Origin of the sequence: Ramlibacter algicola (assembly GCF_016641735.1) — a bacterium.
In the GTDB taxonomy this organism is placed as follows: domain Bacteria; phylum Pseudomonadota; class Gammaproteobacteria; order Burkholderiales; family Burkholderiaceae_C; genus Ramlibacter; species Ramlibacter algicola.
This window is the reverse complement of the sequence record NZ_JAEDAO010000001.1, coordinates 1-56,548: the sequence shown is the minus strand read 5'-3', so window position 1 is coordinate 56,548 and position 56,548 is coordinate 1. Positions and strand designations below refer to the sequence as shown.

Genomic DNA, 56,548 nt, shown 5'->3' with positions numbered 1-56,548 from the left:
GCTCGATGCCCTCGTCCTCCAGCTGCGCGCCGGAGGTGCGGCGGTCGATCGCCACCAGCGTCCCCATGGCGGCGCCGCCGACCACCAGCGGGAAGCAGGCGGTCAGGCTGGTGGCGGTGACGAGGGCGGCGCAGGCGGCGAGGGCGAGGCGTTGCAGGCGAAGGGTCATGGGGTTTCCTGGTCTCCGAGCAGTTGGGCGTCGACGCCGTCGCACAGGCAGTGCAGCGTCAACAGGTGGACTTCCTGGATGCGCGCCGTGCGGTCGTGCGGCACGCAGATGTGCACGTCGGTCTCGCGCAGCAGCGCGCCGATCTTGCCGCCGCCACGGCCGGTGAGGGCGATGACGGTCATCTCGCGTTCGTGCGCGGCCTCGATGGCGGCGAGGACGTTGGCCGAATTGCCGCTGGTGGACATCGCGAGCAGCACGTCGCCGGCCTGGCCGAGCGCGCGCACCTGCTTGGAGAACACCCGGTTCCAGTCGTAGTCGTTGGCGATCGCGGTCAGGATCGAGGTGTCGACCGTCAGGGCGACGGCCGCGAGTTCCGGGCGCTCGCGTTCGAAGCGGCCGACGAATTCGGCCGAGAAGTGCTGCGCGTCGGCGGCCGACCCGCCATTGCCGCAGGCGAGCACCTTGCCGCCGCTGGTCACGCAGGCGAGCAGGGCCTGCACGCCGGCGGCGATCGGCTTGCTCAGCGCCTGCGCGGCCTGGTATTTCAGGTCGGCGGAGTCGATGAAGTGCTGCTGGATGCGCTGTTCGAGCATGGGTCGATTCTAGGGGGCCGGCGGCGATACTCGAGGGCAGGGAGAAGCTGCGGCATGAACCGGAACTGGAAGCGATGGGTGGCGCAGAGCGCGGTGGGCCCGTGGGCGCGGCGGCTGCACGGCACCATGGCGCGCTGGGCCGGACGCGCCGCTGGCGCGGACAAGAGCCGTGACTACGACCTGCAGACGCTGGCCGTCATGCGGCGCGTGCTCACCCAGGATGCGAATTGCGTCGACGTGGGCTGCCACGAAGGCAGCATGCTGCGCGAGATGCTCCGCCTGGCGCCCCGGGGGCGGCACTTCGCGTTCGAGCCCCTGCCGGGCCATTTCGCGGGCCTGCAGCGAACGTTCGCGCGCTACCCCAATGTCCAGCTGCACGGCTGTGCGCTCAGCGAGACGGCAGGGTCGGCCACGTTCCAGCACGTGGTGAGCAATCCTGCCTACAGCGGCCTGCGTCGCCGGCGCTACGACAGCCCCGACGAGCGGGTGGAGCAGATCGTGGTGCGGACGGAAAGGCTGGACGACGTGGTGCCGCGCGACATGCCCTTGCACTTCGTCAAGGTCGACGTCGAGGGCGCCGAGCTCCAGGTGTTCCGCGGCGCGGTCGCGACCTTGCGCGCGCACCGCCCGGTCGTCGTCTTCGAGCATGGGCTGGGAGGTGCGGACTACTACGGCACGCGCCCCGGCGACGTCCACGACCTGCTGGCGGGCGACTGTGGCCTGCGGCTGTTCGTGATGGCCGACTGGCTTGCGCACGGCGGGCCCGCGCTGGGGCGCGAAGCGTTCTGCGAGCAGTTCAGCAGCGGCCGTGACTACTACTTCATGGCTGCACCCTGAACGAGCGGCGCGGCGGCGCTGGGTGTCAATGGGGGCTGTTCGCTGGCGAACGGGCACCGCAGCCGGGACAATGACGCATGACGATCGCGACCGATCCGGCGGCCCTCGACGCCCTGCTGGCGAACCAGGATCCAGGGCGCTGGGACAGCTTCTTCGCCGACCGATCGCGGCCGGTGCCGTTCTTCGGCCCGGCGCCCGACGAGAACCTCGCGGCCTGGATCGACGAAGGCCTGCTGCGACCCGGCCAGGCGCTGGACCTGGGTTGCGGGTTCGGCCGCAACGCGGTGCACCTGGCGCGCCATGGCGTCGACGTCCAGGCGGTCGACTATTCGGAAACGGCGCTCGCCTGGGGCCGCGAAGCCGCGCAGCAAGCGGGCGTGCAGGTCGACTTCGTGCGCAGCGACGTGTTCGAGCTGCAGGTCCCTGAAGGCGCGTACGACATCGTCTACGACGGCGGCTGTTTCCACCACATCGCGCCGCACCGGCGTGCGCAATACGTCGACCTCGTCGTGCGCGCGCTGCGCCCGGGCGGCATCTTCGGGATGACCTGCTTCCGGCCCGAAGGCGGCAGCGGCTTCAGCGACGACGAGGTGTATGCGCGCGGCACGCTCGGCGGCGGGCTGGGCTACACCGAGGAGCAGTTGCGCGCCATCTGGTCGGCCGGGCTCGTCATCGACGAACTGCGCCCGATGCGCAAGCCCGCCGCCGGCAGCGGCACCTTCGGCGAGCCCTTCCTGTGGGTGCTGCGCGCGCACCGCGCGTGAGGCTCGGCCATATCGACAACGACGGCGCAAGGCGGTTCATTCCGCGGGTGACCCTGGCGCGCTAGCGGAACGCGATTCCGGGACTCGCGTTCCTACACTGCATCCATGCAGTCCCAGCTCGCCGAGTTCACCGCCGCGCTGGAGCAGGCCAGCGCCCGGCGGTTCCGTGATGCCCGGGACCTGCATGCATCCAGCGCCGCCGAGTACCGCACGTTCTGGCGCGAGTTCCTGGCCTGGAGCGGCCCGCCGCTGGCGATCGAGGGCGCTGCCGAGCCCGTGTGCGTCGGTGGCGACGTCGAGCATGCGCGCTTCTTCCCGTCACTGCGCCTCAGCTACGCCGACAGCCTGCTCAACCTGCGCATCGCCGGCGCCAATGCACCGGCACTCACGGAAGTGCATGCGGATGGGTCGTCGCGCACGTGGACACGCGGGGAGTTGCGCGATGCCGTGGCACGGCTGGCACAGCAGCTGTCGGCGCTCGGCGTCCGGCCCGGCGATCGCGTCGTCGCCGTCCTGCGCAACGACGCGCGCGCGGCGATCGCGGCGCTGGCCGTCACGGCCCTGGGCGCCACCTTCTCCAGCGCGGCGCACGACATGGGCATGCAGGCGCTGCAGGACCGCTTCGGCACGCAGGCGCCGGTGCTGCTGGCCGCGCACCTCGACGGCGGAGCGCAGGAGCCCGCGCTGGCCGACCGCGTCGCGCAGCTCGCACGCAGCCTGCCGAGCTTGCGCGCGGTGCTGCTGCTCGACGATGGCGCGTGGCCCGGCCCTGGTCCGCTGCCGCGCATCGCCATCGACGATGCGATGGCGCGGGGCGATCCGGCTGCGTTCGGGTGGCCACGCTTCCCGTTCGACCAGCCGCTGTTCGCGATGTTCTCCTCCGGGACCACCGGCCGGCCCAAATGCATCGTGCACGGCGCGGGCGGCAGCCTGCTGGAGCACGTGAAGGAACACCGGCTGCACACCGACCTGCGGCCGGGTGAACGGATGTACTTCCACACCAGCTGCGGCTGGATGATGTGGAACTGGCAACTGTCGGCCCTGGCGAGCGGCGTGGAGATCGTCACCTACGACGGGCCGGTCGACAGCGTGGAGCGGCTGTGGGAGCTCGTCGCGCGCCACCGCGTGCACGTGTTCGGCACCAGCCCCGGCTACCTGAAGATGGGCGAGGACGCGGGCTTCGAGGCGTCGCGGCTGGACCTGTCGGCCTTGCGCGCCGTGCTGTCCACGGGCGCCGTGCTGCACGAGCGGCAGTTCCACTGGGTCACGCGCTGCGTGAAGGACGTGCCGGTGCAATCGATCTCCGGCGGCACCGACATCCTCGGCTGCTTCGTGCTCGGCCATCCGGGGCTGCCGGTGCGTCCCGGCTTCGCGCAGGCACGCAGCCTGGGGCTCGACGTGCAGTCCTGGAACGCGGGCCGGCCGGCCGCGGGCATCGGGCAGCTGGTGTGCACGAATCCGTTCCCCTCGCGTCCTCTCGGCTTCCTGGGCGATGCCGACGGCAGCCGCTTCCACGCCGCCTACTTCGCGCAGAACGCCGGCGTGTGGACGCACGGCGACCTGGTCGAATTCGACGCCGCGGGCGGCGCGCGCCTGCACGGCCGCTGCGACGGCGTGCTGAACGTGCGCGGCACCAAGTTCCATCCGGGCGAGGTGGTGCGCGTGCTGACGGGCGTGCCGGGCATCGCCGATGCGATGGTGGTTGGCAGAGAAGCGCCGGAGCCGCAAGTGGTCGCACTGGTGGTGCTCGCGAAAGGCACCGAGCTGACGCCCGCGCTGGCGGCCCTCCTGCGGCAGGAGGTGCGGCAAGCGCTCACGACGGCGCACGTGCCCGACGTGCTGCTCGAGGTGCGCGACCTGCCCGTCACGCACAACGGCAAATACTCCGAGGCCGCCGCGCGTGCCGCGCTCGAGGGCCGCGACGTCGTCAATCTCACGGCGCTGCGCAACCCGCAGTGCCTCGACGCGATCCGGCGGCGCGCCGCGCCACAGCCGCCGGCCATGGACACGGCGAGCGACGCATCGCTGGCCGGCCGCCTCTGCCGCCTCTGGGCGCAGGTGCTGGGACTGCCCGCGGTGCGTGCGGAGGACGACTTCTTCGCGCTCGGCGGCAACTCGCTGCGCGCGGCGCGCCTGCTGCGCGAAGTGCAGCACGCCACCGGCTGTGCGTTGCCGCTGTCGTCATTGCTCGTCGCTCCCACCGTGCGCGCGCAGGCCGCGCTGGTGGAGGGGCGGCAGGCCGCGCCGTCGCCGACCCTGGTGCAGCTGCGCGACGGCCGCGGACGCCCGCTGTTCCTCGTGCACGGCCTCAGCGGCACGCTGATGGAATGCCGCGACCTGGTGCAGCGGCTGCGCGCCGGCGTGCCGGTGTGGGGCTTGCAGGCCGTGGGCCTGGACGGGCGCGAGGCGCCGCTGGACGACGTGCGCCGCATCGCGGACGGCTACGTGGCGCAGGTGCGCACCGTGCAGCCGCGGGGGCCGTATGCGCTGGCGGGCTTTTCCTTCGGCGGCCAGGTGGCGTACGAGATGGCTTGCCAACTGGCCGCCGTCGGCGAGCGTGTCGAGCCGCTGGTGCTGCTCGATCCCTACGTGCGCCGCGACCTGCCCGCGTGGTGCGACCACGCGGGGCGCGCCTGGCTCGCGTTCACGCGCCTGCTCGCGATGACGCAGGCGCAGCGCGGGACCTACGTCCGCACGCGGTGGCACTCATTGCGGGCCAGCGGGGCCAGGCGGGCAAGCGACGGGCTTGGCCTCCTCGCGCCGCAGGCGCGCGTGCTCGACGCGATGGCCGGGGCGCTCGAGCGCTACCGGCCGCCGCGGTACGACGGCCGCCTGCTACTGGTGCGGGCCAGCGGGCGCCTGCCCGGCTACCTCGATCCGCTGCCGGCCTGGCGCCGCGCCGCGCCGCAACTGGTCGTGCGCGAAGTGCGCGGTGAACACCTGGACCTCGTCGGGGCCAATGCACCCGTGGTGGCGCGGCTGCTGGACGAGGTGCTGGCCGGCACGCGTCCCAACGAGGCGGACGCGATCGCGCCGCTGGCGCGGGTCAACGCCGCCTAGCGCCCGGCGTCGAACGCCGCCCGCAGCCACTGCACGCCGTCGGCCTCGACCGAGACGACGTCGAAGCGGCACGGCGGCGGCGCGCCCGCGCGGCGCAGCAGGAAATGCCGGGCGGCGAACACGATGCGCCGCTGCTTCAGCGGCGACACGCTGGCGGCCGCGCCGCCGTGGTCGCCGCGGCTGCGCCGGCGCACCTCGACGAACACGAGCGTGTCGCGGTCGCGCATCACCAGGTCGATCTCACCGCCGCCGCGCCCGGGCGTCCGATAATTGCGCGCCACCAGCAGCAGGCCCGCGCGGCGCAGGTGGGCGAGGGCGCGGTCTTCCGCGGCATCGCCCACCGCCTTCGTCGTCGGCCTCGCCAACAGCCCTTGCAGCACGTCCTTCATCGCGCCCTCCCATGAGCTCGCCCGCCGCTTCCTTCGCCGCCGCGCTGCAGGCGGCACGCGCCGCGGTCGGTGCGCAGGAGTATCCGCGCGCGTCGCTCTACCTCGTGCCCACCCCTCTCGGCAACCTGGGGGACGTCACGCTGCGCGCGCTGCACGTGCTGCAGCTGGCCGACCGCATCGCCTGCGAGGACACGCGTCACACGCAGGCGCTGCTGCGCGCGTACGGCATCGACGCGCCGGCCGACCGGCTGCTGCCCGTGCACCAGCACAACGAGGCCGAGGCGGCGCAGCAGGTCGTCGCGCGCCTGCAGGCGGGCGAACGCGTCGCCTATGCGAGCGACGCCGGCACGCCCGCCGTCAGCGACCCCGGCGCGCGGCTCGTCGCGGCGGTGCAGGCCGCGGGGCTGCGCGTGATCCCGCTGCCGGGGCCCAGCAGCGTGACGACGGTGCTGAGCGCCGCCGGCTCGATCCGCGAGGGCGGCTTCGTCTTCCACGGCTTCCTGCCCGCGAAGGCGGGTGAGCGCGAGTCGGCCGTGCAGGCGCTCGCGCGCGAGGACCGTGCCGTCGTGCTGCTCGAAGCGCCGCACCGCATCGCGGCGATGGCGCAGTCACTCGCCATGCTGGGCGCGCGCCCGGTCACGGTCGGCCGCGAATTGACCAAGCAGTTCGAGCAGGTCGCGACGATGCCATGCGCCGACCTGCCAGCGTGGCTGGCCGCGGATGCGCAGCGCACGCGCGGCGAATTCGCGCTGGTGCTGCATGCGATCGAGCCGGTCGCGGACGAAGGCGCCGGCGAACGCGTGCTGCGGGTGCTGCTGCCCGAGGTGCCGCTGAAGACGGCGGTGAAGCTGGCTGCCGACATCACCGGTGGACCGAAGAACGCGCTGTACGACCTGGCGTTGCGACTGAAGCAAGCGGACTGAGAGCGGAAGCGGTGGGTTCCCGCCTTCGCGGGAACGACGGTGAGGCGCTCAGATCGCGAGCGGATCCACGTCCACCGCCCAGCGGATCAGGCCCTTGGGACGCCGGGCCTGCATCACCGGCTGCCACTCCCACAGGAACCGCTGCAACGCCTTGCGCGAGGGACTCTCGACGACCATCTGCGCGCGTTCGACGTTGGCGACGCGCTGCACGGCCATCGGCACGGGCGGGTAGACGGTGACCGCAGCGGCGTCCTGCAGCGATTGCGACGCGTCGCTGATCGCCTGCAGGAAGTCTTGCGCGACTTCCTGCGTGCGTGCCTCGGCGCGCACCAGCGCCTGGAACGAGAACGGCGGCATGCCGGCGGCTTCGCGCTCCTCGAGTTGCTGGGCGGCGAACTTCGGGTAGTCGTGCCGCTTGAGGGCCGCGAACAGCGGGTGCGCGGGATGCCAGGTCTGGATCCACATCTCGCTGGCCTGCGCATGCGCGGCGTCGCGCCCGGCCCGGCCCGTGGCCTGCAGCAGCAGCGCGAACAGCCGCTCGGGCGCCCGGAAGTCGCTGGAGAACAGCGCCGAGTCCGCGTTCAGCGCCGCCACGAGCGTGATGCGGCGGAAGTCGTGGCCCTTGGTGACCATCTGCGTGCCCACCAGCACGTCGACCTCGCCGCTGTGCACCTGCGCCAGCTGTTCGTCGAGCGCGCCCTTGCGGCGCGTGGTGTCGGCGTCGATGCGGGCAACGCGTGGCGGCCCGCCATCGGGCCGGCGCGCGCGGGCCAGCAGTTCGCCGATGTGCTCCTCCAGCCGTTCGGTGCCGCGGCCGAGCGGCGCGATGTCCAGGTTGCCGCAGCTGGGGCAGGCCCGCGGCACGCGTTCGGTGAAGCCGCAGTGGTGGCAGCGCAGCGTGCGGTCGATCTTGTGGAACACGCGGTACGCGCTGCAGTGCGGGCACTCGCTCTTCCAGTCGCAGTTGGTGCAGGCCAGCACCGGCGCATAGCCGCGGCGGTTCAGGAACAGCAGAGTCTGCTCGCCGCGCTGCACGCGCTGCTCGATCGCCGCCAGCAGCTGCGGCGCCAGCACCGTGCCCTTGGGCTGCTGGTTCAGGTCCACCAGCCGCACCGCGGGCATGCGTCCTTCGCCGATGCGCGACGGCATCGCGAGGCGCTGGTAGCGCCCCTTCTCGCTCGCGTGCCAGCTTTCCAGCGACGGCGTGGCCGACGCCAGCAACACGCGCGCGCCTTCCACGTGGCCGCGGTAGATCGCCAGGTCGCGCGCCGAATAGCGCGCGCCTTCCTGCTGCTTGTAGCTGGGGTCGTGCTCCTCGTCGACGACCACCAGCCGCAGGTGCGGCATCGACGCGAACACGGCCATCCGCGTGCCGAGCACGATGCGTGCGCCGCCGGTATGGGCCGCCAGCCAGGCCTTCAGCCGCTGCGGCGGCGTCAGCCCGCTGTGCATCGACACCACCGCGACGGCGCCGAACCGCTGCGTGAAGCGGGCCTGCAACTGCGGCGTGAGGTTGATCTCGGGGACCATGACGAGCACCTGGGCCTGCGGATCGGCTTCGAGCACTTCGGCGGTCGCCCGCAAGTAGACCTCGGTCTTGCCGCTGCCGGTCGCGCCGAACAGCAGGAACGGGCCCGGACCGCCGCGCAAGCCGTCGAGCGCAGCCTCTTGCTCGGCCGTGAGCGAGGGGGCGCTCTCGTGCGGCGCGGCTGTGGCGCTCGCCCGCTCGCGCCGCAGCCGGCGGGTCCATTGCTCGGGACTGAGTTCGCGCAACTGCGGCGGCAGCGCCGCGAGGGCCACTTCGCCGATGCTGCGCTGGTAATAGGAAGCAGCGAAGGCAACGAGCTGTCGCCAGGCGGGCGCCAGCGGGGGGATTCCGGCCAGCGCCGCCGTGACGGGTTTCTCCTCGAATTGCCCTTCGCCCGCAGGATCGGCCTCGCCCCAGACGACGCCGAGCACCTCACGTCGGCCGAGAGGCACGCGCACCAAGGTCCCCGGCGCGAGCGCAGGCTCACTCGCATAGGTCAGCGGCCCGCCCACCGCACTGTGCGCGGGCGTGGCGACGACGACCGCCAGCCGGTGCGGCGCCTGCGTCATCCTTGGACCGGTTTCCTCATGTCGAGCTTTGCTTTCCCTCGCAAGTCATTGTTTTTGAAGCCCTTTACAGATCTTCACTGCTTCTGTGGATAACTTTGTTGATAGACCGCTGCGACCGCTCCGTGAGCCCCGGAAAATCAAGGGCTTGGCTGCGCTGCCCGCAAAATCGGCATTTCCACAATTCAAGGAAAATCAACAACTTACGGTGGCTATGGAAACTGTAGCGTTGCGCTGCCTGCACGGAGCCCCACGTTGCGCCGCAACACCGGTTTTGTGCATAAGTCAAGCAGTGCGCTCACCGGCGAACCCTGTCCACTAGGGGATTTCCCGATGGCCGCTGCTATGCAGCGACGGCCCTGCGGGACAGCCGGTGGACGGCCTCGACGAGCGCGGACACATGCTCCGGCGGCGTGTGCTGGCTGATGCCGTGGCCCAGGTTGAAGACCATCGTCGGGCCCTGGCCACTGCCGGTGTGGGGCGGCCCGAACGAGTCGAGCAGTTGCTTCACCTGGGCCTCGATGCGGTCGGGTGGCGCAAACAGCACGGTCGGGTCCAGGTTGCCCTGCAACGCCCTGCTGTCGCCGACCAGCTGGCGTGCGCGGCCGAGGTTCACCGTCCAGTCGACGCCCAGCACGTCGCAGTCCAGCGACCGCATCTGCTCTAGCCACAGCCCGCCGCCCTTGGTGAACACGATGCGCGGGATGGCCACGCCGTCCTTCTCGCGCTGCAGCTGGGCCAGCACGCGCGCCGTGTACGCCAGGCTGAACTCCTGGAACGCACCGTCCGCCAGCACGCCGCCCCAGCTGTCGAAGACCATCACGGCCTGCGCGCCGGCGTCGATCTGCGCGTTGAGGTACGCCGCGACCGCGTCGGCGTTGATGGCCAGCATGTGGTGCATCAGGTCCGGGCGGCCATACAGCATGGTCTTGACCAGCCGGTAGTCGTCCGACCCCTGGCCTTCGACCATGTAGCAGGACAGCGTCCAGGGGCTGCCGGAAAAGCCGATCAGGGGCACCCGGCCGTTCAATGCCCGGCGGATCGAGGTCACGGCATCGAACACGTAGCGCAGCTTGTCCATGTCGGGCACGGCGAGCGCGCGCACGGCCTGCTCGTCGCGGACCGGATGCGCGAACCTGGGCCCTTCGCCCAGCGCGAAGCTCAGCCCCAGGCCCATCGCGTCGGGCACGGTGAGGATGTCCGAGAACAGGATCGCCGCGTCGAGTGCGTAGCGTTCCAGCGGCTGCAGCGTCACCTCGGTCGCGTAGTCGACGTTGGTCGCCAGGCCCATGAAGCTGCCCGCTTTCGCGCGCGTCGCCTTGTATTCCGGCAGGTAGCGGCCCGCCTGCCGCATCAGCCACAGCGGCGTGTACGGCGTCGCAAGGCGCCGGCAGGCGCGCAGGAACGTGTCGTTCTGGAGCGGGGCGAAAGTCATCCCACGATTGTCGCAGGGGGCCGCGTCAGGCCGCCCGTAAGATCGCCCGCGATGGATGCGGCCACGTTCGAGCAAGCCAAGGCGCAGTTCCTGCGCGGCGTGCAGGCGTTCGAGGCGGGCCGCTACGAGGACGCCGAACGCGCGTTCGCAGACTCCGTGCGATTGCTTCCTGGCCGCGCCTCCTCCCTGATGAACCTGGGCGCAACGCGCATCCGGCTGGGCCAGCACGCGCGCGCCGTCGAAGCGCTGCAGGCCGCCATCGCCGCCGAGCCGGCCAACGCCGAAGCGCATGGCCATCTGGCGACCGCGCTGGCCGAACTCGGCCGTCCTGACGAGGCGCTCGAGGCGGCAGGCACGTCGCTTCGGCTCGACCCGGAGGTTGGCTCCGTGTGGCTGCTGCAGGCGCACCTGCTGCGCGAGCGCGGTGACGTCGAGCAAGCGGCCGTGTCGTACCGCGAGGCGGCCGCACGCGGCGCCGACCCGCAGCTGGTGCATTACGCGCTGGCAGGACTGGGAGCGGAGCCCGCGCCGGCGACGTCGCCACGGCAGTACGTCGAGCAGCTGTTCGACAGCTACGCCGCGGGGTTCGACGAGCACCTGGTCGACACGCTGCAGTACCGCGCGCCGGCCGTGCTGGCCGAAGGCCTGGCGCGCCCGCGCTACCACCACGCGCTGGACCTCGGCTGTGGCACCGGCCTCGCGGCGCCAGTGCTGCGGCCGCGTTGCGAGCGGCTTGACGCGATCGACCTGTCGCCCGGCATGGTGGAATGCGTGCGAGCGCTCGGCACCTACGACGCCGTCGTGCAAGGCGACATCGCAGACCACTTGGCCGGCGTGGCTGGGCGGTACGACCTGCTGCTCGCTGCCGACGTGCTGATCTACATCGGCGACCTCGCGCCCGTGGTCGCCGGGGCCGCGCGTGCATTGCAGCCCGGCGGCGAGTTCTGCTTCACGGTCGAGGTGCACGACGGTCCGGGCGACTGGGTGCTGCGGCCGAGCCTGCGGTATGCGCACGGCGAGGGTTACATCCGGATGCTGGCCGGGCAACACGGTTTCTCCGTGCGGCGCACGGCCCGGCATCCTTTGCGCCTGGACCAGGGGCACCCCGTCGAGGGGCTGTTCACCTGGCTCGAACGGCCCAGCCACGCGGCCTAGCCGCCACGTCCGAAGCTTCGCCGGGCAGGGCGGCCGTTCCGAGGGGGAACACCGCGCGGACGCCCCGACAAGGAGAACCAGCTTTGGATTTCGGCTACCCGCGCCCGCAGCTTCAACGCGCGCAGTGGACGTGCCTCAACGGCCCGTGGCGCTTCCGTTACGACGACGAGCAGGCCTTCCGCCGGCCCGACGACATCGACCATTGGCCGCAGCAGATCACCGTGCCGTACCCGCCGGAGTCGCGGGCCAGCGGTATCGCCGACACCGGCTTCCACACGGTTGCCTGGTACCAGCGGGACTTCGACCTCAAGCCGGGCGGCGACCGCGTGGTGCTGCACTTCGGCGCCGTCGACTACGCGGCCAGGGTCTGGGTCAACGGCCGGCTTGCGGCGACCCACGAGGGCGGCCACACGCCGTTCTCCGCCGACATCACCGACCTGCTGGACCCGTCGGGCCGGCAGGTCGTGACGCTGCGCGCGGAGGACGACCCGCAGGACCTGACGAAGCCGCGCGGCAAGCAGGACTGGCAGCTCGAGCCGCACTCGATCTGGTACCCGCGCACGACGGGCATCTGGCAGACGGTCTGGTTCGAGCGCGTGCCGCGCACCTACATCGACAAGGTGCGGTGGACGCCGCGCGTCGAGGGCTTCCAGATCGGCTTCGAGGCCCGCGTGCGCGGCGACCAGCCGGACGACCTGATGGTGGAAGTGCAGCTGTCGCACGGCGAGCGCCTGCTCGCGCGCGACCGCTACCAGGTGATCGACGGCGAGGTCGATCGCTACATCGTGCTGTCCGACCCCGGCATCGACGACTTCCGCAACGAGCTGCTGTGGAGCCCCGAGCGGCCGACGCTGCTGGAGGCGCGCATCCGGCTGCTGCGCGGCGAGCAGGTGATCGACGAGATCTCCTCGTACACGGCACTGCGCTCGGTGAACATCCTGCGCGACCGCTTCATGCTCAATGGGCGGCCCTACGTGCTGCGGCTGGTGCTGGACCAGGGCTACTGGCCCGAGACGCTGCTGGCCGCGCCGGGCGACGAGGCGCTCAAGCGCGACGTCGAACTCGCCAAGGCGATGGGCTTCAACGGCGTGCGCAAGCACCAGAAGATCGAGGACCCGCGCTACCTGTACTGGGCCGACAGGCTGGGGCTGCTGGTCTGGGAGGAGATGCCGTCGGCGTACCGCTTCACGCGCACCGCGATCAAGCGGCTGGTGCGCGAGTGGACCGAGGCGATGGACCGCGACTACAGCCACCCCTGCATCATCGTGTGGGTGCCGTTCAACGAGTCGTGGGGCGTGCCGGAACTCACCGCGGTGCGCGAGCAGCGCCATGCCGTCGAAGCGCTGTACCACCTGACAAAGACGCTGGACGCGACGCGGCCGGTGATCGGCAACGACGGCTGGGAGTCCAGCGCCACCGACATCATCGGCATCCACGACTACGACGCGAACACCGCGCACATCCGACAGCGCTATGGCGCCGAGATCCCGCCGGAGCAACTGTTCGACCGCCGCCGCCCGGGCGGCCGCGTGCTCACGCTGGACGGCTACCCACACCGCGGCCAGCCGGTGATGCTCACCGAGTTCGGTGGCATCGCGTTCGAGGACAAGTCGGAGCCCGGCGTGAAGAAGGTGTGGGGCTACACGAAGGCCGATGCGGCGGAGGAGTTCGCCAAGCTGTACGAGGATCTGCTGCACACCATCATCCACACGGCGCTGTTCAGCGGCTTCTGCTACACGCAGTTCGCCGACACGTACCAGGAGGCCAACGGCCTGCTGAATGCGGACCGCACGCCGAAGGTGCCGCTGGAGCGCATCCGCAAGGTGACCACGCTGTCGCGCACCTGGATCCCGGGAACGCTGTGATGCACCGCCTGGAGCTCACCAAGCCGGACGGGCGCAAGCTCACGCTGTATTCGCGCGCGCCGATCGACTCCAACCTGCAGGCGCCCAGCCCGTTCAGCGACCCGTTGCAGGGCGCCCCGCACCTGCGCTGGCATCCGCTGCGCGGCGAGTGGGTCACGTACGCCGCGCACCGGCAGAACCGCACCTTCCTGCCGCCGCCCGAATACAACCCGCTGGCGGTGACGACGAGTGCGGACAACCCGACGGAAGTGCCGGCGGGCGCGTGGGACATCGCGGTGTTCGACAACCGCTTCCCGTCGCTCGGCGTGCCGCAAGGCGCCGAGCCGCCGCCGTCGCTGATCGTGCCGACCGCGCCTGCCAACGGGCATTGCGAAGTCGTCGTGTTCACGCAGGACCCGAAGGGCGCGCTGGGCCGGCTGCCGCTGGACCACATCGAGTTGCTGCTGCAGGTGTGGGGCGACCGCACCGAGCGGCTTGGCACGCGCCCGGACATCCGCTACGTGCTGCCGTTCGAGAACCGCGGCGCCGAAGTCGGCGTCACGCTGCACCACCCGCACGGGCAGATCTATGCCTACCCGGTGGTGCCGCCGGTGCCCGCGCGCATGGCGCAAGTGGCCAGCGAGCACTACGCGCAGCATGGCCACGGCCCGCTGGCCGAAATGATCCGGTCCGAGCGCGAGACCGGCGAGCGGGTGCTCTACGAAGGCCGGCACGCGATCGCGTTCGTGCCCGCTTGCGCGCGCTATCCGTACGAGGTGTGGATCGCGCCGATTCGCGAAGTGCCCGGGTTCGCGCAACTCGAGTCCGCCGAGCGTGCCGACCTCGCGCGCGCGCTGAAGACCGTGCTGCTCAAGTACGACGGGCTGTGGGAGCGGCCGTTCCCGTACCTGATGGCGTGGTACCAGGCGCCCACCGACGGCGACCCGCACCTGGGCATGCACCTGCACGCCGAGCTGTGGCCGCCGTACCGCACCAAGGATCGCCTCAAGTATCTTGCCGGCACCGAGCTGGCCGCGGGCTTCTTCGCGATGGACGCCTTGCCCGAGGACAAGGTGAAGGAATTGCAAGCCGTGGAGGTTTCCCTATGAGCCACGCCGCCGTGGAAGCCGAGATCCAGGCCAAGGCCGAACACCCGCGCGCGGGCGACGGCACGCTCGAATTCGAGAACGCGTTCGGCCGCCTGCCGACGGCGCAGGCGCATGCACCTGGCCGCGTGAACCTCCTGGGCGAGCACACCGACTACAACGACGGCTTCGTGCTGCCGGTCGCGATCCCGCAGCAGACCCGCGTGGCGATGGCGGCCAACGGCAGCTCGCATTGGCGCCTGCATGCCGCCGAACTCGATCGCGCCGTGGAGTTCACGCTGGAGGACCCGCCGGCCGAGCACTTCGCCAGCTACGTGTACGGCTGCCTGCGCCTGGCGCGCGACGAAGGAGCGGAGATCCCGCCGCTGGACATCCTGGTCAGCTCCGAGGTGCCGATGGGCGTGGGGCTGTCCTCGAGCGCGGCGCTGGAGGTGGCGGTGCTGCGCGCGCTGCGCAACCTGCTGGGCCTGGACCTCGACGACGTGCGCATCGCGCAGCTCGCGCAGCAGGCCGAGATCCAGTACGCCGGCGTGCGCTGCGGGATCATGGACCAGATGGCATCCAGCCTCGCGGGCACCGATCGCGCCTTGATGCTGGACACGCGCTCGCTGGAGCGGCGCACCGTGGCGCTGCCGCCTGGCACCCAGGTGCTGGTGCTCGACTCGGGCGTCGCGCGCACGCTCGCCAGCAGCGGCTACAACCAGCGCCGCTCGGAATGCGAAGAGGCCGCGCGGCTGCTCGGCGTCGCCTCCTTGCGCGATGTCGCCGACTTGCAGCGGATCGAGTCGCTGCCGGACGTGCCGCGCCGCCGCGCGCGCCACGTGTTCACCGAGAACCAGCGCGTGCTGGAAGCGGCGGCGTGCAGCGACCCGGCGCGCTTCGGCGAGCTGATGAACGCGTCGCACGCGAGCCTGCGCGACGACTACGAGGTGTCCACGCCCGAGCTGGACGAATTGGTCCGCCTGCTGCAGCACCACCCGGACGTGCACGGCGCGCGGCTGACCGGCGCGGGCTTCGGCGGGGCCTGCGTCGCGCTGTGCCGCGAAGGCACCGCGGTGGGTGTGGCCGCAGACGTGCTGCCGCGCTACCGGGCGTCCGGCCACGAAGGGCGGCTGCTCGTGCCCGCCCACGCATAGGAGTTCGCCATGCGCCCCGCCTACGGTTTTCTTCTTGGCGCCATCGCGGTCGCGGCGCAGGCGCAGGTCAAGCCGGTCGAGCCTTTCGGCGGCCGGCCCTTCGGCGCACCGCCCGATGCGACCGTGCCCGCGCCCGAACCGGTGGGGCCGCCCGGCACGAGCGTGACGCCGCCGGCACCTCCACCGCCCGAGGTGATGGCGCGGCCGCCGATGGTGGTGACGCAGCCGCAGCAGCAGCCGCAGGCGGGCAGCAGCACGGCGGTGATGGGCAATGCTGCGGCGCCGGTCGCTCCAACGTCCGTCCCGCCTTCGACCGCCACCGCACCTGCACCGGTGCAACCGCAATCGCAGCCCCAACCGCAGCAGCAACCGGCTGCGGCGGCGCCGCAGCCGACCCCGCAAACGCAGCAGCGGGGCGCGCCCCCCGCGCCGGCTGCACCGCCCGCGACCACGGCCCAGCCTTCGGCCCAACCCGGCGCACAACCTGGCGCGCAGTCGTCCGCCGCGATGCCGCCGTTCGCGCCGGCACGCGCAGCTGCCTCTGCGCCCGTGCCGGCCGCGGCCTCGGCCGGCACGCAGCCGCCGGTGCGCGGCCTGCCGGCGGACGCGCCCAAGATCATCGTGAGCGGCGGCACGTACTCCAGCAACCCGGCCAGCCGCCTGCTCATCGTCAACGGGCAGGTCGTGCGCGAGGGCGCCGACCTCGGCGGCGGCGTGGTGCTGGAGCAGGTCACGCGCGACGGTGCCGTACTCGGCTTCAAGGGTGGTCGCTACACGGTCGTGTTCTGAGGCCGGAAACGTTGCCACGCACTTGATGCACCGCTTCACGCCTGTGCGTGGCGCAGGTGAGCAGCATCCATGGCAACAGCACAGGGAGTGCCCATGGACCGCCGCCCGTTCGCTTGTCTCCTGGCCACCATCGCCTTGGCCCTGACGGGGTGCGGCGGCGGAGGTGGTGGTGATGACGTCGCCGCCACGCCGCCGAGCAGCCCGCTCGCCGCCGGACCGTCGCCGGGCGGAACACCAGCCCCTGGTAGCGGCCCAACCGCTCCGGCGGGCACCGGCAGTCCCACCAGCACCGGAAGTCCCATCGCCGGAACGGGCACCGGCAGCCCGAGCGCCTCGGGTGCACCGGCTGCGGCGCCGCCGGCCATCGTGTCGGGCTTCGCGCCGTTCGGGCCCGTCACCGTCGCGACCAGCAACGGCCCGCAGGCGCCCGCCGTCGCGCGCTTCGCGAGCGGCGGCTCGGTGGTCGTGTGGCAATCGTTCAACGGACCGCTGCAGATGCAGCGCGTGGACGCGGGCGGCCAGGCCGTGGGGACGCCGGCGACCATCGCTGCGATCGGCGCGCCCAGTGTGCAGCCGGCCGTCGTGCCGCTGGCGGGCGGCAGCTTCGTCGTGCTCTGGGCCGATGCCACCAGCGCCGGCGCGACCAGCCGCGTGCTGATGCGCGGCTTCGACGCGAGCGGCACGGCGACGACGCCCCTCGCACAGGTCAGCACGGCCGTCACGTCACTCACCGCGCTGGATGCGGCCGCGCTGCCCGACGGCGGGTTCGTCGTGGCCTGGGCCGGCACGCAGCTGGTCGGCGGGCCGTCGACGGTCGCCGTGCAGCGCTTCGACGCGGCCCTGGCCCCGGCGGCGCAGGCGCAGCTGAATTCGCCCGTGACGGCGCAAGCGCAGCGCCTGCCGCGCGTCGCGGTGCTGCCCGACGGGAGCTACGCCGTGGCGTGGTTGCAGGAAGGCGGGACGACCGCGCTGCCCAGCTTCACGGTGAACCTGCAGCGGTTCACGGGCACCGGCACGGCGCTGGGCGCCGAGCGCGTGCTGGCCGGCACGTCCTCGGGCGTGGCGTTCCCCTTCGACATCACGGCGCTGTCCGACGGCCGCCTGGCGCTCGTGTGGCAATCGTTCGGCGTGACGCAGGGCGTGGCCGACCTCGACCTGCAGATCCTCGGCGCCGACGGCAGCGTGCTCGCGCCGTCGACGCGCATCGCGGGCGCATCAGGCGTCGACGTGTTCGATCCGCACGTCGCGTCGGTGGGCACGAGCGGCTTCGTGGTGACCTGGGAGCAGCGCAGCCTGGCCGGCATCCGCCAGACCGACGCGACCGTCTTCGTCCAGCGTTTCGCCAACGACGGCACGCCGCTGGAAGCCGCGCAGTCGCTCGGCACGCACAGCCTGCAGACCACCACCGGCGAAGCGTCGGGCCAGTCCTCGCTCGCCGCCGGCACCGACGGCCACTTCCTGCTGGTCTACGACCGCTGGCTGGCCGGGAGCTTCATCGACCTGGTCGGGCGCTGAAGGCGGAGTTTTCTTCCGGTCGTCCTATTCCAGCAGCGCGGTGTCCACCTCGTCCAGGTACCGCACCAGCCCGTCCTCCAGCGTCGGCATCAGCACGCCCTTTTCGCTGTCCAGCGCGGAGAACCGCGGGCGGCAGGCGACCCAGCCGAGTTCGGCGCCGGGGCGGCCCTGCACCATGTTGTGGTCCAGGCCGGCCGCTTCGGCGGCCATGCGGGCGAGTTGCTCCCAGCTGACCGCGCCGCGGTTGGCCAGGTGCCAGATGCCGTGCTCGCCGTCGATCAGCAGGTCGAGCGACGTGCGCACCAGGTCCGGCACGTAGGTCGGCGACACCCACTGGTCGGCGGCGGCATGCCAGCGTTCGCCGCGGCGGATCGCCGCCAGCGCCTGCGTCACGAAGTTGTGCCGGTCCCAGGGCCCGAAGAACGCCGCGGTGCGGATCACCAGCGACGTGTCCGCGGCCACGGCGAGCAAGCGCTGCTCGGCTTCGGCCTTGGTGCGGCCGTACGCGCACAGCGGGCGTGGCTCGTCGGTCTCGACGTAAGGCGCGTTCTTGTCGCCGTCGAACACCAGGTCGGACGAGAAACTCATGATCCGGATGCCGCGCCTGGCGCATTCGGCCGCCAGTACCACCGGGCCGTCGACGTTCTCGCGCCAGTTGCGCGGATCGTTCTCGGCGTCGTCGACGCGCACGTAGCCCGCGGTGTTGATCACCGCCCAGGGCTGCCAGCGATCGAGCGCCGCCGCGACCGAGGCCGGGTCGGCGATGTCCATGTCCTGCCGGGTGAGCAGCTTGTAGGGCAGCCCACGCACGTCGCACATGCGCGCGTAAGCCCGGCCCAGCGTGCCAGTGGCACCGGTGATGAGCACCGGCTGGCCGATGACTTCCAGCGAATCGAGGTCACCATGGTGCGGGTACAGCAAGCGCAGTTCACGCTGCCACCACCCCGGACCCGCGAGCACCGGATGCTTCGGCTCGCGCCCATGGCCGAGATCCGCGGCGAGGTGCGCGAGCGCGGTCGGACGCGGTGTGCCGCCGCCCCGGATGTCCCACAGGCCCGGCTCGTAGTGGCCCTGCTCCCGGGTCACGAGGCTGTCCCAGTCGAACGTGCCGTACGCCGCCCACACGGTGACGGCACGCACGTCGAGGCCCTCGCCACGCAGCTTCTGCGCCGACTGCCAGGCCTGGTGCAGCCAGCGCAGCTGCTCCTCGCGCGTGCAGCCCAGGTGCACCTCGGTGATCGCCACCGGGCGCTCGTAGCGCTCGCACGCCTCGCGCAGGCGCGCCGCGAAGCCGCCGATGTGCGCGCCGTGCACGCGCGCCGTCTCGACGTCGGCATAGCGGTGCCTGCCGTTGCCACCATGCAGGTGCGGCGGGTACAGCTCCAGCCGGTCGTCGAGGAAGCGCTCGCTGGTGATGTACGAGTTGATGCCCAGGATGTCCGGCGGGCAGGGCTCGTCGACCAGCGCCTGCAGTTCGCCCTCACCGATGCCGCTGCGGACGAGGTAGTCCCACAACGGATGCTCGCGCGTCACGCGGCCGCACAGCAGGTCGTAGCCGAGCCAGCGCCGGTGGTTCTCGAAATCGGCCTGCTCTTGCAGCTGCGGACCCGACACCGTCGTGTAGCCGAGGTCGTCGGTCTGCACCAGCATCGCCTGCGGGTTCACGCGGCGCACGGCCCGCATCGCGAGCACGGTGGCCTGGATCTCCGTCAGCAGGCAACGCACGAAGGTGCGGTCGTCGCGGCCGTGCGGGTACCAGACGCCGTACAGGCCCGAGAAGCGCGCCGTCGTCAGCGGCTCGTTGATCGGCGTGTACGCATCGATGTCGGGGAAGCGTTGGGCCACCGCCGCTGCGTACTCGGCGAGCAGCTCAGGAAAGCGCGCGTCCGTGAGGCTGGTCTGCGGCGGCCCCGAGCCGTGGTGCACCAGGCCCGCGATCGGCCGCACGCCGAGCTCACGAAGGCGCTTCACCGCGCGATCGGGCCACGACCAGTTCGCCGTGGCCGGGCCGTCGGGTGCGACGCGCTCCCAGATCAACGGCAGGCGCAGGCGCTCGATGCCGAGCGCGGCGAGCCGGTCGAGGTCCTCGATGCGGTCCTCGAAGCCGTTGTAGCGGGCCTGGTCCAGCCAGGCGTCGCCGACCCGGTTGACCGTGCACTCGGCGCCCGCCCAGAGTCGAAGGTCCCGGCTCCGCGGGAATGACGGGTCCTGCATCGCCATCTCAAGCCGAGCTTGCTGCCGTGTGCTGCACGGCGTCGAGCGCCTCGTCGGCCTCGGCCTGCGCATGCCGTTCCTGCAGCCGCTTGAACGCGGTCAGCGCCTGGGCGACGACCTGGTCCATGTTGTAGTACTTGTACGTGGCGAGCCGGCCGACGAAGGTGACGTTCGCCATCGCGTCGGCCTCGGCCTCGTACTTGCGATAGAGCTCGGCGTTCTCCGCCTTGGGCACCGGGTAGTACGGGTCGCCCTCGGCGCGCGGGTACTCGTACACGACCGACGTGGTGGGGTGCTCCTGCCCCGTGATGTGCTTGAACTCGCTGATGCGGGTGTAGCCGTAGTCGTTCGGGTAGTTCACCGTGCCCACGGGCTGGAACCGTTCCTGCTTCAGGTTCTCGTGCCGGAACTCGAGGCTGCGGTACGGCAGCTTGCCGTACTTGTAGTTGAAGAAGGCGTCGACCGGGCCCGTGTAGACCATGTGCTTCCACGGCACGAATTCGACGATGTCGCGGTAGTCCGTGTTCAGCATGATCTTGATGTTCGGGTGGTCGAGCATCTTCTCGAACATGCGCGTGTAGCCGTGCAGCGGCATGGCCTGGTAGGTGTCGGTGAAGTAGCGGTCGTCGCGGTTGGTGCGCGTGGGCACGCGCGCGGTGACGCTCGCATCGAGTTCCGACGGGTCCATGCCCCACTGCTTGCGCGTGTAGCCGCGGAAGAACTTGTTGTACAGCTCGCGGCCGACCTTGCTGACGACGACGTCCTCGCTGGTCTTGACGCTGTCCTTCTTCTCGGCGACCGACTCGAAGAACTTCTCCAGCTCGAAGCTGGTGAGGTTCAGGCCGTACATCCTGTTGACGGTGTCCAGGTTGATCGGGATCGGCAGCAGCTGGCCGTCGACGCTCGCCAGCACGCGATGCTGGTACGGGCGCCACTGCGTGAACTGCGACAGGTACTCGAAGATGTCGGCCGAGTTGGTGTGGAAGATGTGCGGCCCGTACGGATGCACCAGCACGCCGTGGTCGTCGTGCCGGTCGTACGCGTTGCCCCCGATGTGGGGGCGCTTGTCGACGATGAGGACGCGCTGGTTCAACTCGTTCGCCAGGCGCTCGGCGAGCACGCTGCCCGCGAAGCCGGCACCGACGATGAGGTAGTCGAATCCCCGCTGACCAGGGATCGCGGCGGACACCGCCGACTGGAACACTTCACTGCCTTTGTCCAATTGCTACTCCTGAGTGGGTGGCGGGCGCGATTTCCCCGCTACGCAACGTCAGCAGTGGCAAGCGGTGGCCCGGAGGTCGGCGCCGAGCTTAGTCAGGAGTGCGCGCACACGGTGTGGCTGCAAGTGCCTGCGCCCGTGTCGGAGGGCGCCTTACGCCGTGCGGTGACTTGTTGTGTCTTTGGTGTCTCAGCAGCGGGAAAGAGCTATCCAACGCAGAGATCGCAGAGCTAGCAGATCGCAGAGACAGCCTCTGCGTTGAACTTTTTCCCCACTACACCGCGCGGCGCAGCGCCTGGTCGATGTCCCAGAGGATGTCGTCGACGTCTTCGATGCCCACGGACAGGCGGACCATGTCGGGGCCGACGCCCGCGCGGGCCAGCTCGGCTTCGTCCAGTTGCCGGTGCGTGGTCGAGGCAGGATGGATCACCAGCGTCTTGGCATCGCCGATGTTCGCCAGGTGGCTCAGGAATTCGCAGGCGTCGATGAAGCGCTCACCCGCGCGTGCCGCATCGTTCGCCTTGATGCCGAAGGTGAGGATGCCCGAGCAGCCGGGCACGCCGTCGATGGCGCGGAACTGCTTCTTCGCCAGCTCGTGGTCGGACGAACTGGCCAGCCCGGGATAGTTGACCCATGCGACGAGCGGGTGCTCGCTGAGGAACTGCGCCACGCGCAAGGTGTTGCGGCAATGCGCCTGCATGCGCAGGTGCAGCGTCTCGATGCCCTGCAGGATCAGCCACGCGTTCAACGGCGACAGCGAGCCGCCGAAGGTGCGATTGACCTCCATGCGCGCCTTCATCGTGTAGCCGAAGTCCCCGAAGGTCTCGTAGAACTTGACGCCGTGGTACGCGCGGCTGGGCTCCAGCATCTCGGGGAATTTGTCGCGCGACAGCTGCGACCCCCAGTCGAACTTGCCGGACTCGACGACGACGCCGGCCATCGTCGTGCCGTGGCCGCCGAGGTACTTGGTCGCGCTGTGCACGACGATGTCGGCGCCGAAAGCGAACGGGTTGCACAGGTACGGGCTCGCCACCGTGTTGTCGATCACCAGCGGCACGCCGTGCTCATGCGCGATGGCGGCGACCGGCTCGATGTCGAACACGTTCACGCGTGGATTGCCCAGCGTCTCGCCGTACACCGCGCGCGTGGTGGGGCGCATCGCGCGGCGGAAGTTGTCGGGGTCGGACGGGTCGACGAAGGTGGTCTCGATGCCCAGGCGCGAGAAGCCGATGCCCAGCTGGCCCACGGTGCCGCCGTACAGCGTCGACGACGCAACGATGTGGTCGCCGGCCTTCAGGATCGCGAGCAGCGCGGTCATCTGCGCCGCCATGCCGGTGGCGCACGCCAGCGCCGCGCGGCCGCCTTCCAGCGACGCGACGCGTTCCTCGAGCACGGCCACGGTGGGGTTGCTGATGCGGCTGTAGACGTTGCCGAAGGTCTGCAGGTTGAACAGGCTCGCGGCGTGCTCGGCGGAGTCGAACACGAACGAGGTTGTCTGGTGGATCGGCGTCGCCCGCGCGCCCGTCACCGGGTCGGGCGTCGCGCCCGCGTGGATGGCCCGCGTGCCGAAGCCGTAGTCGTGGTCTTGTGCCATGTCAGTAAGGCAGTTGCTGGGGGCGCCGGGACGAGATCACGCGCGTGTTGACGCCGGCCCAGTTCAGGCCGCCGAACAGGCGCGCGTGTTCGATCTTCACGCAGCGGTCCATCACGACGTCCAGTCCGGCATCGCGCGCTTTCGTCGCCGCGGCTTCGTTGATGACGCCCAGCTGCAGCCACAGGCAGCGCGCGCCGGTCGCGATGGCCTCGTCGGCGATGGGCGCGATGTCGTCGCTGCGGCGGAAGCAGTCGACCATGTCGATCTTCACGCCTTGCGAAGCCAACTGGCGGGCCGCTTCGGACACCGACGGGAAGCAGCGTTCGCCCAGGATTTCGGTCGCGGATGGGTTCACGGGGACGATGCGATAGCCGTGAGCCTGCATGTACTTGGCCGCGAAGAAGCTCGGCCGATGCCACTGCGGCGACAACCCGACCACGGCGATGGTCCGGCAGGTGCCCAGGATGCGGCGCAGGTCGCTGATGGAACTCATGCGCCCCAGTGTACGCAAGCCCCTCCATCGGGCCACCACGCAGCGGGGGAGTCCTACCGGGGCGCCTCACGGTCCAGCCTAAGGTGCCCGCATGGACGATCAACGCCTCCTGCGCGCCCTGCTGCGACGCCGCCATGTCCTCGAGGCGGCGGGCGCCGCCTGGGCGGTGTCGGCGCTGGGCGGCTGCCTGTGGAAGGAAGGCGAGGCGCAGGCCGCGGGCCCCGCGGTGCTGGGCACCAACCTGTCGGGGCTGGAGTGGACGCAGCCGATCCTGCGCCGCACGGCCGGCACGATGCCGCTGGTGAACTATGCGCCGCCACGCAAGGCGGAGATCGCGTGGTTCGCGTCGCAGGGCTTGCGCAAGAACCGGCTGCCGATCTCGTGGGAGATGCTGCAGCCGGTGCTGCACGACAGCCGCCCGAACGGCGACGCGCGCAAGCTGGTGGGCGAGCCGGGCGAGTTCCACGCCGGCTACGCGCAGCTGATCACCAACGTGCTGGACGCACATGCCGCCGCCGGTGCGACCTGCATCCTGGACCTGCACAACTACGGCCGCTACCGCGACTTCCGCTACGCGGCCGACGGCAGCGTGCCGGGGTTGAAGCCCGGGCCGACGCCGTTGCACCGCGCGTACAGCGAGGACCCGAACGCGATCCGTGAACGCATCTTCGCGCTCGCGCCGGGTGCGACGTTGGCCCCCGCGCACTTCGCAGACTTCTGGCGGCGCGCCGCGCAGCGGTGGAAGGACCATCCGGGCCTCGCTGGCTGGGGGCTGATGAACGAGCCGCACGACATGCCGGCGCCCGGCGGCACCGAGCCCACCGACGGCGGCGGCGAGGACCTCGCGATCTGGCCGGCGTTCGCGCGTGCGGCGGTCCAGGCGATCCGCGAGGTCGAGCGCAACGTCCCGATCTACGTCGGCGGCAACGGCTGGAGCGCGGCGGCCAGCCTCGCCGACAGGAACCCGGGGTTCCCGCTGCAGGGCGAGAACCTCGTGTACGAAGTGCACCTGTACCTCGATGCGACCAGCAGCGGCCATGCGTTCGACTTCGACGCCGAGTCGGGCAAGCGAGCGGGCGGCAGGTTCAGCCGCCGTGCGATCGACGAGGACGTGGGCCAGCGGCGGCTTGAGCCGGCGGTGCGCTGGGCACAGCAGCACAAGGTGCGGCTCGCGTTGACCGAGGTCGGCCTGCCGGTGGACGACGAGCGCTGGCGGCCGCTGTTCGACCGCACGATGGCCTACGCGGTGCGCAACGGCGTGGAGGTGATGACGTGGCTGTCGGGCAACCACTGGCCGGTGCGCGGGCATCCGTTGCAGGTCGCGCCGGGCTGGTCGGCGCAAGGCACGGTGATCCCCGCAGCGATCACTGCGATGCAGGCGGCTGCAAGCCGGTCTGCCAAGACTTCGAAGGTCGACGCGACACCTGGCCAGCGGCCCGCCGCCGTGCAGGCACTGCTGAACCGCCACCAGGGAAGCGCGTGGGCCATGGGGCACGCATTCACGGACTACGTCCAAGGCGTCCCCGCGCGCGACGGCCAGCCCGTGCGCGCGGTGGCGGACAGCGGCACCGGGCGGCTCGCGATGCTGCATGCCCTCGCGACCGACGAGATGCCCGACGTCGGCTGGAAGCCGCCGGTGCTGCGTGTCGCTGACGGCAAGCCCGCGATCGAGTGCGGCGGCGAGAAAGGCTTCGGCCTGTGGTGCCGCACCGGTGCCGTGCAGGCCGGCGTGCGGTCGCGGCCCGCACCGGCCGTGCCGTTCGGCCTGCAGGACGAGCATGTGTTGATGGCCGTGGTGCGCGCCGGCGCGCCGGGTTCGACCGGCATCGTGCTGCAGGCGTCGACGGCGGAAGAAGGACATGCCAGCGAATTGGTGCTGGAGGACGGCAAGCCGCGGGCGCGCTTCGTCGACGCGACGGGCCGCGAGACCGCGCTGACGGCGCCGCATGCGCTCGAGCCCGGCAAGCCCGTGGTGCTCACGCTGGTCAGCGGCCCGGCGGGCCAGCAGTTGCGCGTCGACGGGCAATCGGTGGCCACCGCGCAGCAGCACTTCGAGCCGGCCGCGTTCTCGCAACTGCTGCTTGGCGCCGGCTTCACGCGCTACTACCCGAAGGCGGGTTTTCGCGGCCTGCTGCATGGAGCGCTGGTGCTGCGCGGCCGGCCCACGGAGGCCGAACTCGCCGACTTCGAGCGCTGGTTGCGCAGCCTGGCTGCCTGAGCGGCAGATGCGGCCCAGGCCGACATGGTGCGGCGCATGCGCTTGGTAGAACCAGAGCCCATGCCCGAGCACTCCCAGCCACGTCCGTCCTGCCTCGACCGTCCCGCGCCTCGCGTGCCGCGCTGCTGATGCTGCAACCCGTTTCCGACATCTCGGCCGCGGAACTGGAGGCCGGGCAACAGGCGCTCGTGCGTGACCTCGCGTGGGCCAGCCTGTCCAGTGCGTTCTGCGGCGGCGTCATCCTCACCGCGTTCGCGCTGTCCATCGGCGCGACGCCGATCGTCATCGGCCTGCTGGCCGCGATCCCGTTCTTCACCCAGGCGCTGCAACTGCCGGCCACGGTGCTGATCGAGCGGCAGCGCCGGCGCAAGCTGCTCGCCTTCGGGGCGAACACGGCGGCCCGCGTGCTCGTGTTCGCGATGGCGGCGCTGCCCTTCCTGCCGGGCAACCTGGCGCTGTCGGCCCTCGTCGCGGCGGAGATCGCCATCTGCGCCTTCGTCGCGGTCGGTGGCTGCGCCATGAACTCGTGGATGCACGAGCTGATCCCGCAGGCCTCGCTCGGCAGCTTCTTCGCACGCCGGCTGTTCTGGGGCACCACCGTTGCGTGCGTGGGCACTCTTGCGGCTGGCGCGCTGCTGGACCACATCCCGCCGAATCGCACGGCGCTGGCCTACGCCACCTGTTTCGCCATCGCGGGGCTGGCGGGGTTCGCGAGTTCCAGCTTCGTGGCGCGCGCCCCGGAGCCGCAGATGCGCGATGCCGGCCCGCGGCGGCCGATGCGCGAGCGCATGCGGGCGCCGTTCCGCGACCACAACTTCCGTCGGCTGCTGGTCTTCCTGGGCTCGTGGATCGTGGCGTCCAACCTGGCGGCGCCGTTCTTCACCGTGTTCCTCATCGACCAGCTGGAGTACCCCGTCGGCACCGTGACGACGCTGTGGGTGTCGATGCAGTTCGCGAATGCGCTCACGCTGTACCTGTGGGGCCGCCTGTCGGACCGCCTGACCAACAAGGCGGTGCTGGCGGTGGCGCTGCCCGCGTACTTCGCCTGCCTGCTCGCGCTGTGCTTCGTCGACAACGCGCCCGGTCCCCGCTCGCAGCTGGCCATCCTGTACCTGCTGCACATCGTGATGGGCGTCGCCTCGGGTGGCATCGGGTTGGCGACCGGCAACCTCGGCCTCAAGCTCGCGCCGCGGGGAGAGGGCACGACCTACCTCGCGGCGATCGGGCTGGTGTCGGCCGTGGCCGGCGGCATTGCGCCGATCGCGGCCGGCACGCTCGCGCAGCTGTTCAAGCTGGCCAAGCTGTCGGCGGTGATCCGCTTCAGCACGCCGTGGACCGCGCACGAGCTCTCGATCCTCACCTTCAAGCACTGGGAGTTCGTGTTCGCCATCGCGGCGGCGCTGGGGTTGTACGTGCTGCACGCGCTTTCGCGCGTGAACGAAGGGCACGAGGTCAGCGAGCGGCAGATCATGCAGGAGTTCGCGATCGAGGCCTGGCGCTCGATCGGCAGCATCGGCTCGTCGACGCTGGGAGCGGTGTTCCCGTTCGAGCGGCTGTCGGAACGCCGCAAGTGGTGGCGCGCCCGCGAAGACCGCTGACGCGCCTCAGAGCTTGCGCACGGCGTCGCGCACTTCGTCGACGCCGAGCAGCTCGGACAGCACCACCGGCGGCTTGCCCTGCTGGTACAGCACGTACACCGGCACGCCGTTGCGGCCCAGTGCCGACAGTGCACTGGTGATCGCCGGATCGCGCCGCGTCCAGTCGGCGCGCAGCAGCGCGACGTTGCGTTGCTTCAGGTCGGCCAGCACCTGCGGGTGCGTCAGCGTGGTTTTCTTGTTCACCTGGCAGGTGACGCACCAGGCGGCGGTGAAGTCGACGAACACCGGCTGCCCGGCGCCCACCAGCTGCTGCACCTTGGACTGCGACCAGGGTTGCCAGTCGCCGTCGGCGCGGGCGGTCGTCGCGGCCTGCGCCGGCTGCACGACCAGCGGGCCGACACCCCACGCGGCGGCCACCAGGACGGCGAGCGAAGCAGCGCCCAGGAGGGTGCGAGCGCGGCCGCGCAACGTGAGGGTCCACACCAGCAGGGCCAGCGCCACCAGCAGCACCAGCAGCGCGCCGGCACCGTCGATGCCGCTCTGCTGCCCGATCACCCACACCAGCCAGGCGACGGTGGCGAACATCGGGAACGCCATCAGGCGGCGGAACACGTCCATCCACGCGCCCGGGCGTGGCAACAGGCGCGCGACCGCCGGCACCAGGCTCGCGGCCAGGTAGGGCAGCGCCATGCCGAGGCCGAGCACGCCGAACAGCAGCAGCGCCTGCGCGGCGGGCAGCGTCGCCGCCAGCCCCAGCGAGGCGCCCATGAAGGGCGCGGTGCAGGGCGATGCGATGGCGACGGCGAGCACGCCGGAGAGGAAAGCGTTGCCGGCCGGGTGCTTCACTTCCATCGACGCCAGCGACGAGGGCAGCATCGAGCCGACCTCGAACACGCCGGCGAAATTCAGCGCGATCAGCGTGAACAGCGCGGCGAGCGCCGCGACGACCGCGGGCGACTGCAACTGGAAGCCCCAGCCCAGCTGCTCGCCGCCGGCGCGCAGCGCCAGCAGCACGGTGGCCAGCAGCAGGAAGGACACGACGACGCCGGCCGTGTACGCGAAGCCTGCGATGCGGTGCGTGCGGCGGTCGTCCGCATGCTGCGCGAAGCCCACCACCTTGATCGCGAGGACCGGGAACACGCAGGGCATCAGGTTCAGGATCAGTCCGCCCAGCAGGGCGCCAAGCAGCGCGGCGGCGAGACCGATCGGTGCAGTGGCCGGCTGCTGCGCCGCGTTCGCCTTCAACGCGTCCTGCAACGCGGGCGAGACGGCGGTCGCCGTGACCGGCGCGGGCGGCCAGGTGCCCGCCACCTTCAGGTCCACGCGCCAGCCTTTGTCGCCTTGCACGAGGACCACCGGCAGTACGCCGGGGGTGGTGGAACGCTGGCCGGAATACGGCACGTGCGCGGTCCACACGGCGCCCTTCCAGGCCTGCGTCCACGCACCGGCGGGTTCGACGATCTCCGGCGTCTCCGGGAAGAACTCGAGATGCTGGCCGCGCAGCGCGACCGGGAGGCCCTGCACCTCGACGTCGATGCCCTTGGCCGTGACCTTCGCGACGCTGTCGGGGATGGCGCCCGCCGTGCCCTGCACGACCGGCTTCGGGTTGGCGTCGAAAGCCGCCTGGAAGTCCGCCGCGTGCATCGCGGTGGTGCTGCGCAAGGGCAGCTTGAGCGCGAACTCGCCTTCCTCCGGGATGCATTCCTTCTTGCACACCAGCCAGTTGGCCTGGAGCTTGACCTCGAGGTCGCCGCCGCCGAACGGCGAAGGCTTGAAGTCCGGCGCGATCGTCAACGGCACCGGCAGCAGCACGGTGCCTTCGTAGCCGTAGTTCGCCAGCGTGCCGACGGGAATCTTCTTCGGCACCGGCCAGGCGATGTCGCCGGCGGTGACCCCCGCCGGCAGCTTCCACTGCACCGTGGTCGGCAGGCCCGAGTCGCCCGAGTTCTTCCAGTACGTGTGCCAGCCCGGCTGGTGCGCCAGTTGCAGGCCCACCCACACCGGCTTGCCGGGCGCGACGCCTTCCGGCGCATGTGCCACCAGTTCCGCGCGCACGCGTTCACTGGCGACGACGCTGCCGGCGGACGAGACCTGCGCGAACGAGGAGAGGGGGCCGGCGACGAGGCAGGCCAGGAACAGGGAACGCAGGAACACGGACATCACGGAATGTTGAGCTGGGGGCGCGGGCCGGGGTTCCGCCGTTCAGGCAAAGCCCAGCACCACCCGTCGGGTGGTGGCCGATTTCTTCTCGATCTTGGTGACCACGACCGAGCCGATCTCGGAAGTGTTCGCCACGTGGGTGCCGCCGCAGGGCTGGTAGTCGACCAGCGTGCCGTCGCCGACGCGGATGGTGCGCACGCGGCCGGTGCCGCGCGGCGGCTGCACGGACATGCTCTTGACCAGCGACGGGTTGGCGTCGAGCTCTTCGTCGCTGATCGAAGCGATCACGACCGGATGCGCTTCACCGACCAGCCGGGCGATGCCGCTGGTGAGCTGGTCCTTGTCGAGGGGATCGGTCATGTTGAAGTCCAGCCGCGCGTACGCGGGCGTGATGGAGCAGCCGTTGACCAGCTGCGGCACCAGGTGGCACAGCAGGTGCGTCGCGGTGTGGAAGCGCATCAGCTTGTGGCGGCGCTCCCAATCGATGCGCGCGGTGACGTTCGTGCCGGGGTGCAACTGCGCCAGCAACCCGTCCTGGCCGGGCGCGGGCACGTGCAGGATGTCCGCGGTGGGGCGGCCTTCCGCATCCTTGGCCTTGCGCGTGTCGGCGACAAGCACTTCATGCCCATCGGCGAGCGCGAGCACGCCGCTGTCGCCGGCCTGCCCGCCGCCCAGCGGGTAGAACACCGTGCGATCGAGCACGACGCCTTCGGGCGTGACCGCGACCACGGTGGCGGCGCACTCCCGCAGGTAGCCGTCGTCACGGAAGAGGTCCTGCGTCATCCCGGGATTGTCGCGTTTTTCCCCTGTGCCCCCGCGGGGCAGGGACTTGCGCCAGACTGCCTCGATGCGCACGCTGATCGCTTCCCTCCTGGCCTCTGTGGCGCTCGCCGGTTGCGGCGAGATGTCGCGCCTCCCGGAATCGAAACAGGTCGGTCCCGCGCCGGAACTGCCCGCACCCACGCGCAGCTGGATCCCCACGGTGCACATCGCGCCCGCCGAGGGCTGGCCTGTCAATGCGCAGCCGGTCGCACCTGCCGGATGGCGCGTGACGGCGCTCGCTCGCGGCCTCGACCATCCGCGCTGGCTGCACGTGCTGCCCAACGGCGACGTGCTGGTGGCCGAGAGCAACAAGCCGCAGCCGCCGAAGGAGAAGGAACGAGGCGGCCTGCGCGCGTGGGCGATGAAGTTCGTGATGAAGCGCGCCGGCGCCGGCGTGCCCAGCGCCGATCGCATCACCTTGCTGCGCGATGCGGATGGCGACGGCGTCGCCGAAACGCGCAGCGTGCTGCTGGAGGGACTGCACTCCCCTTTTGGCATGGCGCTGGTCGGTGACTGGCTGTACGTCGCCAACGCGGATGCGATCGTGCGCGTGCCGTACAAGGCCGGCGACACGCGCATCACCGCCGCGCCGCGGAAGGTGACCGAGCTGCCCGCCGGCATCAACCACCACTGGACCAAGAACCTGCTCGCCTCGCGGGACGGCCGCAAGCTGTACGTCACCGTGGGGTCGAACAGCAACGTCGGCGAGAACGGGCTGGAAGCGGAAGAAGGCCGCGCGGCGATCTGGGAAGTGGACGCCGCGACCGGCGCCAAGCGCCTGTTCGCCGGCGGCCTGCGCAACCCGAACGGCCTGGCGTGGGAACCCGCGAGCGGCGCGCTGTGGACCGTCGCCAACGAGCGCGACGAACTGGGCAGCGACCTCGTGCCCGACTACCTGACGTCGGTGAAGGACGGTGCGTTCTACGGCTGGCCGTGGGCGTACTGGGGCCAGCACGTCGACGACCGCGTGCAGCCGCCGCGGCCGGAGATGGTGGCGAAGACCATCGCACCCGACTACGCGCTGGGCAACCACGTCGCGCCCCTGGGCCTCGCGTTCGCCGACGGCAAGCTGCCCGCGCCGTTCACCAGCGGCGCCTTCATCGGCGAGCACGGGTCCTGGAACCGCCGGCCGCTGTCTGGCTACAAGCTTGTGTTCGTGCCGTTCGCGAACGGCAAGCCGCAGGGCACGCCGATCGACGTGCTCACGGGGTTCGTGAGCCCCGACGGAAAAGCGTGGGGACGTCCGGTCGGCGTCGAGCTCGATCGCCAAGGTGGAGTGCTGGTGGCCGACGACGTCGGCAACGCGGTGTGGCGGCTGGCGCCCGCTCGCTGACGTCTTCCTGCGCCGCGAAAGGAGACAGTCCATGGCGGCAGATCCCCTGGTCGGCAACCGGCGCACCCTGGCCCTCGTGGGCCCCAGCGGCGCGGGCAAGACGAGCGTGGCCGAAGCCTTGCTGGCCGCCGCCGGTGCGATCGGCGCACCGGGATCGGTGGAGAAGGGCAGCACGGTGTCGGATGGCGACCCGCTGGAAAAGCGCTACCAGCGCTCGCTGCACAGCAGCGTGCTGCACGTCGAGCACCGCGGCATCACCACCCACTTCATCGACACGCCCGGCGCGCCGGACCTGCTCGGCCAGTCGCTGCCCGCGCTGGGCGCGGTGGAAACGGCGGCGATCGTCGTCAGCGCCGCGACCGGCCTCGAGCCGGCGGCGCTGCGCATGATGGAGTGGGCCGCCCAGCTGGGCCGCGACCGCATCGTGGTGGTCAACAAGATCGATGCCCAGGGCGCCGACCTGCAGGCGCTCGTCGAGGAGATCCGCGAGGCCCTGGGCAAGGAGTGCCTGCCGGTCAACCTGCCTGCCGCCGGCGGCGAGCGCGTGCTCGACTGCTTCTGGTCGCGCACCGGCGAAGGCGCGGATTTCTCGTCGGTGGAGCAGGCGCATCGCGCGCTGGTGGAGCAGGTGGTGGAGGTCGACGCGGGCTTTGTCGAGCGCTATCTCGAGGACGGCGACGTCGACCCGGCCGAATTGCATGCGCCGCTGGAGCAGGCGCTGCGCGAAGGCCACCTGGTGCCGGTCTGCTTCGTGTCCGCGCGCACGGGCGCCGGCGTGCCCGAGTTGCTGGACATCATCGAGCGGCTGCTGCCCGATCCCAGCGAAAGCAACCCGCCGGCGTTCGTCGATGGCGAGGGCGCGGCCGCGCGGCCGGTGCAGGTGGCCGCGGATCCTCGGCGCCACGTGCTCGCGCACGTGTTCAAGATCGCGCAGGACCCTTACGTCGGCAAGCTGGGCGTGCTGCGCGTGCACCAGGGCACGATCACGCGCGACAGCCAGCTGTACGTCGGCGATGGCCGCCGCCCGTTCAAGGTCGGGCACCTGTTCGCCCTGCAGGGCGGCAAGCTGGCCGAGGTGTCGCGCGCGGTGCCCGGTGACCTGTGCGCGGTCGCGAAGGTGGAGGAGCTGGACTTCGGCGCGGTGCTGCACGACGCGGCCGAGGACGCGAACATCCGCCTGCAGCAACCGCTGCCCTTTCCGGTCCCGGTGCACGGCCTGGCGATCGAGCCGGCGCGTCGCGGCGACGAGCGCCGGCTGCACGACCTCCTGCAAAAGCTGGTGAGCGAGGACCCCTGCCTGCGCATCGAGCACCCGCCCGGCAGCCACGAGACGGTGGTCTACGGCCTCGGCGAATTGCACCTGGCCGCGCTGCTGGACCGGTTGACCGACGTGCACGGCTGCCCGGTGCAGACGCGGCCGCCTCGCATCCCCTACCGCGAGACCGTCACCGCGCCGGCGGAGGGCCACCACCGGCACAAGAAGCAGACTGGCGGCGCCGGCCAGTTCGGCGAGGTGTTCCTGCGCATCGAGCCCTTGCCACGGGGAGCCGGCTACGAGTTCGTCGACGCGGTCCGCGGCGGCGCCATTCCCGGCAGCTTCATGCCCGCGGTGGAGAAGGGCGTGCGGCAGGCCATGGACGAAGGCGTGCTGGCCGGTTACCCGGTGGTGGACCTGAAGGTCACCGTCTACGACGGCAAGCACCATCCGGTCGACAGCAAGGAGGTCGCGTTCGTGACCGCCGGCCGCAAGGCGCTCATCGCGGCCGTGCAGGCGGCGCGGCCCTGCGTGCTGGAACCGATCGTCCACGTGGAAATCGGCGCGCCCATGGACGCCACCGGCGCCATCACCGGCGACCTGGCGTCGCGCCGCGCGCAGGTGAGCGGCACGAACTCCGGTGCCGATGGGGCGCTGACCGTGCTGGCGCTGGCGCCGCTGTCCGAGCTGGCGAGCTACCAGTCCCGGCTGAATGCGCTCACCGGCGGCCAGGGCCGCTACACGCTGGCGTTCAGCCACTACGAGGCGGTGCCGCCGGACGTGCAGGCGCAACTGGCGGCGCAGTACCGGGTGAAGGAGGAGTGAGGCCTGCGTGACAATGGCGTCGTGGCGCCCAGCGCCGACGGACCGAAAGCAGCATGACTTCCTTGCAGGACCTCGCGACGCCTTGCGCACTCGTGGACGTGGCGCGCATGCAGCGCAACATCGCGCGCATGCAGGCGCGGATGGACGCCCTGGGCGTGCGCTTCCGGCCGCACGTGAAAACGAGCAAGTGCGTCGACGTCGCGCGCCGGCAGCGCGACGCCGGCGCGCGCGGCATCACGGTGTCGACCCTCAAGGAAGCCGAGGAATTCTTCGCCGCCGGCTTCGACGACATCCTGTACGCGGTGGGCATCGCGCCCAACAAGTTCGCGCAGGCGCGCGCGCTGCGCGAGCGCGGCTGCGACTTGAAGCTCATCACGGACAACGCCGCGGCCGCGACCGCGCTGGGGCGGTTCGGTGCCGCGCACGGCCACCGTTTCGAGGCCTGGATCGAGATCGACTGCGACGGCCACCGCTCCGGCATCGCGCCCGAGGGGGCTGCGTTGTTGGAGGTCGCCCGTGCCATCGTCGAGGGCGGCAGTGCCCTGGGCGGCGTGCTCACGCATGCCGGATCCAGCTACGAACTGGACACCGAAGCCGCGCTGCAAGCGATGGCCGAGCAGGAGCGGGCCGGCTGCGTGCGCGCCGCGCAGCGCCTGCGCGACGAGGGCTTCCCGTGCCCGAACGTTTCCGTCGGCTCGACGCCGACGGCGCTGTCGGCGCAGTCGCTGCAAGGGGTGACCGAGGTGCGGGCGGGCGTGTACGTGTTCCAGGACCTGGTGATGGCCAACGTGGGCATCTGCTCGCCCGCGGACATCGCGCTGGGCGTGCTCACCACCGTGATCGGGCACCAGGCCGAGAAGGGGTGGACCATCGTGGATGCCGGCTGGATGGCCATGAGCCGCGACCGCGGCACCCAGCGCCAGCGCCATGACTACGGCTACGGGCAGGTCTGCACGGCCACCGGCGATGTCATCGACGGCTGCCTGATGACGGGCGCCAACCAGGAGCACGGCATCGTGTCCTGCACAGGCGGCGCCGGGAGCTCGGTCGCCGAGCGCTTTCCGGTGGGCACGCAACTCCTGGTGCGCCCCAACCATGCCTGCGCCACCGGAGCGCAGTTTCCCGAGTACGTCGCCGTGCAGCCGGACGGCACCTTGGCGCGCTGGCCGCGCTTCGCGGGGTGGTGAGATGGCCGAAGACCCGATCGTCCGGCTGGACCCCGACGCCATGGCGCGGCCGGGCGGGCACTACAGCCACGCGGTGGTCGCCGGCGGCCTGGTGTTCGTGTCCGGGCAATTGCCGATCACCCCCGACGGCGAGAAGCTGACCGGGGCGCCGTTCGCCCGCCAGGCCGAGCAGGTGCTGGCCAACGTGCGCATCGCGCTGGAGGCGGCCGGCAGCGGCGTGCCCCGGCTGGTCCAGGTGCGCGTGTATGTCGACGACATGGCCCACTGGCCGGAGTTCAACACCATCTACGCGCGCTGGGCCGGCGAATCCCGGCCTGCACGCGCGGTGGTCCCCGTCGGGCCGCTGCACTTCGGCCTGCAGGTCGAGGTCGAGGCGGTGGCCCTGGCCGGCTCCTGATCCGCGCCGGGCTGGTCCGCAAGCCCCCTGCCTGGCCCGGCGGCGCGCGTTGGGCCTACAGTTCCCCCATGACCGACCAGAGCATCACCCGCTTCCTCCTGACGCCCGGCACCGACACCGACCCGGCGGAAACGGCCGAGTGGCGCGAGGCGCTCAGCGCGCTGATCACCAGCGAAGGCCCGGAGCGCGCTCGCTTCATCCTCGACCAGCTGGCCGCGATGGCGCGCACGCCGCAGGTGGGGTGGTCGCCCGAGCTGGTCACGCCGTACGTCAACACGATCCCGGTCGAGCAGCAGCCGCCATTCCCGGGTGACCTGGCGATCGAGGAGCGCCTGGCGTCGCTGATGCGCTGGAACGCGCTGGCGATGGTGGCGAAGGCGAATGGCGCGTACGGCGAGCTGGGCGGGCACATCGCGAGCTACGCCAGCGCGGCCGACCTGTTCGAGGTCGGCTTCAACCACTTTTTCCACGCGAAGAGCGAGCAGCACGGCGGCGACCTGGTGTTCTTCCAGCCGCACAGCGCCCCGGGCGTCTACGCGCGTGCCTTCCTCGAGGGCCGGTTGAGCGAAGCGGACCTCGCGCACTACCGCCAGGAGATCACGGCGCCGCAGCGTGGCGCGCGCGGCCTGTCGTCGTACCCGCATCCCTGGCTGATGCCTGACTTCTGGCAGTTCCCGACCGGCTCGATGGGCATCGGGCCGATCAGCTCGATCTACCACGCGCGCTTCATGCGCTACCTCACGCACCGGCAATTGCTCGATTGCACCGGCCGCAAGGTGTGGGGCGTGTTCGGCGACGGCGAGATGGACGAGCCCGAGAGCATGAGCGCGCTGACGCTCGCCTCGCGCGAGAAGCTGGACAACCTGGTGTGGGTGGTCAACTGCAACCTGCAGCGGCTCGACGGCCCGGTGCGCGGCAACGGTCGCATCGTCGACGAGCTGGAAAAGCTGTTCCGCGGCGCCGGCTGGCACGTGGTCAAGCTGCTGTGGGGCAGCGACTGGGACGGCCTGTTCGCGCGTGACCTCACCGGCGCGCTGGTCAAGGCGTTCGCGCACACCGTCGACGGCCAGATGCAGACGTTCGCGGCCAAGGACGGCCGCTTCAACCGCGACAACTTCTTCGGCCAGAACGAGGAGCTCGCGCGGCTGGCGCAGGGCATGACCGACGAGCAGATCGATCGCCTGAAGCGCGGTGGCCACGACCTGGTGAAGATCCACGCGGCTTACCACGTCGCCGCGCGGCACCAGGGGCAGCCGGTAGTGATCCTGGCCCACACCAAGAAGGGCTACGGCATGGGCACGGCGGGCCAGGGCCGGATGACCACGCACAGCCAGAAGAAGCTGGACGAGGCGGCGCTGCTGGAATTCCGCAACCGCTTCAACCTGCCGATCTCCGACGCGCAGGCGACCAACCTCGATTTCTTCAAGCCGGCGGACGACAGCGCGGAGATGCGCTACCTGCACGAGCGCCGCCGCGCGCTCGGCGGCTCCATGCCGCGTCGCGAGACCAAGGCGCCGCAGTTGCCGGTGCCGGATCTCGCCAGTTACGCGCAGTTCGCGCTGCAGGCGGCCGGCAAGGAGATGTCCACCACGATGGCGTTCGTGCGCCTGCTGGGCAACCTGCTGAAGGACAAGCAGCTGGGCCCGCGCATCGTGCCGATCGTGGCCGACGAGGCGCGCACCTTCGGCATGGCCAACCTGTTCAAGCAGGTGGGCATCTATTCCAGCGCGGGGCAGCTGTACGACCCGGAGGACATCGGCTCGGTGCTGTCGTACCGCGAAGCGCTCGACGGCCAGATCCTCGAAGAAGGCATCAGCGAAGCCGGCGCCATCGCCAGCTGGACGGCCGCGGCCACCAGCTACAGCGTGCACGGTGTCCCGATGCTGCCGTTCTACATCTACTACTCGATGTTCGGCTTCCAGCGGGTGGGCGACGCGATCTGGGCGGCGGCCGACCAGCGCGCGCGCGGCTTCCTGCTGGGCGCGACGTCGGGCCGCACGACGCTGGGCGGCGAGGGCTTGCAGCACCAGGACGGCAGCAGCCACCTGGTCGCGGCGACGATCCCGAACTGCAAGGCCTACGACCCGGCGTTCGCGGGCGAACTCGCGGTCCTGCTGGACCACGGCATGCGCGAAATGCTGGTGGACCAGAACGACGTCTTCTACTACCTGACGTTGATGAACGAGAACTACGCGCAGCCGGACCTGCCCGAAGGCGCGGCGCGCGGCGTGGTGCGCGGCGGTTACCGCTTCGCCGTGTACGGCGAAGGCGCGCCGAAGGTGACGCTGCTCGGGTCCGGCGCCATCCTCACCGAGGCCGTGCAGGCGGCGCGGGCGCTGGCGGCCGACGGCATCACGGCGGAAGTCCTGAGCATCACCAGCTGGAGCGAGCTGGCGCGCGACGGCCTGCATGCGGAGCAGCGTGCGATGCGCGGCGAGGCGCACGGCACGCCGTACCTGCATGAACTGCTTGCGGGAACGAAGAGTCCGATCGTCGCCGCCAGCGACTACGTGCGGGCGGTGCCGGAAGCGATCCGAGCTTTCCTGCCGGAAGGGCGCCGCTACCTGACGCTGGGCACCGATGGCTTCGGCCGCAGCGACACGCGTGCGGCGCTGCGTGGCTTCTTCGGCGTCGACGCCGCGCACGTCGCGCAGGCGGCGCGGCACCTGCTGCGCGGCTGACGCTTCGCCCGGGCCGGGTCAGGCGCCGTGGTCGCAGTGGCCCAGCATGGGCTTGCTGGAGCCGGTCGTGGTGGGCACGTCGTCGTCCGGCAGCAGGGCGCCGCGCATCGGTGGCTCCGAGACCGGGACCAACGGGGTCGCCGTCGCTGCGGTCGCTCCGACCGAAGACGTCTCCGCCAGCGGCGCACTGCGTGGCGTGTCCCGGTCCAGCAGCGCGGCCGTCGCCAGCCCGGCGATGGCGACCGCGACGGCGCCGGCAACCCAGCGCGGCCGCAGGCCGCTCGACGACGGCGCACCGGCCGTTTCGGTGGCGTTGCTGGCGGGCGACGCGCGGTGACTGGCGAGGTGGCACATGGCAGCCTCCTTCGGCACATGGATGCACCCATGATCGGCGCCGGGACCCAGCTTGCAAGGCGGGCTTGTGACAATCTCCCGCCGCGTTGCCGCCTGGAACGGGCCCGGCCTGTCGATTCCGGGCTGGCTCGTTCGTCGTGGCCATGTCACCCTTGGAGACATCGCCATGCGTCCTGCCCCCGTTCCCGTCCTCGACCGCAACTGGCCGCTCGTCGCCGCCGGTGCCCTGATGACCTGCGTCGCCATCGGCGTCGTGTTCTCGCTGGCCGTGTTCCTGGACCCGATGGGCGCGGACACGGGCTGGTCGCGCGCCGGCATCTCGGTCGCGATGACGCTGGCCTTCCTGAGCATGGGCTTCGCCGGCTTTGGCTGGGGCACGCTCAGCGATCGCTACGGGCCGCGTCCGGTGGTCGCCGCCGGGGTCGTGCTGCTCGGGCTGGCGGCGGTCGTCTCGAGCCAGGCGCAGAGCCTGCTCGTGTTCCAGGTGAGCTTCGGGGTGCTGATGGGCGTGGCGGCGGGCGCGTTCTTCGCGCCTGTGATCGCGGCGACCACGGTGTCGTTCGAGAAGCGGCGCGGGCTGGCCATCGCGCTGGTGTCGGCCGGGATGGGGGTCGCCCCGATGACGATGTCGCCGCTGGCCGGCTGGCTGGTCACGCTCTACGGCTGGCGCCTGACGCTGCTGGGCATCGGCATCGCGACCTGGGTCGTGCTGTTGCCGTTCGTGCGGTTCATCCGCTCCGTGCCTGCCGCCGCCGCGCCCGTGGCCACGCTGGGCGAGCCTGCACCGGACACGGCGCGCGAAGCGCTTCGCTCGCGCGCCTTCTTCGTGCTGGCCGGCGCCTTCTTCGCCTGCTGCGCGGCGCACTCGGGGCCGATCTTCCACACCGTGAGCTATGCGATCGGCTGCGGCCTGCCGATGGTGGCCGCCGTCACCATCTACAGCATGGAAGGAGTCGGCGGGCTGGGCGGGCGCTTGCTGTTCGGCGTGCTCGCCGACCGCTACGGCGCCAAGCCGGTGCTGGTCGCGGGGCTCGTCGTGCAAGGGCTGGCGGCATTGGCCTATCTCGCGGTGGACCAGCTGGGCGGCTTCTATGCGGTGGCGCTCGTGTTCGGCGCGGCGTACGGCGGCACGATGCCGCTGTATGCAGCCCTCGCGCGCGACGCGTTCAGCCCGCGCATCCAGGGCACCGTGCTGGGCGCGGCATCGATGGTCTCCAGCCTGGGCATGGCACTCGGCCCGTTCGCCGGCGGCTGGCTGTACGACCGCTACGGCAGCTACGCATGGCTGTACATCGGCTCGATGATGGCCGGCCTCGCGGCGGCCGCCATCCTGCTGCTGTTCCCGCGCTCGCCGGCTGCCACGCCGCCGGCGCGGCTGGCCCCGGCCTGAGCGGGCCACCGCGGCCGCGCCGCGCCTGTGGCACGCTGCGGCCCCATGGACACCTTGCAGCCCCTGCGGACCATCGACGCCGGCGTCCTGTCGGTCGCGTTCCACGAAGCCGGTCCGGCCGACGGCCCGCCGGTGGTGCTGATGCATGGCTTTCCGTACGACATCCACTCGTACGTGGACGTGGTGCCGATCCTCGCCAGCGCCGGTTGCCGGGTGGTCGTGCCTTACCTGCGCGGGTACGGGCCGACGCGGTTCCTGCGCGAGGACACGATGCGCTCGGGCGAGCAGGCCGCGCTCGGCGCGGACCTGCTGGCGCTGCTCGATGCGCTGGCGATCCCGCGCGCCGTGCTCGCCGGCTACGACTGGGGCGGGCGCGCCTGCTGCGTCGTCGCCGCGCTTTGGCCCGAGCGTTGCACGGGCCTGGTCTCGTACAACAACTACAACATCTTCGACCACGCGCGTTCGCTCGAACCGGACAGGCCCGACAACGAACGGCGCCTCTGGTACCAGTACTACTTCCATTCCGAGCGCGGTCGCGAAGGGCTGCGTCGCAACCGGCGCGAGCTGTGCCGCTTGCTGTGGGACACCTGGTCGCCGACCTGGCGCTTCGACGGTGGGACGTTCGAGCGCAGCGCCGCCGCGTTCGACAACCCGGACTTCGTCGACGTGGTGATCCAGTCGTACCGGCACCGCTTCAACCTCGTCCCTGGCGACCCGGCGTACGCGGACATCGAGCGCCGCCTGGCCGCGCAGCCGGCGATCGCCGTGCCGACGATCACCTTCGATGGCGCCGATGACGGCGTGCGCTCGCCGTCACCGGCGTCGGCGCATGCGCACCGCTTCACCGGCTGGCGCGATCACCGCGTGGTGCGAGGCGCCGGGCACAACCTGCCGCAGGAAAAGCCCGACGTGTTCGCGCAAGCGGTGCTGGAGCTGGTTCGCCGCGCGGGCTGACCGCCCAGCGCTTACCATCCGCCCATGCCGCTCCGCTCCCGCTATTGGGCCGACCTCAGCACGCGCGACTTCGCCGCGCTCGACGCGTCGCGCGTCGTCGCGGTGCTGCCCGTCGCGGCCACCGAGCAGCACGGGCCGCACCTGCCGGTCAGCGTCGACACCACGATCGTCGATGCGGTGGTGGCGGCAAGCCTGCCGCTCCTGCCGCCGGAAGCGCCGGTGCTGTTCCTGCCCACGCAGGCGATCGGCAAGAGCAACGAGCACATCCGCTTTCCCGGCACGCTGACGTTGTCGGCCGAGACGACGATCCGGCTGTGGACCGAGATCGGCGAGTCGGTGGCACGTGCGGGCGTGCGCAAGCTGGTGCTGTTCAACTCGCACGGCGGCCAGGTCAGCGTGATGGACATCGTCGCGCGCGACCTGCGCACGCGCTGCGAGATGCTGGTGGTCTCGGCCAACTGGTACGGCCTCCCGCTGGGCGATGACGTGATGGGCCGCTTCCCGCGCGAGGAGCACCGATTCGGCATCCACGCCGGCGACATGGAGACGTCGCTGATGCTCGCCGCGCGCCCGCAGCACGTGGACATGGCGCAGGCGCGGGACTTCCGCTCGACCTCGCAGGACCGCGCGGCGAGGTTCGCGATCCTGGGCAACGGCACGAGCGCGAAGCTCGGTTGGCAGATGCAGGACTACAACGCGCAGGGCGCTGCGGGCAATGCCAGCGTCGCGACGGCGGAGAAGGGGCGTGCGCTCCTCGACGCCGCAGGGCGGCAACTCGCACTGCTGCTGCAGGAAGTCGACCAGCTGCCGCTGTCGACGCTGGTCGACCGGCCCGAGCCGGGCTGACGAAAAAAAAGGGCCGCCTGCCGGCGGCCCCTGTCGCAACGCCCGCTGGATTACTGCGAGGCCTTCTTGCGATTCGCGCTGCGTGCCATGCCGCCCTTGCGGCCGGCTTCGCGAGCTTCCTCGGACGTGAACTCGTGCGCCGTGCCCTTCTCGTGGGCGGCCTTCCCGCCTTCGCTGGCGATCTGGCGCTGACGTTCCGGATCCATCGAGGCGAACCCGCGATTCGATTTGCCCTGGCTGCCCTGATTGTTCGATGCCATCTGGTACTCCTGAAAAAGCTTGGTGGGTTGCATGGCGGCCGATGCGCCAACCATGCTTGGCATTGGGAGGGCAAAGCCGAGAAGGCCTCGTCAGGTGCACGAGCCGAGTGACTGTAGGAAGGGGCCTTGCTGGGTTACATCCAGACAACGCCTGTATCGGCTGCTAGCGTTTTCGGAGCACTTCAACACGCAGGCGATCGAGCAGCACGCCGGCCTCGGACGATGCTTCGCGCCCTTCCGGAGCGGCGATCAGGCTATCCAGCAGGCGTTTGACCTGCACCGCGGATGGTTGCACGGGACCGAAGAAACGCACGGTGTCGCCGTGCGCGACCAGCAACGTGGGAAAAGTTTCCACGTCGACGTCGCCCATCGCGTCGGCCTCGTCCTCGATGTCCACCCAGGCGAAGCGCACTTGCGGATGCGTGGCCGCGAGCTCGTCGAAGACGGGCGTCCATTCGCGGCACACGCCGCACCAGGCGGCGCACAGGCAGATCACCTGCCAGTCGCTCGAACCCTTCACTGGCGCGCTGGAAGAGGACATGCGGGGAAGTTTACTCAGCGGTCGCCGGGCGGCCGCCGGGTGGGGTCAAGCGTAGGTGACGTCGCCCCGCAGGTCGGGCGCGTCCATGTGGGGCAGCGTGTTGAACGTGTGGAGCGACAGCCGCTTCGGGTTGAACGCCAGCTCGGTGACCGACGTGTTGCGCAGGCGCAGGTTCAGTTCGATCGTCGCCGCTGCCGGCGTGCCGAGCACATGCCCGACGGCGGTGGAAATCGGGCCGCCGCTGGTGACCACCAGCACGGTCTTCCCGAAGTGGTTGGCGCGCACGTGGTCGAGGGCGCTGGTGACGCCGTGCACGAACTGCGGATAGGGCGGCATGCCCTCGGGCTGCGTGGTGCCGTCGATCCACGCGGCCAGTCCCTGCCTCAGTAGGCGGAAGTGCTGCCGCGCGGCCTCGGCGGAGGTGGGACGCTCGAGTTGGGCCGGATGGATTGCGCGGATCACCGCTTCGCTGTCGTACTCGTTCAGGCCGGACCACGCGAGGTGCTCGCCCGGGAACCCCATCCCGCGCCGGATGCCGTCCAGTGTTTGCAGGTGGCGTTGCAAGGTCCCCGCGATCACGGCATCGAAACGCAGGCCCTGCGCGGCGAAGTACTCGCCCAGGCGAACGCTCTGGCGCACGCCGAGGTCGCTGAGCTGGTCGTAGTCGTCGGCGCCGAGCGAGGCCTGGCCGTGGCGCACGAGGTAGAGCATTCCCATGCGCCGATTTTGCGGATGCACGCGCGGGCTTGCGGTCCCGTGCGCGACTGGCGCCTACGCCCCCATGGGCGGTGTTCTGGCAAGGGGCTTTAGCTCGTCCAAGTGTGATCGGGGCTTCCAGTCCACAGGAGACAAGCGATGGCGCGATACGGCAGGAAGTCGCACGAGAAGGTCGAGGAAACGATGCACGAGATGAAGCGCGGGCAACTGCGCAGCAGCACGGGCAAGAAGGTCACCAGCCGCAAGCAGGCGATCGCCATCGGCTTGTCGGAGGCGCGCAGCGAAGGCGGCAAGGTGCCGGCGAAGAAGGGCGCCGCGAAGAAGACCACGGCGAAGAAGACCACGGCGAAGAAGGCGACCGCCGGCAAGACCACCGCGAAGAAGGCGACGGCCAAGAAGACCACCGCACGGAAGACGCCGGCGAAGAAGACCGCCGCCAGGAAGACGGCGGCTCGCAAGTCCCCGGCCCGCAAGGCGGCGGCCCGGAAGACCCCCGCCCGCAAGACGACCGCGAAGAAGACGACCGCGAAGCAGTCGACCGCCCGCAAGACGACCGCGCGCAAGTCGTCGGCGCCCCGCAAGTCCACGGGACGCAAGACGGCGGCGAAGAAGAGCTCCTAGGCGAGCTGCGCGTCGGCCGGCTCGCGGTCGTTGCGCGCGGGCACGGTCTCGAGCGTGGCGCCGCTGCGGCCGCGGATGTGGTTCCGGGCCATCAGCTCGGCGCTGGCGAGCGCCGCTTCGGCCGTGTCGAAGAGTCCGCCGCCGCACAGATGGGCGCAGCAGCCGGGTTCCTCGCACAGGGTCGCGAGCCAGAAGCTCGCCGGGCGCTTGCAGCACACCTTGGCGAAGCCGAGGTAGCGTCCGCTGAGTTCACTGGCGGAGCTGGCGACGTGGTACCCGTCGAACGGGCCGGTGACTCGATCCATGGAGAACCTCCGGCGCTCGTTCGCGGCGCCTGGTCCCCACTCTAGGCAGCGCGCACCGACAGCGGTGTAGGAGCCTGCCGACGCGTTGTCGGACAGCCCATCCGGTTCACAGCCCGTCCGAAGCCAACCGGGCGGTCCCCCGCGGGCCCAGCAGCGTCACGCCGAGGTTCGGCGAGCCTTCGGCCAGCTCGACGCCTTCGAGTCCGATGGCGGCGAAGGCGCGGCCAAGCAGCGCGGCCTGCGGGTGGCGCACGCGAACGCCGTGCAGCGTCACGCCGCTGTCGGGCATCGTGGCGGCCGGGTGCACGTCGCCCCAGGCGATCAGCGTCGGCAGGCAGCCGTCGAACAGGCGCTGGCCGTCGTCGCGCACCGTGATCTCCCAGCGCAGCAGGCCGCGCGGCGTTTCGCGCGAAGCGGCCACGATGCGGCCGCGTTCGATGCCGAGCGCCTGCCACGCGGCAACTGCAGCGGTGAGGTCCGGCACCTGCACCACCCAGTGCAGCAGCCGCGGGCCGTGCGTGCGCAGCGCGTCGCGCACGCGCGGCTCGTCGAGGTCGAACCAGCGGCGGCGGCCTTCCGGCGCCTGTGGCACCGCCGGGTTCGGTGCGATGACTTCGAAGTACGTGCGCGGATGGTCGACCGTCGCGATGCGCAGCAGCCGGTTGTGCGTGCCCATGAACGCGTGCTCGCCACCGGGCCCTGGCGTGACGCCCAGCGTGCGCTCGCACCAGGCGGTGCCTTGCGCGAGCGAATCCGCACCGACGACGAGGTGGTCGATGCGCGTGCCGGTCACAGGTGCACCTGGCCTTCGATGCAGGTGACGGAGGCGCCGCCGATCCAGGTCTCGCCGCTCGCGTCGCGCTCGACGTGCACACGACCCGCGCGGCCCAATGCGGTGCCTTGCGAAGCGATGTAGCGCGGCGGCGCCATCCCCGAGCCGATCAGCCATTGGGCCAGCGCCGCGTTCAGGCTGCCGGTGACCGGGTCCTCGGCCATGCCGTTGTTGCCCGGGAAGAAGGCGCGGACTTCGAACGCACAGTCGTCGTTGCGGGCACCCACCACGCCGACCTTCCCACGCGCGCCGACGACGCCGACATCCAGTCCGTCCAGCACGGCGCCGTCGGGCTTCAGCGCGAGCACCTGCTGCGCATCGCGCAGCATCACGCCGCGCCAGTTCGGGCCGTTGTCGCACCAGGCGTGCGCGACGATGTCCGCCCGCGGCACGCCCAAGCCTCGCGCGATCAGCTCGACGTCGCTCTCGGGCAGCGGTCCCGACTTGCGCAGCGGCGGCGCAGCGAACGCGAGGCGCTCGCCGTCGCGGCGGATCTTCACGAGCCCGACGCCGCACTCCTGCACGATGAACTCGCCCTTGGGCCGTCCACCGGCGGCCAGCCAGGCATGGCAGCTGCCCAGCGTCGGGTGGCCGGCGAAGGGCAGTTCCGCCTTGGGATAGAAGATGCGCAGCTTGTAGTCGGCGTCCGGATGCTCGGGCGGCAGCACGAAGGTCGCTTCGGACAGGTTGGTCCAGCTGGTGAACGCCTGCATCTGACCGGTGGTGAGTCCGCGGCCATCGAGGACCACGGCGACGGGATTGCCCAGGTAGGGCACGGACGTGAACACGTCGACTTGCTGGAACGGGCGTGAGGTCATGGTCAGGACAGCGGAAGGTCGAGGACGCCGGCGGCGGCCGGCAAGCGGCGGACGCGATCCCACCACGCGTCGAGATTCGGACGGGCGCGCCAGTCCAGCGGCAGGCCGCGCCAGCGGTGCATCTCGCAGGCGATCGGGATGTCGGCGATGGTGAGGTCATTGCCCACCATGTGGGTGCGGCCGGTGAGTTGCGCGTCGAGCAGGTCCCACAGTGGCTCGGTCGCGGCGACGGACTGCGCGATGCGGTCGGCGCTGCGCTCCGCCTCGGGCGTGCGCACGAACTGGATGAAGGCCTCGCGGCCGGCGCCGTTGAGCGTCGTCTGCTGCCAGTCCATCCAGCGCTCGGCATCGAAGCGCTGCTGCAGGTCGGCCGGGTAGAGCAGCCCGTCGCCATGCCGTGCAGCGAGGTAACGCACGATGACGTTGGATTCCCAGAGCTCGAAACCGTCGTCGTCCAGCAGCGGAACCAGCGCGTTCGGATTGCGCGCCAGGTACTCGGGCGTGCACACGATGCCGAACGGCCCGCCGGCATCGATGCGTTCGAAGGGCAGGTGCAGCAGGCGCAAGGTGAAGACCACCTTGCGCACGTTGATGGACGACAGGCGGCCCCAGAGGCGGATCACGTCACTTCCCGGATGGCCTCGGCCAGCGCGGCGATGCCGCGATCGATCTGCTCGCGCGTTGCGGTGACGAACGACAGGCGCAGCGTGCGCAGCGCCTCGGGGTCGTCCTCGGCGCCGGCGAAAAAGGCCGCGCCAGGCACGAAGGCGACCCCTCGTTCCACCGCGCGCGGCAGCAGGTCCACAGCATTCACGCCGCGCGGGAGCCGCGCCCACAGGAACATGCCGCCTTCGGGACGGTTCCATTCGAGCCCCAGGCCCGGCATCTCTCGATCGAGCGCCGCGAGCATCGCGTCGCGCTGCGACTTGTACAGCGCGCGGATGCGCGGCACGTGGCGCTGCAGGAAGTCGCCCTGCATCACCTGCCACGCCATGCGCTGGTTGAAGCTGGGGCTGTGCAGGTCGGCGGCCTGCTTGGCTTGCAACAGCTTGGGATACAGCGCCGGCGGGGCAACGAGGAAGCCAAGGCGCAGGCCCGGCGCGAGCACCTTGGAGAACGAGCCCAGGTAGATCGTGCCTTCGGGGTGGCGTGCGGCGAGCGGCGCGGGCGGCGCCTGGTCGAACCAGAGTTCGCCATACGGGTTGTCCTCGACGAGCGGAAGGCCGGTGCGCTTGGCGACGTCGATCAGCGCGGCGCGGCGCGCTTCGGTCATCGTGCGTCCGGTCGGGTTCTGGAAGTTGGGCAGCACGTAGAAGAAGCGGGCGTCCTGCGCCTTGGCGGCGAGGTCGTCGGCGATGACGCCACCGTCATCGCTCGCGACGCCGACGACTTCGGGTTCCATCGGCGAGAAGGCCTGCAGCGCGCCGAGATACGTCGGCGTCTCGACCAGCACGCGCGAGCCCGGATCGAGCAGCACCTTGGCCACGAGGTCCAGGCCTTGCTGCGAGCCGGTGGTGACGAGCACCTGCGCCGGATCGACCTTCCACGGCAGGCTGGCGGCTATGTGCTCGCGCAGCGGGCCGAAACCTTCGCTGGCCGCGTACTGCAAGGCCGCGGGGCCGTCCTGCGCCAGCACCTGGCGGCTCGCGGCGTCGAATTCGGCGACCGGGAACGTGGTCGGCGAGGGCAGGCCGCCGGCGAAGCTGATGATGCCGGGGCGCTCGGTGACCTTCAGGATCTCGCGGATCACCGAGGGGTTCATGCGCGCGGCACGGCGGGCGAGCACCCAGGGCGTGGCGGGAAGGTCGTTGGCTTTCATGCGGGCTCCTGCAAGGGGGCGGTGCGCACCGGCATGGACTTGCCGATGGCGACGGTGGCGATCACGGCCAGCGCGAACGCCAGCGTGGCGGTGTCCAGCGTTTCGTGCAACAGGGGCACCGCGAACAGCATGGACAGGAAAGGCTGCAGCAGCTGCACCTGGCTCACGCGCACCGTGCCGCCTTCGGCGAGCCCGCGGTACCAGGCGAAGAACCCCAGCCACATCGAGAAGACGGCGACGTAGGCGAACGCCCACCAGGCCGGCGCCGGCAGCGCCACCTCCGGCCGCGACGTCCAGGCCAGCGGCGCCGTGAGGGGCAGCGCGATCACGAGCGCCCAGCAGATCACGTGGTCGGCGCGCATGTGGTGCGACAGCCGCGCGCCGTACGCGTAGCCGACGGCGGCGGCCGCCATCGCGGCGAGCAGCAGCAGGTCGGCCGGATGGATGCGGGTGCCGCCGTTCCGCTGCAGCACGTAGCCGAGCACGAGCAGCGTGCCCAGCGTGGCGCAGGCCCAGAAGCCGGTGCTGGGCCGCTGCTTGTGCAGCCAGGCGCCCGCCGCTGCGGTGGCCAGCGGCAGCACGCCCACCAGCACGCTGGCGTGCACCGCCTCCACGTAGCGCATCGCGATCGACGTGAGCAGCGGGAAGCCGAACACCACGCCGGCGCAGGTGACCACGAGCGCGGGCCAATCGGCACGGCGCGGCAGCGGGGCGCGGGTGGCGACAAGGAAGGCGGCGGACAGCAGCGCAGCGACGACCGCGCGGCCCATGGCGACGAACATCCCCGACATTGCCGGTGCATCGACGCTGCCGACGGCCAGGCGCGTCATGGGCAGCGTCAAGGCGAAGATCACCACGCCGAGGAAGCCGAGCGCCATCCCGCGCCAGGGGTGCGAACGGGAGGCGGTCGATTGCGTCGGCATGCGGGGCACTGTAAGCTGGCCGACCAATACACCGCCCATACAGTTGGCCGGGTCAGGTGCCGCGCTGTATCGGCCCGGCCGGCAATACACCGGAGCCGCCGCCATGCTGATGAAAGCCTCGTCGCAATCGCTCACCGAGCAGCTGTCGAGCCGCTTTGCCGAGCGGATCCGCGACCGCCTGCTCGCCCCCGGCGCGCGCCTGCCGTCGGTGCGCCAATGCGCGCAGCAGCAGGGCGTGAGCCCGTCGACCGTGGTCGCCGCGTACGACCAACTGCTGGCGCAGGGCCTGGTGGAGGCGCGCAAGAACCGCGGCTTCTTCGTGCGCGAGATCGCCGTGCAGCAGCCGCGCCAGCGCGCCACGAAAGCCCCTGCGGGGCCGGCAGCCGTCGATGCATGGGCGACCGCCGCGGGCTTCACCCCCACACGTCCCGCGCCGGTGGATGCGACGGCGCTGATCCGAGGCATGTTCCACCGCGTGAGCAACAAGCCGCAGCCGGGCATGGGCGTGTTCCCGCCCGAGTGGCTGGAATCGACCTTCATGCCGGCGGCGGTGCGCAAGGTGACCGGCACGCGCGCGCTGCACGAGTTCTCGCTGCAGTACGGGGAGCCGATGGGCGACTCGTCGCTGCGCCGCGCGCTGTCCGAAAAGCTTTCGCGCCTGAACGTGCATGCCGGTCCCGACAACATCATCACGACGGTCGGCGCGACGCACGCGCTGGACATCGTCAGCCGCACGTTGTTGCGGCCCGGCGATCCTGTGATGGTCGAGGAGCCGGGGTGGGCGGTGGAATTCGCACGCCTGACCGCAATGGGGATGCGACTGCTGCCGGTGCCGCGCCGTGCCGACGGGCCGGACCTGGAGGTGATGGCGCGCTATTGCGAAGCGCACCGGCCCAAGCTGTACGTCAGCGTGAGCGTGTTCCACAACCCGACCGGGTATTGCCTGACGCCGGGCAGCGCGCATCGCATCCTGCAGCTGGCCAACCAGTACGACTTCCACATCGTCGAGGACGACACCTACAGCCACATCGCGCCGGAGCACGCGACGCGGCTGTGCGCGCTCGACGGCCTGCAGCGCACGATCCACGTCAGCGGCTTCGCCAAGGTGCTGGCGCCGAACTGGCGCGTGGGCTTCCTGGCGGCGCACCCGGATCTGGTGCCGCGCCTGCTGGACACCAAGCTGCTGGCCACGCTGACGACGCCGGCACTGCTCGAACGCGCGCTCGCGCTGTGCATCGAGCAGGGCCAGCTGCGCCGCCACGCCGAGCGTCTGCGCACGCGCCTGGACGCCGCTCGGGCGCGCAGCGTGAAGCTGGCGCTGGCCGCCGGCTGCACCTTCGCGGCGGAACCGGCCGGGTTGTTCGGGTGGGTCGACACCGGCGTCGACACCGACGCGCTCGCGCAGCGCATGCTCGACGAGGGCTACCTGCTGGCGCCCGGCGCGTTGTTCCACGCGCAGCGCAAGCCGAGCACGCTGATGCGAATCAACTTCGCGACGACGCAGGACGCGGCGTTCTGGCGCACTTACGGGCGGCTGGTGCGCGAGATCGGGTAGGAGCGCGGGCTCCTAGAGCATTTCCTCGGGCGCGAACGGCGCGAGCACGTTCACCAGCGCCTTCAGCTTGAAGCCGGCTTCGGGCTCGCTGGTCGCGTCCTTGAAATCGGCGCCGGGCGGCGCGCGCCAGACGAGGCTGCCGCCGTCCAGGTCCACGCGGTACGAACCGTGCGCGAACGAGCGCTCGACCACGCCGGCCACGCGTTGGGCGATGGCGGGGCTGCGCAGCACCAGCGCCACTTCGCTGTTCTTGCGCTGCGAACGCAGGTCCAGGTTCATCGAGCCGATCACGGACAGGCGGCGGTCGATGACCACGGCCTTGGAATGCAGGCTGGCGCGCGAGCTGGCGCTCTTGGAGCCGCCGGCACCGCTGCCGAACCGCTGCTTGCCTTCGGGCATCTTGCCGCCCGGCAGTTCGGCGGCCTTCGGGTCGGCGCGCATCTCGTGCAATTCGACGCCCATGGCGAGCAGGTCCTTGCGGTAGCGGCGGTAGCCAGCGTGCGCGGCGGGCGCGTCGTTCGAGGCGAGGGAGTTGGTGAGGACGCGGACCGCGACGCCGCGGCGCCGCAGGTCGGCGAACATGCCCATCATTTCCCGCCCCGGCACGAAGTACGGCGAGATGATCAGCAGCTCCTGCTTCGCCTGCGAGACGAGTTGCAGCAGGCCGTCGACCACGGTGTCGCCCGCATTCGCTTCCTGCTCGTCCGGGCCGATCTTGCCGGGCTTGTCCACCAGCACCGCGGCAGGTGCCCACGTGAGCGGCACGCTGCGCAGGTCAATCGGCGGCCTGCGCGCCTCCACGACCGCCGTGGGCGTGGCGTTCGGCAGCACGGTGTTGACGGGCGTCGGCGAAGGCAGGCGGGGCGTGGCGACGTCGTTGCCGTCCTTGTCCTTCTCCTTGTCGTCCTTGCGCAGCTTGTCCAGGTCCTCGCGATCCAGCAGCGCCTGCACAGGGTAGGCGAGCTCGTCGTTCCAGTAGCGGTCGAAGCTGGCGGACATCTGGCGCACGACGGCGCCCGCGGCCAGCACGTCGAGGTCGACGAAGGTGCTCTTGTCGTCGCCGCCGAAATAGGCGTCGCCCAGGTTGCGGCCCCCGGTGATGCCCCAGGCGTTGTCGCCGATGAACAGCTTGTTGTGCATGCGCTTGGCCAGCTGCCCGCCCTGGTGCAGCGAGCCCGCGATCTTGGTGATCAGGGAGCCGCGCGAACCCGGCATCGGGTTGAACAGGCGCATCTCCACGCCCTTGACGAACGCCAGCCGCAGCACCTGCGCGTCCTCGCCCGCCGTGTTGAAGTCGTCGAGCAGGATGCGCACGCGCACGCCGCGTGCCGCAGCCGCCCGCAGCGCCTCGAGCAGCAGTTCGGTGCTGGCATCCGCGTGGATGGCGTAGTACTGCAGGTCCAGCGTGCGCTGCGCGGACTGGATCAGCGCCAGCCGGGCGCCGAAGGCGGCGTCGACGCTGTCGAGCAAGGCGAAGCCGGATTCGCTCGATGCGCCGCCGCGGCGCTGCGCCGCGAGTTGGCCGAGGGCCGTCTGCTCGGGCGCCTTCAGGGCCTGCGACGGCGTGCGCTGCACGTTGTCCGGCACGCCGGCGCAGCCGACGGTGGCGCCGCACAGCAGGAAGACGACCAGCAATTGCCGGACGGACGCGATCCAGGGAATCAAGGCGGCGGAGTGGACGCGCGGCAAGGACAGCATGGCTGGGCCACTGTAGATCGCGGGCCGCTCGCGCGGGGTCCGGGATGGGTCAGCCGCCGCCGCCAGATGGCGACAGCCCAGCCTTACACGCCGCCGAGGGCGTCCCAGCGTTCCAGTGCCGCCATCAGGTCGTCCTCGATGGCGGCGTTGCGCTGCGCGAGCGTGGCCGCGAGCGCAGGGTCGCTGGCGTACAGCGATCCGTCGCGCAGTTGCGCCTGGATCGCGGCCTGCTCCTGCTCGAGTGCCGCGATCTGGGCGGGAAGCGTTTCCAGCTCACGCTGTTCCTTGTAGCTGAGCTTGCGCTTGGCGGTCGCGGGCGCTCCTGTCGGCACCGCTGTCGTGACCGGGTCCTTCGGCCTGGCCGCGGGCGCCGTGGCCGGCTGCAAGGACAGCGAGCGCTGCGACTGCAGCAACCAGTCCTGCACGCCGCCTTCGTATTCGCGCCAGCGGCCTTCGCCCTCGAACGCGATCGTGCTGGTGACCACGTTGTCGAGGAACGTGCGGTCATGGCTCACGAGGAACACGGTGCCGTCGTAGTCCTGCAGCAGGTCTTCCAGCAGTTCGAGGGTGTCGATGTCGAGGTCGTTGGTCGGCTCGTCGAGCACCAGCACGTTGGCGGGCCGCGCGAACAGGCGGGCGAGCAGGAGCCGGTTGCGCTCGCCACCGGACAGCGACCGCACCGGGGACGCCGAGCGCGCCGGCGAGAACAGGAAGTCGCCCAGGTAGCTCTTGACGTGCTTGCGCTGGCGGCCGATCTCGATCCACTCGCTGCCCGGGCTGATGAAGTCTTCCAGCGTCGCGTCGAGGTCGAGCGCGTTGCGCATCTGGTCGAAGTAAGCGACCTGCAGGTTGGAGCCGATGCGCACCTTGCCGCGGTCGGGCGCCAGTTCGCCCAGGATCATCTTGAGCAGCGTCGTCTTGCCGGCGCCGTTCGGCCCGATCAGGCCGACCTTGTCGCCGCGCAGGATGGTGGCGCCGAAGCCGCGCACCACGACGCGGTCGCCGAAGGATTTGTCCACGTCCTGCAGCTCCGCCACGATCTTGCCGCTGCGCGCCCCGGCATCGAGGTCCATGCGGACGCGGCCGAGTGTTTCGCGCCGCTGCGCGCGCTGTTCGCGCAGGTGTTCCAGGCGCGTGATGCGGCCTTGCGCGCGCGTGCGGCGCGCCTCGACGCCCTTGCGCACCCACACTTCTTCCTGCGCGAGCAGCTTGTCCGCCTTGGCGTTGACCACGGCCTCCTGGGCCAGCTGCTCGTCCTTCAGCGCGAGATAGCGCGTGAAGTTGCCGGGGTACGACCGCAGCTGGCCGCGATCGAGTTCGACGATGCGGGTCGCGACGCGGTCGAGGAACGCGCGGTCGTGCGTGATGGTGACGACGCTGCCCTTGAACTCCACCAGCAGGCCTTCCAGCCAGGCGATCGCGTCGAGGTCCAGGTGGTTGGTGGGTTCGTCGAGCAGCAGCACGTCCGGACGCGTGACCAGCGCCCGCGCCAGCGCGACGCGCTTGCGCACGCCACCGGACAGCGTGCCCACGCGCGCCTCGGGAGCGAGATGCAGGCGATGCAGCGTTTCGTCGACGCGCTGCTCCCAGCCCCAGCCGTCCTCGGCCTCGATCCGGCTTTGCAGTGCGTCCAGGTCGCCTTCGCCGCGCGTGTATTGGTCGATGAGCGCCAGGACATGATCGAGGCCGGAGCGCACGGTGTCGAACACCGTGGCCTCGTCGTCGAGCACGGGCTCCTGCGGCACGTAGGCGCTGCGCAGGCCCTGCTGGCGCTGCAGCGTGCCGTCGTCGGGATGTTCGAGCCCGGCGAGGATCTTCAGCAGCGAGGACTTGCCGGCGCCGTTGCGGCCGATCAGGCCGACACGCTCCTGCGTTTCGAGCGCGAACGCCGCATGGTCGAGAAGGGCAACATGGCCATAGGCCAGCTGGGCATCGGACAACGTGAGCAAGGCCATGGAGCGCGCGATTATCGGCGCGCGCGTGGACACGTTCCCCTACGTGGTGCCGGATGGGCTGGCTATAGTGGGCTGACGAGGGATGGAGGCGCATGTGCAGTTGGCGGTGAACGGGCAGGCAGTCGAGGTCGACGTCGAGGCGGAGATGCCGCTGCTGTGGGCGTTGCGCGATGTGCTGCACCTGACGGGCACCAAGTACGGCTGTGGCGTCGGCGCCTGCGGCGCGTGCACGGTACACGTGGACGGACAGGCGGTGCGCTCGTGCGTCACGCCCGTCTCCGCGGTGGCCGGCAAGCGCGTCGTGACGATCGAAGCGCTCGGCACCGCTCGGCGCCCCCATCCGTTGCAGGCCGCGTGGATCGCGGAGCAGGTGCCGCAGTGCGGGTATTGCCAGAGCGGGATGCTGATGGCCGCGGCGGCGCTGCTGGAGCGCAAGCCCAAGCCGAGCGATGCGGAAATCGACGAGGCCATGTCCAACATCTGCCGCTGCGGCACGTACCAGCGGGTGCGCGCCGCGATCAAGCGCGCCGCCGGGGTGAAGGCATGAAGCGGCGCACCCTCCTGCTCGCCGGCGCGACGGGTGCGGGCGCACTGGTGGTTGGCTGGCTTGCAGTACCGCAGCGATCGCGCCTGGGCTCGCCCGGCCTGCTGCCGGTTCGCAACGGTGAGGTGGCGCTCAACGGCTGGATCAAGGTCGGTGCCGACGGCGCCATCGTCCTGGCCATGCCGCGCAGCGAGATGGGGCAGGGCGTGTACACCGCGCTGCCCATGCTGGCGGCGGAGGAACTGGACGTGCCGCTGGCCAGCGTGCGCGTGGAGCGCGCCGGCAACGACACGATCTACGGCAACGTCGCGACGGTGCTCGCGGGGCTGCCGTTCCATCCGCTGGACGACGAGCGCGAGGATGGCTTCGGCCGGGCCAAGGCGGCCCGGTGGGTGGTGGGCAAGATCGGTCGCGAGCTCGGCATCAATGCGACGGGCGGCTCCACCAGCGTGGTGGATGCGTGGGAGGTCGTGCGCACGGCTGCCGCGACGGCGCGCGCGTCGCTGCTGGGTGCGGCCGCATTGCAATGGAAGCTGCCTGTCGACGAGCTGAAGGTGCGCAACGGGGTGGTTTCGCACGCATCCGGGCCATCGGCGCACTACGGCGAGCTGGCCCGGTTCGCCGCCGCCACGCCGCCCGGCACGGTGCGTTTGAAGGCGCGCGAGGACTGGTCGCTGATCGGGAAGCCCGCGCCGCGGCTGGACCTGCCGGCCAAGGTGGATGGGACGGCCCGGTTCGGCGTCGACGTGCGGCCGCCGGGGCTGAAGTTCGCTGCCGTCCGCCTGTGCCCCATGCTCGGCGGCGCGCCGGGCCGCGTCGATGCGTCCGTGGCATCGAAGATGCCGGGTGTCGAGCGGCTCGTGATGCTGCCCGCCTATGGCGGCTCCACGGCGGGTTTTGCCGTCATCGCGAAGACCTCATGGCATGCGATGCGCGCGGCCGCCGCGGTCGACGTGCAGTGGGAGCAGCGACCCGCGGGGCCGCTCGATTCCGCCCGCATCGAGCAACAACTCGAAGCCGCGGTGCGTTCCGGCGATGGCTACGCGTTCCACAGCAGCGGCGATGTCGACGCGGCCGAGCGGCGGGCGTCGCGCACGATCGAAGCCTGGTACCGCGCGCCCTTCCTGGCGCACGCCACGATGGAGCCGATGAACTGCACGGCCCGCGTGGCGGACGGCAAGGTCGAGGTGTGGGCTCCCACTCAGGTGCCACTGATGGCACGCGACATCGCGGCGCGCGTCGCGGGCGTACCCGCGGAAGCGGTGACGGTACACGTGCCACTGCTGGGTGGCGGCTTCGGGCGCCGGCTGGAGGTGGACTACGTCGGCGTCGCGGTGCGCGTGGCGATGGACGCCGGCGGCGCGCCGGTCCAATTGCTGTGGCCGCGCGAAGAGGACACCACGCACGACTTCTACCGGCCGATGCACGTCGTGCGGTTGCGCGCCGCGGTGGAGGACGCGCAGGTGGCCAGCCTGCGCATCGACTCCGCGGGCGATGCGATCACGCCTCGCTGGTTCCAGCGCGCGATGCCTCCATTGGCCGGGCCTGTCGACCTGCCGGACAAGACGACGTCCGAGGGGCTGTTTGACCTGCCCTACGCCTTCCCGAACCAGCGGATGGCGCACACCGCCACCCGCTCGGGCGTGCCGGTGGGGTTCTGGCGGTCGGTCGGGCATTCGCACAACGCTTTCTTCTCGGAGTCCTTCATCGACGAGCTGGCGGGGGCGATGCAGGTGGATCCGGTGGAGTACCGGCGCGGCCTGTTGCGCCACGCCCCGCGCTATCGCGCCGTGCTGGACCTGGCGGCGCGCCGCGCCGGCTGGGGCACGCCGCTGCCGGCCGCCCGCGCACGCGGCGTCGCTCTGCACGAGTCGTTCGGCACGATCGTGGCGCAGGTGGCTGAGGTGTCGATCGACGCGGGCGGTCCGCGCGTGCACCGTGTGGTGTGCGCGCTGGACTGCGGCACGGTCGTGAACCCGACCATCGTGGCGCAGCAGATGGAGAGCGCCGTGGTGTTCGCGCTCACGGCCGCGCTGCACGGGCGCATCGATATCAAGGACGGGCAAGTGCAGCAGCGCAACTTCCCCGACTACCGGATGTTGCTGGCTGCCCAGGCGCCCCACGTGGAAACGTGGACCGTGGCCAGCGAGCGGCCACCGGCGGGTGTCGGGGAACCCGGTGTGCCGCCGTTGGCGCCGGCCGTCGCGAACGCGCTGTTCGCTCTCACCGGCAAGCGCCTCAGGTCACTGCCGCTGAACCTGGCTGCTGCCGACGCGTAAGAAAGTGCATCTGCGGAGGAGCTCGCTCGCACTTGTTCTATAGTCGCGGCCTCGCTGACCGGTGCAGAACACGCGCCGACTGCAGGCCGCCGGCGTCAAGCCGAGCCGGCAAGCAAGGTCAGCAAAGCGCTCGAGTTGACGTAGGACTTCAAACTGCTGCATAATCGAGGGCTTCGCCGGATGCGGCGCCCGACCCCAGCGGTCAGGCACATCGCCTGGAGGCCTCAACAAGGTCGCAGACGAAAAAACGCAAACGGTGTTGACGGGTTCGCAAAAACTCTGTCATAATCGAGGGCTTCGCTGATCGCAGCGGGGCAAGCAAACGAAGCGCG

47 protein-coding genes (1 of these 47 cut by a window edge) are annotated in these 56,548 nt (G+C 71.0%); 24 read left to right on the top strand and 23 right to left on the bottom strand.

Features of this window, described 5'->3' with window-relative positions; all coding sequences use genetic code 11:
* Positions 1 to 169: the beginning of a BON domain-containing protein gene (locus tag I8E28_RS00235; protein ID WP_200785849.1), read on the bottom strand. The gene continues 473 nt to the left of window position 1, outside the view; 169 of the gene's 642 nt are visible here — the first part of the coding sequence; the start codon lies at positions 167 to 169; its stop codon lies beyond the left edge, outside the window.
* Positions 166 to 762 (bottom strand): phosphoheptose isomerase, encoded by a 597-nt coding sequence (locus I8E28_RS00230; RefSeq protein WP_200785848.1) that lies wholly within the window; start codon positions 760 to 762, stop codon positions 166 to 168. The genes I8E28_RS00235 and I8E28_RS00230 overlap by 4 nt, the downstream gene beginning before the upstream one ends.
* Positions 763 to 816: 54 nt before the next feature.
* Here I8E28_RS00230 and I8E28_RS00225 point away from each other — a divergent pair, with 54 nt between their 5' ends.
* The 3 genes from I8E28_RS00225 (at position 817) to I8E28_RS00215 (ending at position 5,423) form a co-directional block, all read left to right on the top strand.
* On the top strand, positions 817 to 1,599 hold the full coding sequence (locus tag I8E28_RS00225; protein ID WP_200785847.1) for an FkbM family methyltransferase: 783 nt from the start codon (positions 817 to 819) through the stop codon (positions 1,597 to 1,599).
* Positions 1,600 to 1,676: 77 nt separating this feature from the next.
* Entirely contained in the window at positions 1,677 to 2,363 is a 687-nt protein-coding gene (locus tag I8E28_RS00220; RefSeq protein WP_200785846.1) for a class I SAM-dependent methyltransferase, read from the top strand.
* 105 nt (positions 2,364 to 2,468) lie between these two features.
* Entirely contained in the window at positions 2,469 to 5,423 is a 2,955-nt protein-coding gene (locus I8E28_RS00215; RefSeq protein ID WP_200785845.1) for an acetoacetate--CoA ligase, read from the top strand.
* Here I8E28_RS00215 and I8E28_RS00210 read toward each other — a convergent pair.
* Positions 5,420 to 5,812: a YraN family protein gene (locus I8E28_RS00210; RefSeq protein ID WP_200785844.1), complete on the bottom strand. Its 393-nt coding sequence runs from the start codon at positions 5,810 to 5,812 to the stop codon at positions 5,420 to 5,422. The two genes, I8E28_RS00215 and I8E28_RS00210, sit on opposite strands and share 4 nt — an antisense overlap.
* Positions 5,813 to 5,823: 11 nt before the next feature.
* Here I8E28_RS00210 and rsmI point away from each other — a divergent pair, with 11 nt between their 5' ends.
* Complete coding sequence (gene rsmI / locus I8E28_RS00205) at positions 5,824 to 6,735, top strand: 16S rRNA (cytidine(1402)-2'-O)-methyltransferase (protein WP_200785843.1); 912 nt, start codon at positions 5,824 to 5,826, stop codon at positions 6,733 to 6,735.
* Between the two features lie 48 nt (positions 6,736 to 6,783).
* Here rsmI and priA read toward each other — a convergent pair whose 3' ends face one another.
* Both priA and hemE read right to left on the bottom strand, forming a co-directional pair.
* A complete protein-coding gene (gene priA / locus I8E28_RS00200; protein WP_200785842.1) occupies positions 6,784 to 8,832 on the bottom strand; it encodes a replication restart helicase PriA in 2,049 nt (682 codons plus the stop codon).
* Between the two features lie 340 nt (positions 8,833 to 9,172).
* On the bottom strand, positions 9,173 to 10,264 hold the full coding sequence (hemE, locus tag I8E28_RS00195) for a uroporphyrinogen decarboxylase (RefSeq protein ID WP_200785841.1): 1,092 nt from the start codon (positions 10,262 to 10,264) through the stop codon (positions 9,173 to 9,175).
* A gap of 51 nt (positions 10,265 to 10,315) precedes the next feature.
* On the opposite strand from hemE, the gene I8E28_RS00190 reads away from it, so the two are divergent.
* The 6 genes from I8E28_RS00190 to I8E28_RS00165 all read left to right on the top strand — a co-directional run bounded on the left by I8E28_RS00190 (position 10,316) and on the right by I8E28_RS00165 (position 17,809).
* The gene (locus I8E28_RS00190; protein WP_200785840.1) at positions 10,316 to 11,419 is read left to right on the top strand and encodes a methyltransferase domain-containing protein; all 1,104 of its coding nucleotides are present in this window, start codon (positions 10,316 to 10,318) and stop codon (positions 11,417 to 11,419) included.
* Between the two features lie 83 nt (positions 11,420 to 11,502).
* Positions 11,503 to 13,284 (top strand): glycoside hydrolase family 2 protein, encoded by a 1,782-nt coding sequence (locus I8E28_RS00185; RefSeq protein ID WP_200785839.1) that lies wholly within the window; start codon positions 11,503 to 11,505, stop codon positions 13,282 to 13,284.
* The gene (galT, locus tag I8E28_RS00180) at positions 13,284 to 14,372 is read left to right on the top strand and encodes a galactose-1-phosphate uridylyltransferase (RefSeq protein WP_200785838.1); all 1,089 of its coding nucleotides are present in this window, start codon (positions 13,284 to 13,286) and stop codon (positions 14,370 to 14,372) included. Before I8E28_RS00185 ends, galT begins: the two co-directional genes overlap by 1 nt.
* Complete coding sequence (gene galK, locus I8E28_RS00175) at positions 14,369 to 15,505, top strand: galactokinase (RefSeq protein WP_200785837.1); 1,137 nt, start codon at positions 14,369 to 14,371, stop codon at positions 15,503 to 15,505. Before galT ends, galK begins: the two co-directional genes overlap by 4 nt.
* A gap of 9 nt (positions 15,506 to 15,514) precedes the next feature.
* Entirely contained in the window at positions 15,515 to 16,294 is a 780-nt protein-coding gene (locus tag I8E28_RS00170) for a general secretion pathway protein GspB (protein ID WP_200785836.1), read from the top strand.
* A 93-nt stretch (positions 16,295 to 16,387) separates the two neighbouring features.
* The gene (locus I8E28_RS00165) at positions 16,388 to 17,809 is read left to right on the top strand and encodes a hypothetical protein (RefSeq protein WP_200785835.1); all 1,422 of its coding nucleotides are present in this window, start codon (positions 16,388 to 16,390) and stop codon (positions 17,807 to 17,809) included.
* A gap of 24 nt (positions 17,810 to 17,833) precedes the next feature.
* Here I8E28_RS00165 and I8E28_RS00160 read toward each other — a convergent pair whose 3' ends face one another.
* The 4 genes from I8E28_RS00160 to I8E28_RS00145 all read right to left on the bottom strand — a co-directional run bounded on the left by I8E28_RS00160 (position 17,834) and on the right by I8E28_RS00145 (position 23,329).
* The gene (locus I8E28_RS00160; RefSeq protein WP_200785834.1) at positions 17,834 to 20,023 is read right to left on the bottom strand and encodes a family 1 glycosylhydrolase; all 2,190 of its coding nucleotides are present in this window, start codon (positions 20,021 to 20,023) and stop codon (positions 17,834 to 17,836) included.
* Positions 20,024 to 20,030: 7 nt separating this feature from the next.
* Positions 20,031 to 21,200 carry a UDP-galactopyranose mutase gene (glf, locus tag I8E28_RS00155; RefSeq protein WP_338050813.1) on the bottom strand — a complete coding sequence of 390 codons (1,170 nt, stop codon included), beginning with the start codon at positions 21,198 to 21,200 and terminating at the stop codon, positions 20,031 to 20,033.
* A gap of 316 nt (positions 21,201 to 21,516) precedes the next feature.
* Positions 21,517 to 22,836, bottom strand: a complete 1,320-nt coding sequence (locus tag I8E28_RS00150) for an O-acetylhomoserine aminocarboxypropyltransferase/cysteine synthase family protein (protein ID WP_200785832.1) — start codon at positions 22,834 to 22,836, stop codon at positions 21,517 to 21,519.
* A 1-nt stretch (position 22,837) separates the two neighbouring features.
* Entirely contained in the window at positions 22,838 to 23,329 is a 492-nt protein-coding gene (locus I8E28_RS00145) for a CoA-binding protein (RefSeq protein WP_200785831.1), read from the bottom strand.
* Between the two features lie 91 nt (positions 23,330 to 23,420).
* Here I8E28_RS00145 and I8E28_RS00140 point away from each other — a divergent pair, with 91 nt between their 5' ends.
* Together I8E28_RS00140 and I8E28_RS00135 are read left to right on the top strand one after the other, a co-directional pair.
* Positions 23,421 to 25,547 (top strand): glycoside hydrolase family 5 protein, encoded by a 2,127-nt coding sequence (locus I8E28_RS00140; protein ID WP_200785830.1) that lies wholly within the window; start codon positions 23,421 to 23,423, stop codon positions 25,545 to 25,547.
* 128 nt (positions 25,548 to 25,675) lie between these two features.
* Complete coding sequence (locus tag I8E28_RS00135; RefSeq protein WP_200785829.1) at positions 25,676 to 27,145, top strand: MFS transporter; 1,470 nt, start codon at positions 25,676 to 25,678, stop codon at positions 27,143 to 27,145.
* Positions 27,146 to 27,151: 6 nt separating this feature from the next.
* On the opposite strand, the gene I8E28_RS00130 is transcribed toward I8E28_RS00135, so the two are convergent.
* On the bottom strand, positions 27,152 to 29,305 hold the full coding sequence (locus I8E28_RS00130; RefSeq protein ID WP_200785828.1) for a protein-disulfide reductase DsbD family protein: 2,154 nt from the start codon (positions 29,303 to 29,305) through the stop codon (positions 27,152 to 27,154).
* 42 nt (positions 29,306 to 29,347) lie between these two features.
* Complete coding sequence (locus tag I8E28_RS00125) at positions 29,348 to 30,088, bottom strand: alanyl-tRNA editing protein (RefSeq protein ID WP_200785827.1); 741 nt, start codon at positions 30,086 to 30,088, stop codon at positions 29,348 to 29,350.
* 64 nt (positions 30,089 to 30,152) lie between these two features.
* Between I8E28_RS00125 and I8E28_RS00120 the strand changes: the two genes are divergently transcribed.
* From I8E28_RS00120 to mdeB, 5 genes are all read left to right on the top strand, one after another.
* Complete coding sequence (locus I8E28_RS00120; RefSeq protein WP_200785826.1) at positions 30,153 to 31,460, top strand: PQQ-dependent sugar dehydrogenase; 1,308 nt, start codon at positions 30,153 to 30,155, stop codon at positions 31,458 to 31,460.
* 31 nt (positions 31,461 to 31,491) lie between these two features.
* A complete protein-coding gene (gene fusA, locus I8E28_RS00115) occupies positions 31,492 to 33,540 on the top strand; it encodes an elongation factor G (RefSeq protein ID WP_200785825.1) in 2,049 nt (682 codons plus the stop codon).
* A gap of 53 nt (positions 33,541 to 33,593) precedes the next feature.
* Positions 33,594 to 34,727 carry a DSD1 family PLP-dependent enzyme gene (locus I8E28_RS00110; RefSeq protein WP_200785824.1) on the top strand — a complete coding sequence of 378 codons (1,134 nt, stop codon included), beginning with the start codon at positions 33,594 to 33,596 and terminating at the stop codon, positions 34,725 to 34,727.
* A 1-nt stretch (position 34,728) separates the two neighbouring features.
* Positions 34,729 to 35,124 (top strand): RidA family protein, encoded by a 396-nt coding sequence (locus tag I8E28_RS00105; protein WP_200785823.1) that lies wholly within the window; start codon positions 34,729 to 34,731, stop codon positions 35,122 to 35,124.
* 68 nt (positions 35,125 to 35,192) lie between these two features.
* On the top strand, positions 35,193 to 37,805 hold the full coding sequence (gene mdeB / locus I8E28_RS00100) for an alpha-ketoglutarate dehydrogenase (RefSeq protein WP_200785822.1): 2,613 nt from the start codon (positions 35,193 to 35,195) through the stop codon (positions 37,803 to 37,805).
* An 18-nt stretch (positions 37,806 to 37,823) separates the two neighbouring features.
* On the opposite strand, the gene I8E28_RS00095 is transcribed toward mdeB, so the two are convergent.
* Positions 37,824 to 38,159, bottom strand: coding sequence for a hypothetical protein (locus I8E28_RS00095; protein ID WP_200785821.1), 336 nt, complete (start codon positions 38,157 to 38,159; stop codon positions 37,824 to 37,826).
* 166 nt (positions 38,160 to 38,325) lie between these two features.
* Between I8E28_RS00095 and I8E28_RS00090 the strand changes: the two genes are divergently transcribed.
* From I8E28_RS00090 to I8E28_RS00080, 3 genes are read left to right on the top strand one after another with little or no spacing between them, the layout of a single operon-like run.
* Positions 38,326 to 39,549, top strand: coding sequence for an MFS transporter (locus I8E28_RS00090; protein WP_200785820.1), 1,224 nt, complete (start codon positions 38,326 to 38,328; stop codon positions 39,547 to 39,549).
* Between the two features lie 45 nt (positions 39,550 to 39,594).
* Positions 39,595 to 40,503, top strand: a complete 909-nt coding sequence (locus I8E28_RS00085; RefSeq protein WP_200785819.1) for an alpha/beta fold hydrolase — start codon at positions 39,595 to 39,597, stop codon at positions 40,501 to 40,503.
* 24 nt (positions 40,504 to 40,527) lie between these two features.
* Positions 40,528 to 41,349: a creatininase family protein gene (locus tag I8E28_RS00080; protein ID WP_200785818.1), complete on the top strand. Its 822-nt coding sequence runs from the start codon at positions 40,528 to 40,530 to the stop codon at positions 41,347 to 41,349.
* A 50-nt stretch (positions 41,350 to 41,399) separates the two neighbouring features.
* Here the strand turns inward: I8E28_RS00080 and I8E28_RS00075 are convergent, their stop codons facing one another.
* From I8E28_RS00075 to I8E28_RS00065, 3 genes are all read right to left on the bottom strand, one after another.
* Positions 41,400 to 41,609 (bottom strand): KGG domain-containing protein, encoded by a 210-nt coding sequence (locus tag I8E28_RS00075; RefSeq protein ID WP_200790149.1) that lies wholly within the window; start codon positions 41,607 to 41,609, stop codon positions 41,400 to 41,402.
* A 163-nt stretch (positions 41,610 to 41,772) separates the two neighbouring features.
* Positions 41,773 to 42,150, bottom strand: a complete 378-nt coding sequence (locus I8E28_RS00070; protein WP_200785817.1) for a thioredoxin family protein — start codon at positions 42,148 to 42,150, stop codon at positions 41,773 to 41,775.
* A gap of 45 nt (positions 42,151 to 42,195) precedes the next feature.
* Positions 42,196 to 42,867 (bottom strand): histidine phosphatase family protein, encoded by a 672-nt coding sequence (locus tag I8E28_RS00065; protein ID WP_200785816.1) that lies wholly within the window; start codon positions 42,865 to 42,867, stop codon positions 42,196 to 42,198.
* Positions 42,868 to 43,005: 138 nt separating this feature from the next.
* Between I8E28_RS00065 and I8E28_RS00060 the strand changes: the two genes are divergently transcribed.
* Positions 43,006 to 43,488, top strand: a complete 483-nt coding sequence (locus tag I8E28_RS00060; protein ID WP_200785815.1) for a DUF6496 domain-containing protein — start codon at positions 43,006 to 43,008, stop codon at positions 43,486 to 43,488.
* Here I8E28_RS00060 and I8E28_RS00055 read toward each other — a convergent pair.
* The 6 genes from I8E28_RS00055 to I8E28_RS00030 all read right to left on the bottom strand — a co-directional run bounded on the left by I8E28_RS00055 (position 43,485) and on the right by I8E28_RS00030 (position 48,185).
* Entirely contained in the window at positions 43,485 to 43,793 is a 309-nt protein-coding gene (locus I8E28_RS00055) for a hypothetical protein (RefSeq protein WP_200785814.1), read from the bottom strand. The genes I8E28_RS00060 and I8E28_RS00055 overlap by 4 nt on opposite strands.
* A gap of 106 nt (positions 43,794 to 43,899) precedes the next feature.
* Positions 43,900 to 44,586 (bottom strand): VOC family protein, encoded by a 687-nt coding sequence (locus I8E28_RS00050; RefSeq protein WP_200785813.1) that lies wholly within the window; start codon positions 44,584 to 44,586, stop codon positions 43,900 to 43,902.
* A complete protein-coding gene (locus I8E28_RS00045; RefSeq protein WP_200785812.1) occupies positions 44,583 to 45,443 on the bottom strand; it encodes a PhzF family phenazine biosynthesis protein in 861 nt (286 codons plus the stop codon). Before I8E28_RS00045 ends, I8E28_RS00050 begins: the two co-directional genes overlap by 4 nt.
* 2 nt (positions 45,444 to 45,445) lie before the next feature.
* On the bottom strand, positions 45,446 to 46,066 hold the full coding sequence (locus I8E28_RS00040) for a glutathione S-transferase N-terminal domain-containing protein (protein WP_200785811.1): 621 nt from the start codon (positions 46,064 to 46,066) through the stop codon (positions 45,446 to 45,448).
* On the bottom strand, positions 46,063 to 47,262 hold the full coding sequence (locus tag I8E28_RS00035) for an aminotransferase-like domain-containing protein (RefSeq protein WP_200785810.1): 1,200 nt from the start codon (positions 47,260 to 47,262) through the stop codon (positions 46,063 to 46,065). Before I8E28_RS00035 ends, I8E28_RS00040 begins: the two co-directional genes overlap by 4 nt.
* Positions 47,259 to 48,185, bottom strand: coding sequence for a DMT family transporter (locus I8E28_RS00030; protein WP_200785809.1), 927 nt, complete (start codon positions 48,183 to 48,185; stop codon positions 47,259 to 47,261). Before I8E28_RS00030 ends, I8E28_RS00035 begins: the two co-directional genes overlap by 4 nt.
* Positions 48,186 to 48,288: 103 nt before the next feature.
* On the opposite strand from I8E28_RS00030, the gene I8E28_RS00025 reads away from it, so the two are divergent.
* The gene (locus I8E28_RS00025; protein ID WP_200785808.1) at positions 48,289 to 49,740 is read left to right on the top strand and encodes an aminotransferase-like domain-containing protein; all 1,452 of its coding nucleotides are present in this window, start codon (positions 48,289 to 48,291) and stop codon (positions 49,738 to 49,740) included.
* 12 nt (positions 49,741 to 49,752) lie between these two features.
* Here the strand turns inward: I8E28_RS00025 and I8E28_RS00020 are convergent, their stop codons facing one another.
* Both I8E28_RS00020 and I8E28_RS00015 read right to left on the bottom strand, forming a co-directional pair.
* Positions 49,753 to 51,438 carry a phospholipase D family protein gene (locus I8E28_RS00020; protein WP_200785807.1) on the bottom strand — a complete coding sequence of 562 codons (1,686 nt, stop codon included), beginning with the start codon at positions 51,436 to 51,438 and terminating at the stop codon, positions 49,753 to 49,755.
* 83 nt (positions 51,439 to 51,521) lie between these two features.
* A complete protein-coding gene (locus I8E28_RS00015; protein WP_200785806.1) occupies positions 51,522 to 53,393 on the bottom strand; it encodes an ATP-binding cassette domain-containing protein in 1,872 nt (623 codons plus the stop codon).
* A gap of 94 nt (positions 53,394 to 53,487) precedes the next feature.
* Here I8E28_RS00015 and I8E28_RS00010 point away from each other — a divergent pair, with 94 nt between their 5' ends.
* Positions 53,488 to 53,940 carry a (2Fe-2S)-binding protein gene (locus I8E28_RS00010; RefSeq protein WP_338050695.1) on the top strand — a complete coding sequence of 151 codons (453 nt, stop codon included), beginning with the start codon at positions 53,488 to 53,490 and terminating at the stop codon, positions 53,938 to 53,940.
* On the top strand, positions 53,937 to 56,216 hold the full coding sequence (locus I8E28_RS00005) for a xanthine dehydrogenase family protein molybdopterin-binding subunit (RefSeq protein ID WP_200785804.1): 2,280 nt from the start codon (positions 53,937 to 53,939) through the stop codon (positions 56,214 to 56,216). The genes I8E28_RS00010 and I8E28_RS00005 overlap by 4 nt, the downstream gene beginning before the upstream one ends.
* Positions 56,217 to 56,548: the final 332 nt, after the last annotated feature.

Coding starts and splice junctions, on each gene's coding strand:
- I8E28_RS00230 (WP_200785848.1), bottom strand. CDS start 762: ATGCTCGAACAGCGCATCCAGCAGCACTTCATCGACTCCGCCGACCTG.
- I8E28_RS00225 (WP_200785847.1), top strand. CDS start 817: ATGAACCGGAACTGGAAGCGATGGGTGGCGCAGAGCGCGGTGGGCCCG.
- I8E28_RS00220 (WP_200785846.1), top strand. CDS start 1,677: ATGACGATCGCGACCGATCCGGCGGCCCTCGACGCCCTGCTGGCGAAC.
- I8E28_RS00215 (WP_200785845.1), top strand. CDS start 2,469: ATGCAGTCCCAGCTCGCCGAGTTCACCGCCGCGCTGGAGCAGGCCAGC.
- I8E28_RS00210 (WP_200785844.1), bottom strand. CDS start 5,812: ATGAAGGACGTGCTGCAAGGGCTGTTGGCGAGGCCGACGACGAAGGCG.
- rsmI (WP_200785843.1), top strand. CDS start 5,824: ATGAGCTCGCCCGCCGCTTCCTTCGCCGCCGCGCTGCAGGCGGCACGC.
- priA (WP_200785842.1), bottom strand. CDS start 8,832: ATGACGCAGGCGCCGCACCGGCTGGCGGTCGTCGTCGCCACGCCCGCG.
- hemE (WP_200785841.1), bottom strand. CDS start 10,264: ATGACTTTCGCCCCGCTCCAGAACGACACGTTCCTGCGCGCCTGCCGG.
- I8E28_RS00190 (WP_200785840.1), top strand. CDS start 10,316: ATGGATGCGGCCACGTTCGAGCAAGCCAAGGCGCAGTTCCTGCGCGGC.
- galT (WP_200785838.1), top strand. CDS start 13,284: ATGCACCGCCTGGAGCTCACCAAGCCGGACGGGCGCAAGCTCACGCTG.
- galK (WP_200785837.1), top strand. CDS start 14,369: ATGAGCCACGCCGCCGTGGAAGCCGAGATCCAGGCCAAGGCCGAACAC.
- I8E28_RS00170 (WP_200785836.1), top strand. CDS start 15,515: ATGCGCCCCGCCTACGGTTTTCTTCTTGGCGCCATCGCGGTCGCGGCG.
- I8E28_RS00165 (WP_200785835.1), top strand. CDS start 16,388: ATGGACCGCCGCCCGTTCGCTTGTCTCCTGGCCACCATCGCCTTGGCC.
- I8E28_RS00160 (WP_200785834.1), bottom strand. CDS start 20,023: ATGCAGGACCCGTCATTCCCGCGGAGCCGGGACCTTCGACTCTGGGCG.
- I8E28_RS00150 (WP_200785832.1), bottom strand. CDS start 22,836: ATGGCACAAGACCACGACTACGGCTTCGGCACGCGGGCCATCCACGCG.
- I8E28_RS00145 (WP_200785831.1), bottom strand. CDS start 23,329: ATGAGTTCCATCAGCGACCTGCGCCGCATCCTGGGCACCTGCCGGACC.
- I8E28_RS00140 (WP_200785830.1), top strand. CDS start 23,421: ATGGACGATCAACGCCTCCTGCGCGCCCTGCTGCGACGCCGCCATGTC.
- I8E28_RS00135 (WP_200785829.1), top strand. CDS start 25,676: ATGCTGCAACCCGTTTCCGACATCTCGGCCGCGGAACTGGAGGCCGGG.
- I8E28_RS00130 (WP_200785828.1), bottom strand. CDS start 29,305: ATGTCCGTGTTCCTGCGTTCCCTGTTCCTGGCCTGCCTCGTCGCCGGC.
- I8E28_RS00125 (WP_200785827.1), bottom strand. CDS start 30,088: ATGACGCAGGACCTCTTCCGTGACGACGGCTACCTGCGGGAGTGCGCC.
- I8E28_RS00120 (WP_200785826.1), top strand. CDS start 30,153: ATGCGCACGCTGATCGCTTCCCTCCTGGCCTCTGTGGCGCTCGCCGGT.
- fusA (WP_200785825.1), top strand. CDS start 31,492: ATGGCGGCAGATCCCCTGGTCGGCAACCGGCGCACCCTGGCCCTCGTG.
- I8E28_RS00110 (WP_200785824.1), top strand. CDS start 33,594: ATGACTTCCTTGCAGGACCTCGCGACGCCTTGCGCACTCGTGGACGTG.
- I8E28_RS00105 (WP_200785823.1), top strand. CDS start 34,729: ATGGCCGAAGACCCGATCGTCCGGCTGGACCCCGACGCCATGGCGCGG.
- mdeB (WP_200785822.1), top strand. CDS start 35,193: ATGACCGACCAGAGCATCACCCGCTTCCTCCTGACGCCCGGCACCGAC.
- I8E28_RS00095 (WP_200785821.1), bottom strand. CDS start 38,159: ATGTGCCACCTCGCCAGTCACCGCGCGTCGCCCGCCAGCAACGCCACC.
- I8E28_RS00090 (WP_200785820.1), top strand. CDS start 38,326: ATGCGTCCTGCCCCCGTTCCCGTCCTCGACCGCAACTGGCCGCTCGTC.
- I8E28_RS00085 (WP_200785819.1), top strand. CDS start 39,595: ATGGACACCTTGCAGCCCCTGCGGACCATCGACGCCGGCGTCCTGTCG.
- I8E28_RS00080 (WP_200785818.1), top strand. CDS start 40,528: ATGCCGCTCCGCTCCCGCTATTGGGCCGACCTCAGCACGCGCGACTTC.
- I8E28_RS00075 (WP_200790149.1), bottom strand. CDS start 41,609: ATGGCATCGAACAATCAGGGCAGCCAGGGCAAATCGAATCGCGGGTTC.
- I8E28_RS00070 (WP_200785817.1), bottom strand. CDS start 42,150: ATGTCCTCTTCCAGCGCGCCAGTGAAGGGTTCGAGCGACTGGCAGGTG.
- I8E28_RS00065 (WP_200785816.1), bottom strand. CDS start 42,867: ATGGGAATGCTCTACCTCGTGCGCCACGGCCAGGCCTCGCTCGGCGCC.
- I8E28_RS00060 (WP_200785815.1), top strand. CDS start 43,006: ATGGCGCGATACGGCAGGAAGTCGCACGAGAAGGTCGAGGAAACGATG.
- I8E28_RS00055 (WP_200785814.1), bottom strand. CDS start 43,793: ATGGATCGAGTCACCGGCCCGTTCGACGGGTACCACGTCGCCAGCTCC.
- I8E28_RS00045 (WP_200785812.1), bottom strand. CDS start 45,443: ATGACCTCACGCCCGTTCCAGCAAGTCGACGTGTTCACGTCCGTGCCC.
- I8E28_RS00035 (WP_200785810.1), bottom strand. CDS start 47,262: ATGAAAGCCAACGACCTTCCCGCCACGCCCTGGGTGCTCGCCCGCCGT.
- I8E28_RS00030 (WP_200785809.1), bottom strand. CDS start 48,185: ATGCCGACGCAATCGACCGCCTCCCGTTCGCACCCCTGGCGCGGGATG.
- I8E28_RS00025 (WP_200785808.1), top strand. CDS start 48,289: ATGCTGATGAAAGCCTCGTCGCAATCGCTCACCGAGCAGCTGTCGAGC.
- I8E28_RS00020 (WP_200785807.1), bottom strand. CDS start 51,438: ATGCTGTCCTTGCCGCGCGTCCACTCCGCCGCCTTGATTCCCTGGATC.
- I8E28_RS00015 (WP_200785806.1), bottom strand. CDS start 53,393: ATGGCCTTGCTCACGTTGTCCGATGCCCAGCTGGCCTATGGCCATGTT.
- I8E28_RS00005 (WP_200785804.1), top strand. CDS start 53,937: ATGAAGCGGCGCACCCTCCTGCTCGCCGGCGCGACGGGTGCGGGCGCA.